Consider the following 57671-nt stretch of genomic DNA (forward strand, 5'->3'; position numbering starts at 1 on the left):
TGGTTCCTTTTTTTGGCGTTTGAAAAAAAGGGACTCGCCGTAAGGGCGAAACCATAAGTAGCCACACCCGCAGCAACGGATATGTACCCCCTCCATTGGCCGTCAAAGCCCCTGCAAAAGTGGCCATGACCACAACAACGGACATAGGCTCCATGCCTCTGAATGAACACCTTCATTGCACCGGCACCGCCCTGATCGTCGCCCGCGGCCCCTGCCCAACCCCAGGCGTCTGCAACGACACCGGCACCGCCCCCGGAATCGCCTTCGCCGCCGAAGGCAACTGCGGCGCCTGCATATCCGGCATCGCCCAACTGCGCTCCGGCTGCAACTCCCCCTGCGCCCGGCGCATGAAGTCGTAACGATTGAGGGTAATGCTGCGCCCCGCGCCACTGTCGCGAATGATGTAAGGCCGCAAGAACACCATCAGGTTGGTCTTGGTAATGCTGCGCTTCTCATTGCGAAACAATGCCCCAAGTCCAGGAATACTCGACAGCCACGGCACCGCGTCATTGCTCTGGCTGTAACCGTCCTGCAGCAACCCCCCCAGCACCATGATCTGCCCGTCATCCAAGAGGATGCTGGTATCGATCGCACGTTTGTTGGTCACGGTCCCGGCATCCACCGAGGCGCGAGGGTCAACGCTGCTGACTTCCTGGTAGATGTCCAGCTTGACCGTGCCACCCTCGGAAATCTGCGGCCGCACATTAAGCTTCAGGCCCACTTCTTCACGCTGCACGGTCTGGAACGGGTTGTTGCTGGTGCCGCCGCCTCCGGTGACATAGCTGCCGGTGACAAAGGGAATGGTCTGGCCAACGAAGATGCTCGCCGCCTCGTTGTCCAAGGTCAAAAGATTCGGCGTCGACAACACGTTGGTTCCGCCCTTGCTCTTCAACGCTCGGGCCAGGACCTTGAGGTCCAGCACCTTGCCGATCCCCGGGATGTCCACGGTGCCGTTGACCACGCCGATGTTCAGGCCCTTGGGCAAGACGTCGATGCTGGTCTTGCTGGCCGGGGTGCCCACCAGCCCGCTGCCGCCCAGGTTGACCCCGCCAAAGCCACCACGCCCACCCAGGTTGCCGGCCTGCCACTGCACGCCGAATTCGCTGGCGTCGTCCTCGCCCACTTCGACGATCAGGCTTTCGATCACCACTTGGGCGCGACGCTGGTCGAGCTGGTCGATGACTTCCCGCAGGTTGCGGTACAGCGGGTCCGGGGCGGAAATCAGCAAGGTGTTGGTGGTGGCGTCGGCCTGGATGGTGACCCCGCCGGCACTGAAGGCGGTGTTCTGATCCGTTGCCTGGCCAGTGCCGCTCAAGCCGCTGCCGGAGTTGCTGCCCTGGCCATAGGCACTGCTGCCACTGTTGCTGACGTTGCCGCTGCCGGTGGGCGTGCCGCTGCTGTTCTGGGTCGGGCTCTGGCCGCTCTGGCTGTTGCCGCCCATGCCGCTGAGCATGGCCCGGGCGCCGTCGCTGCCGCCGCTGTCGCTTTCGCCGGTCAGCAGCCCGCGCAGGGCCTGGGCCAGTTTGCCGGCCTGGGCGTTGCGCAGGTAGACCACGTGCAGGTTGCTCGGGTTGCTCTGGGCGTTGTCCAGTTTGTAGATCAGGTTGCGCGCCAGCTCGGTGCGCTCCGGGCTGCCGGCACGGATGATGATGGAGTTGGAACGCGGGTCGCCAATCACGCTGATTTTTTGGGTCTGGTCGGCGCCCTGGGTTTCCAGCAGTTCGGCCACCATGGTCGCGATGTCCACGGCGATGCCGTTCTGTACCGCTACCACATCGGTGTCGATGGCGCTGGGGGTGTCGATGCCGTCGATGATCTGCGCGACTCGCTGCAGGTTCTCGGCATAGTCGGTGACCACGATGCTGTTGTTGCCCGGGTAGGCGTTGATCGGGTTGTTCGGCGAAACGATAGGCCGCAGCACCGGGATCAGGTTCACCGCATTTTCGTATTGCAGGCGAAAGGTGCGGGTCAGCATGCCGTTGCCCGCTGGCTTGTCGGCGCTGTAGATCGGTCCGCCCAGCAGCTTGGCATCGGCCTCGGGCACCACCTGGGCCACGCCGCCCACGTCCACCACGGAAAAGCCCTGCATGCGCAGCGCCGCCAGCAGCATGTCGTAGGCCTGGTGGGCCGGCACCTGGCCTTCGCTGACCAGGGTCAGGCTGCCCTTGACCCGCGGGTCCACCAGGAACTGCTGGCCGGTGGAGCGGGACAAGGCCCGCACCACCGCCTGGATATCGGCGTCGACGAAGTTCAGTTGCACCGGCTGATCCCCCAGGGGGTTGCGCGGCACACTGGTGCTGCGCGGGGTGCTGTGGCCGCGACTGCTGTTGGTCACCGGGTGCAGCACTTTAGGCCGTTGAGCCTGTTGCGCCTGCAAGCGCTGGCGATCCAGCAGGGCATCGCCGCTGCGCTGGGTATTGGCCAGGGGCTGGCCCAGTTCGCTGTCCACCAGCAAGGGCGGCGGCGTGGTGGACGGGGTGTTGCTGCAGGCCCCCAACGCCAGCAGCAGAAAAGGTGCGGCCTTGCGACACTGGCGCACGTAATTGCAACCTGACCACTTCATGAAGCTTCCTTAGCGCCCTGCGCCTGATCCATGCGAACGGTCCCGGACAGTGTGCCTGCCGAGTCTTGGGCGGCGGCCGCGGCTGCGCGTTGCAGACGGGCCTCCACCACCTGCAGTGAAAGCTGCCGGGGAGCCCCCAGCAGCCAGCCGACCACGGCATCCGCCGGGGCCTGCTCAAAGGTCAACCGCCAGCTCTCGGGGCCGGCTTCATCAGGCTGTTGCAACTGGTAGTGGTCCTTGAGCCCGGCGCCTTCCAGGGTCTGGCGCAGGGATTGCTCAAGGCTCGCGCCCCGGCTGTCAGGGCCCGCCGCCTCGTGCAACAGCACTTCCAGGGCCTCGGCCTGGGCGCGCAGCTTCGGCGTCTCGGCTTGCCAGTAATCGATCGTCTTCAGCGGCGGCTGGATCAGCAGCCACCACAGCAACAGCCCCAGCACGCCCAGGGCGGTGGCGCTCAGCAGGCGTTTTTCCCGCAGCGCCAGAGTGTTCCAATGGCCCTGGACGTGGATATGGACCTGGGTCCGCAGGCGCGACCAGCGCGCCTGATACTGCGCCAGCCTGGCCTTATTCATCTTCAGCTCCCGGGGGATTGTCGGCGACGTTGGCCGGCTCGTCTGCGGCCGGGCTCAGGCTCCAGCCATTGCCCTCGGCCCGGACGCTGTAGCCGGCCTGGGTCAAGGCGCCCTGCCAGGCGCTGTCGGCGCTCTTCGGGGTGTCCGGCAGCAGCTCCAGCTGCAAGCGGTCCTCGGCGAAACTCAGGCTCTGCACGCTGCCCACCATAAAGGGCATGGCACTGCCGGCCTGCTGCAACAGACGGCTGAACACCTGGGTCGGGTCAGCCGCCCCGCTCTGCTGCGCCGCCAGTTGCTGGCGGGCCTGTTGCAGGGGATTGAGCACCACCGGCAACTGCGGGAACACCTGCTTGACCCGCTGACTCATCTGCGCCTTGAGCCGCTGGCCCTGCTCGGCCTCACGGGCGGCATACAGGTTCAGCCCCACGACCCAGACCAGCACGGCCAGGGCGCAGCACCCCAGGGCCCGGCCCCAGCCTTGGACCTTCACGCCCCCCGCCAGCGCGCCGGCGTGCAAGCCCCATCCCGGCAGCGGGCCGCTCCAGCGTTGCTCGCCCGGCAGCAGTTGGCAGACCGGCGGCGCGGCATCGCCGATCCAGCCCACCTCGCAGCCCGAGGCCCGCAACTGCTCCAGGGTTTCTTCCACCAGCGGCTGCACGCTGCCCTGCCCGCTGCTCTGGCGCAGCAGCAGCTGGCCATCGAGCAGGCACAGGTTGGCTTGCCCCGGCGGCGGCACCGGCAAGGCATAAGGCGCCGGGTACAGCCCCTGAAGCTTCAGGCCGGCCTGTGCCAACAGACGCCCCAGGGCTTGCAGTGCGGTCTTGGGCAACCAGCTCAGGGCCACCTGCCCCTGGGCATCCCGGGCGCCATGGGCCACGTGCATCTGCTCACTGGGGCCGAGGATCAGCGCCTGGGCGGCGCAGTCCACCGCGGCCTTGATCCGCGCCGCCGGCAACTGAGGCAACTCGATATGGGTCAGCAGGCTGTCCAACGGATGCAGGAAGCACTCCACCGGCACCGGCTTGCCGCCCTGGGCCAGTTGCCCCAGGGGACGGCGGCCGATCTCCCCCGCCCGGCCACTGCGATCGAGCCGGGCGAAGTCCACCGGGCTGGCCAATGGCGCTTCAGCCGCAATCAACTCGGCCAGGGGCGGCAAGGCGATGCGCAAGCGACTCATGCCCCCACCCGCGACCAGATCACCTGGGGCATGCGGTCCTCGGGACGGTGCAACAGGGCCTCCAGGCTGACCCGGCGCTGATCGCGGCGAGCCCGGCCCTGGAGCAGGAACCATTCGCTGGTGATGCCGACCTTGATCTGCTCTACCGCAAGATGGGGCATGCGTAGACGGTTGAGGAAATCGCCACGGTTGATGAACCAGTGCCCGGCATCACGTTCCGCCACCAGGGCCTTGGCCCGGGACAGCGGCAGCCCCGGCACCGCTGCCGTCAGTACCTCGGCGCTGGCGGTATTGCCGTTGATCCAGGTGTTGCCCGGCAGGATGCTGACGTAGGGTTCAAGACGGGCCAACCGGGCCTCGTCCAGACCCTGGATACCCCGCAGGTCGTCCAGGCTGCGCAGCATCGGCTGCCGGGGCGGCAAGGTCTGGGTCGCCGCGCCCGGGGACGTCAGGCGACCGCTGTTGAAGCTGCCCGGTTGGCTGGCGGCGTGCGCTGTGCTGCCCAAGCGCTGGGGATAGGAAGCGATCACCCGCTGGCTGATGCGTCGGCTCAGGGCGCTGTCGATGCCGATCAGCTGACACAGCTGTTCGAAGGCCTGCAACTGCACCGGGTCCACTTGCTGGTTGAACACCAGATTGCGCAGGTTGAACTTGCCTTGCAGGTCCTGCAGGCGGCCCTGGAACCCCGCGTTGAAGCCGCCCAAGGCCTGATCGCCGATGGGCCGTGCCCAGGCCTGGTCGAGTCGGGTCAGGACGTCGCGCTGACGGGCGTCCCAGAGCAATTGCCGGCTGTATTCCAGGCCGCCCTGCAACACCCCGATCCCCACCACCCGCGCCTGCTCGGCTTCCACGCTGCGGGTCAAGGTGCTTTGCCGGGAGAGCATGGCCGCGGCCAGCACCGCCACCACCGCGGCGATCAGCAAGGCGCTGATGATGGCCATGCCACGCTGCTTCGCCGCATGGGGCGAATGGCTGTTCATGGCCGGCCTTACAGCTGCCAGGAGCCGATATCGGCATTCACGCCGTCGCCATCGGGCTGGCCGTCGGCACCGAGGGAGAACACATCCACCTCACCATTGGCCCCCGGGTTGAGGTAGTGATACGGACGGCCCCAGGGATCGTTGGGCAGCCGCTCCAGGTAGGAGCGCCAGTTGCTGTCCTTGGCATTGGCCGGACGCTCCACCAGCACCTTGAGGCCCTGGTTCATGTTCGGGTAGCTGCCGTGGTCGAGGCGATACAGCTTCAAGGCTTGCATCAGGCCGGCGATGTCCTGCTTGGCCGCCGTGGCCCGGGCCTGGTCCGGGCGGTCCAGGACCTTGGGCACCACCATCGCGGCCAGAATCCCGAGGATGACCACCACCACCATGATCTCGATCAGGGTGAAGCCACGCTGGCTTCGGGGTGCAGCAATTGAGGTGACAGGCGCGATATCCATCTCGACATTCCTTGGCTTGAGTTCGATTCGTCGCGCAGTGTTGCAAGAAGATATGTCAGTGGTATTGAAAAACCTCGGGAGTTTCAGTCGCCATTCGGTCAAGCCCGCAGGCTAGTCTGCGAGGCTGTTTCCCAGTCGCGAGGGGCCCATGCGAGCCGTGTCCAAACAAGCTGGATTTACCCTGATCGAGGTGCTGGTGGCCCTGGCCATCATTGCCGTGGCGATGGCCGCGGCGGTGCGCGTGGCCGGGCTGATGACCCAGAGCAACGGCCTGCTGCGGGACAAGTCCCTGGCCTTGCTGGCGGCGCAGAGCCGGCTCGCCGAGTTGCGCCTGGAAGGTCGTTTGCCCAGCGGATTGAAGAGCGTCGATTGCGACCAGGGACGCCTGCAGCTGCGCTGCGAACAGGCGATTGGCGCGGCGACCGCGCCCGGGCTGTTGCGGGTCAGCGTCCAGGTGCGCGAGCGCAGCCGCGAGGCGCCGCCCCTGGCCCGCCTGGAAACCCTGGTCAGCCGCCCCCAGGTGCCGCGCCAGTGAGGGTCAGCGTGTCAGCCGTGGCAGCAGCGGCGAGTCCGGCAGCTTGCTGACCTTGATCCGCGACTGTTCGCCGCCGCGCTCGATCAGCACGCCGTCGGCCTCGACGGCGGCCAGGCGCACCCCCTGGGTCAGTTGCTCGCCGGCCAGGAAGCTGCGCGGCGGACCGTCGTTCAGGCTCAGGATCGCCACCGCGCCACGGGCACCGGCCATGACCCCGGACACCTTGATATCCACCTGCACCGGCTGGTTGGCAAACCACTGCAAGGCCGGGTTGTCGGAGCGCGCGGCGAGCACCTGGGGCGCCACTGCCGGGGGTTGGGATTGCGCCGGGGTCAGCAGCAGCGACGACCAGGTGGCAACACCGGCCAGGGCCGCCAGCAACGCCGCATATTGCAGCAACCGGGGGGCGTCAAGGCGCGACGGAAATGACATGGCACGTAGCATCGGCGGGACCTCCTGTTTGTCCGTTGCCACAGCCTACAGCTCAATTCTCACGGTTTTATTTCACTGCACGATCATCTGCGTCGGGCGCGCCAGTCCCGTCGCCAAGGAGCACAAGGTGCGACACACAGGCAAGCAACAGGGCTTCACCCTGATCGAACTGATGGTGGTGCTGGTGATCATCGGCATCGCCAGCGCCGCCGTGGGCTTGAGCATCCGCCCCGATCCGCTGCAGACCCTGCGCAAGGACGCCGAGGGCCTGGCCCAGTTGCTGCAAGTGGCCCAGGCCGAAGCCCGGGCCGACGGCCGGCCGATCACCTGGCGGGCCACGGCCAAGGGCTATAGCTTCAGCCGCCGCGAAGACGAGGGCAGCGGCATCGACGACTTTCGCCACGACCGGCAACTGCGGCCACGGCAGTGGCAAAGCCCGACGCTGCAGGTGCATATCGAGCCCAGGCAGCGCCTGGTACTGAACGCCGAATGGATCAACCCGCCGCTGCAGGTGGTGCTGTCCGACGGCCAGAACAGCTTGCGGGTAGAGCGCAGCGCCAGCGGCCAGTTGCGGGTGGTGAGCCAGCCATGACGACACAACGCGGCTTTACCCTGATCGAGGTGATGGTGGCGATCATGCTCATGGCGCTGGTCAGCCTGATTGCCTGGCGCGGCCTGGACAGCGTCACCCGGGCCGACAGCCATCTGCGGGCCAGCACCGAACAGACCGAGGAACTGCTGCGCAGCCTCAATCAGCTGGAGCGCGACGTGGCCTTGCGGGCCGCTTCCCAGTTGCGCGAACCGAGCCTGGGAGAGACCGACGAGGCCGAACCCGACAGCCCCGCCCCGCTGAGTGTGCGCAGTTCCGACAGCAAGGGCTTTCGCCTGGAAGTGATCCGCAGCGCCCCCGCCCCGGGGGTAGGCTTGCAACGCGTGCGCTGGTGGCTCAAGGGCGACACCCTGTACCGCGCCGAGGCCGAGGTTCGGGACCGCTATCCCTTGCCGGCGCCCAAGAACGGAGTGGCCGTGCTCGGCCGGGTCAGCGACTTGCAGGTACGGGTCTGGAACCCTGACAAAGGCTGGCGTCAACTCAGTGGCAATCGCCAGGACAATCCCCCGGGCCTGGAGATCCGCCTGGTGCGGCAAACGCCCCAGGGCGAAGAGCGCTATCGCCAAGTGTTGGGGCCCTTGCTCTAACACGCTGCGAACGGCTGCGTCGGTGACGCTGCGAGTTCGAAACGCTGAGGGTTCGACGCAAGATCGCCAAGCAAGGCCCTGCGGGCCTTTTCGCAGCCTCGCCAAGGGCTCGGCAGCGGCTACAGGTCAGTGCCGAGCCAGGTTTGTGTAGCCGCTGCCGCAGGCTGCGAACGGCTTGGGCGGCATTGCGACGCAGGAGACGCAGGGATCTCGCGGGGTGTCAGCTGAGCAGTACCACGCCACCGGGCAGCTCGGTGCATTTGGCGCCATAGGCGTCGCGGATCAGCAAGGCCACGCCCGCCAACTGGTTGAGGTTGAAGCGCGCCTGAACCTTGCGCTGGCCCAACTCGGCATTGAGCAGCACCAGCATCCCCGGACGATAGCGGTTGATCTCGCTGATCACGGTGTTGAGGCTGGCGTTGTCGAACACCAGCACCTGCTCGCGCCAGGCGATCACGCTGCGGGGGTCCACGGCGATCGGTTCGCCCACCGCCCTGGCGTCGTAGGTCAGTTGCCGACCGCTGTCCAGGCGAATGCTGCGCCCCGCCACTGCCACTTGCAGGCTGCCTTCGATGCAGGTCACGCACACCTGATGATCGGTGTTGCGCAAATTGAAGCGCGCCTGGCGCGCACTCAGCCAACCATCACCGGCCTGGACCTTGAGCGGCTGGGTGCTGTGGCTGAAAACTTCCACCTCGCCCTCCAGCAGCTCGATGCCCTGCTCGCCCGCGCCCGGGTCGCGGCGGCTGATGCGGGTCTGGGTATTGAGCTCCAGGCTCACGCCCTCGGCCAGGTCCACCCGCCGCTGTTCACCGACGTCGGTGGCGAAATCCGCGGTCAGCCCGGCAAAGCCGCCCGGGACAGTGAACCGCACCATGAACAGCGCCGCCGACGCCGCAATCGCGCCACCCAGAAACGCCCGACGCCCCAAGTGCCGGGGCCGGGACTGTTGCTCCAGCTGCTGGGCTGCCGATTGCAGACAGTGCCACAGGGCCTTGGTGTGCTCGAAGGCGGCCGCGTGCTGCGGGCTTTGTGCGCACCATTGGCGCAGCGCCCGGGCGTCGGCCACGGTGGCCCGACCCGAAGTCAGGAGGACCAGCCAGTCCTGGGCTTCCCTCAACAGTTGCGGGTCCGCCGAGGCCTGGGGGGTGCAGATGCTAAAAATGTTCAAGCGCGCAGGTACTCACGGATTGATCAGGGACTCTTTGTCTAGGACAGTTTTCCGGCCCCGGGACCGAACCGCTGAATGACTTTTCTTTCAAGGCGCAAGGCGCAATGGCCCAGGGCAGCCTTGATTTCTTTCTCCACCATCCGTGTGGAAATGCCGAAACGCTGGGAAATTTCCAGGTGCGGCGCCTCTTCCAGGCGTGCGGCGATAAAGATCTTGCGCCGCCGCGCCGGCAGTTCGTAGAGGGCTTTGAGCAGGGTCTGGATTTCTTTCTGGCCGCCCACCACCCGCGACGGGTCCTGGGTGTCATCGGCGATGTGCAGCAGTTCCTCGACCTCGTCGCCGGTCAGCAGCCGGGCGTCGGACTGGCGGCGGTCGGCGGCAATGTTCAGGGCCATGCGATAGAGGTAGGCATTGGGTTGCAGCAGGTTGGGCGGCTCCTCCATGCGGTCGACCCGCAGGTAGGTTTCATGCAGGACGTCGTTGGCCAGGTCCTCGGAGCCCAGGCGCCTGCGCAAGCGCACCCGAAAGTCCTCGTAGGACGTCAGGAACAGCCTGACCATCGCACTCTGTGCGGTATTTTTCATACCCCGGAAGCTCCTTCCCATTCCCTGCAGTCCATGCGTTTCCCTGTTGTGTCCGGTATCAAGAGTAAGGTCAGCGGCTGGCGCAGCGAGCTGGGCGCCTGGCGCTGAACCCGGGTGTCCGCCAGGCGCTGCACCAAGGCTTCATCGCGCTGCAGATCGCCGGTGGAGCTCACCAGGCGGCTGTGCTGCACCCGGCCATCGGCGCCGATCCACAGTTGCAACAAAGCGCGAAAGCGGCCCGGACGGGTCAACGCCGAACCACACAGACTGTGCTCCACCGCCTGTTGCACGGCACTGGCATAACTGCTGTTGAGCCGCGCCGCCCGGCTGCTTCCCGCACCCGGTAGCGGCGTGGCCGGCGTGGCCTGTGGCACCTGCAGGGTGAAGGCATCGCTGCGGGCATAACGGGCCATCAGGCCACTGCCCGCCAGCAGGCGACTCAAGCCCTCCTGAGCGCTGTAGCGGCCCTTGATCCCCACCGACCGCCGCCCCCGGGTCAACTCCCGATCCACCAGCACCGCCATTCCTGTGGCGCGACTGAACAGCTCCAGGGCATCCACCAGGTTCTGCGCCGGAATCTCCAGCGTCAGCAAGGCCTGGGAATCCACCCGGGGCGGTCCCTCGACAGCGGGCTGGCCCCAGCCCTGCGGCATCGGCGCCAGCAGCACGAACCCCAGCACACAGGTCGCCAAGCCCCCGTGCAATGAAGTCCATCGCCCGACCTGCGCGCTGCGTCGCTGCACTGCAGTCCAATCCCTAAAAGCGTCATCCTGAGGCCAGTTTATGAATCTGGTGTTACGGCCACGGCAAAAAAACCATCACTTTTTCAGTCATCGGTTTGCACTACACTCGGCCGGCATCGAGGCCCGCTTTCCCGGGCCTGCCAGGAGGCCAGGATGAATCGTTCAAGCCAATACGCCGCCACCTTGTTGCTGCTGTGCGCCCTGCCCTGGACGCTGCAGGCCGAGGAGGCCCGCGAGGGTTGCGTGGAAGTCAGCGTCGGCGGCTACAAGGCCCCCGACTACAACTGCCTGAGCAAACAGATGGGCAACGACCCGGACGCCGTCAAGGCGGCCCAGGCCAATCAACAGGCCTTGGAGGACCCGGTGCACAAGCGCCCGCCGAACCAGGTCGGGCTCTCGACACCGGCCGCCACCAGCGTGCGCATGGGTAATACCTTCGGCACTTCGGTCAAGCCGCAACGGCCCTGAGGGCCAGCTCCTCGGGCCTGAAGCGGCCACTGCCGGGACTGCGCCCCTATACCGGCCGTTAACCTCGGCCGCGCTAGATTGCTGCACCCAAAAACCGGTGCCAGCAACCTGCCACGCCGCCATTCGTGCACGCGTTCGAGTGCTGGCCACCATACCGTCGGCTTTTTTTGTGTGTTGTGAACATGGAAAGCGTTCAAAAACAAATCTGGCAACGACCCGGCCTGAGTATTTTCCTGGTGGCCCTCGTGCTGTTCATGGGCCTGCAATACAAACCGGCCGTCCTCAACTACACCACGCGCTTCGTCGACTTCGCCGAGTACATGCTGCAGCACGGCATGACGCTGTTCCCCATCGCCGACGATCTGCAGCCGTATCCCGACTACACCGTTGTCAACACGCTGCTGGTCTACCTGGCGTCGCTGCCCTTCGGCCAGCTGTCCGTGCTGTCGATGGGCCTGCCCTTGTGCATTGCCGCGTCGCTGATGCTGGTGTTCATCTACAAACTGGGGGCCCTGCATGAGCAGAAATGGGGCGTTTGCGGCGTGCTCTTTGCGCTGTTCACCTGGGCGTTCCTGGACAGCGTCAACTCCCTGGCCCTGGACATCTACCCCGCCCTGATCACCGCGGGCTGCTTCTACCTGGCCTACACCGCCGATCTCAAGCAACAGCGCGCACGCCTGGCGCTGGTACTGCTTGGGCTGATCCTGGGCTTTGCCCTGCGCGGGCCGATCGGCATGATCGGCCCGGCACTGGTGGTCGGCACCTATTACCTGCTGAGCCGGCAGTGGCGGACCCTGGTCGGGTTCTCGCTGCTGAGCGGCCTGCTGTTCGCCGCCGGGGTCGCCCTGCTGGCCTGGGCCGCCCACGTGCAGGGCGGTGACGCCTTCATGCAGCAAGTGCTGGAGATGCAGGGCCTGGGCCGGATCGCCAGCAATCACTCGCCACGCTATTACTTCTACTTCAGCGTCGGGCTGATCACCTACAGCTTCACCGCGTTCTACGCCCTGTGCGTCATGGTCAGAAGCGCCAGGCCGGGGTTCAGCGCGCCACCGCCGTCGGCACCGCGCCTGCTGCTGTACCTGGGCGCCTGGTTCTTGGTGCTGATCCTGTTCTTCAGCATTCCCAACTCGAAGAAGGCGCGTTACATCGTGTCCATCACCCCGGCCATTTCCCTGCTGGCGGCCTATATATTCATCGACCCCAACGGCCTGTTCAGCGCCACCCGCAAACGCCTGCTGCGCCTGTGCCTGAACCTGCCGGCCAGCGGCGCGGTCCTGGCGCTGCTGGTGCTGGGCTACAACGCGTTTGCCGCCCAGCCCTTGCAGCCCAACTTCGCCGGTGTGTTCGCAAGCTTTGTCCTGCTCAGCGGCGTGCGCTACTGGATCGGCCGGCAATACGCCGAGCACCGGCATTACGAGGTGATCGTCCTGGCGTTCGGCGTGGCGGCGTTTCTCTTGCTCGATGGGTTCTTTTTCAACGCCATCACCTATCACCTGGAACTGGCCAATGAGCCAACGCCCAAATTCCTGCCTTACTGGTTCTGGTAAGCCCGGGACACTGGGCGGCGGGCAATCCGGGGCGCTGCTTGCAACGCGTGTGCAAGATTTGGTAACACTCCCGCTGGCCAGCGGCCATGAAACCGAACTGGCACAGTGCTGTCACATCGCAATCGGTAACGGCAGCGGTCGTCCGGCGGCGCCCGGCCCAGGTGGCGGGCGCCGCGCATCACTGCCACAGATTACCGGCCTGGGCCTGCCGCCCATGCGCCAGGCCATACTCCATCAAGGCTGAAAGAGCGAACCATGAAGCAAAACATCCTCCTCGTATCCGTCTGTGCCGCCCTGCTCCAGGCCTGCACCCCGGCGTCCACTCCCCCTGAAGGATCCTCTTCCATGCCCGCCAGCACTGCCTCCGTCAGCGCCCAACCCGCACTGGCCGCCTACTACTGGCAACTGGTCTCGGCCAGCGACGCGGCGGGCAAACCCGTTGCCGCCCTGGACAAGGGCATCGAGCGCCAGCTGCGCCTGACCTTCACCGGGCAGAACCTCAACATCAGCGGCGGCTGCAACCGCCAGTTCGGCGGTTTCCAGTCTGAAAACGGCGTGCTCAAGGTCCAGCCCCTGGCCTCGACCATGATGGCCTGCGACCCCAGCCTGATGAGCCTGGATGCCGAAGTCGGCCGCCTGTTCAAGGGCGACCTGCGCACCACCTTCGGCGGCGACGAATCGACTCCGACCCTGCAACTGACCACCCAGGACGGCACCCAGCTCAAATTCGTAGGCCAGCCCACCCCCGAGACCCGCTACGGCAGCCAGGGCCAGACGCGCTTCCTGGAAGTGGCGGCCCAGACCGTCAAATGCAGCCACCCGCTGATCCCCGACTTCCAGTGCCTGCAAGTGCGTGAGCGCCGCTACGATGCCGCCGGCCTGCAACTGCCAACCCAGGACGCCTGGCATCCGCTGTACCAGTCCATCGAGGGTTACGAGCACCAGGACGGCGTGCGCAACGTGCTGCGGGTCAAGCAATACGAATGGAAGAACCCGCCTGCCGACGCCCCGTCCACGGTCTACGTGCTGGACATGGTGGTCGAGCAGGACGCCTCGGCCAAGACCCGCTAAGCCTTACCCGACAACCGCCTGCCGGCACCGACGCCAGGCAATAAAAAAGCCCCGTATCTTGCGATACGGGGCTTTTTTGCTTGGGGCGGGGTCAGGCCGTTACAGCACCGACTGACCGCTCATGGCCAGGTCCAGCAGTTCCCGGTTGGCCACGGCATACATGGCGTAGTCGGTGCCGCTGGCGGCACGGATTTCCACCATCATGGCGCGCCAGCGATCAGCCATGCTCGCGTTCTGCTCCAGCCACAGGGCCACGCGGGCTTCCATGTCGTCCGGCGCATCGGCCATCTGCAGCACCTTGATGGTGATCGCCCGTTGCTGCCAGTCCACGTCATCGCGGAAGGCTTCACGGGCCTGGGCCTGCCAGTTGTTGCCCACCGGCAGATCGCTGATCTGCTGCAGGTACCACGGCAGGTCCAGGGCGCTGCCCACGGCGAAGTAGGCCTTGGCCACATCGGCCGCGCTCTGACCGGTCACGTCGGCCGCTTCGATGATCGGCAGCAGGGTGTACAGGTGAGTGGTGCCTGCAACCATGCGCGCCAGCAACTCCGGTACGCCGGCTTCGACATAGGCCTGGTAACGGTTCTGCCAGCCTTCGCGGGTCGGGCCTTCCAGCAGCTCGTCGAGCTTGAGGCCCAGCGCCGCCAGGTGCGGACCGAAGTGCGCGACATCGCGCGCGGCATCCTGCTCGTTACGACGGCTGCGTAGGAACCAGCGGGTGGCCCGACGGCCCAGACGCATCAGTTCATCCATCAGCTCCAGTTGCACCTGGGCCGAGACCTGGTGATCCAGGGCTTCGATCTGACGGAACCAGTGCGGCAAGTGGAAGATGTCCCGCACGATCACGTAGGCACCGGCGACGTTCGCCGGGCTCATGCCGGTGGACTCCTTCAGGCGCTGCACGAAGGTGATGCCCATGTGGTTGACCAGGTCGTTGGCGATCTGGGTGCTGACGATCTCGCGCTTCAGACGATGGCGACGCATGGCTTCGGAGAACTTGGCCACCAGGCTCGGCGGGAACGCGGTCTCCATGTCACGGGTCAGGTAGTCGTCATCCGGCACCAGGGACTTGAGCAAGGCTTCCTTGAGGTCGATCTTGCTGTAGGAAATCAGCACCGACAGCTCCGGACGGGTCAGGCCCTTGCCAGTCGCGGCGCGCTCGGTGAGCTGCTCCTCGGTCGGCAGGTACTCGATGGCGCGATCCAGCTTGCCGCGGCCTTCCAGGTCGCTCATCAGGCGCTTGTACTCGGCAGCACGCTCGTAGGCACGGCGCGCGGCCAGGGACAGGGCCTGGGTCTGCTTGTAGTTGTTGCCCAACACCAGGCCGCCGACTTCGTCGGTCATACTGGCCAGCAGCTGGTTGCGCTGCTTGTCAGTCATGTCGCCGGCCTGCACCACTTCGTTGAGCAGGATCTTGATGTTCACTTCGTGGTCGGAGCAGTCCACGCCACCGGCGTTGTCGATGAAGTCGGTGTTGGAACCGCCGCCATTGAGGCCGAACTCCACACGACCCAGCTGGGTCATGCCCAGGTTGCCGCCCTCGCCCACCACTTTGCAGCGCAGCTCGTTGCCGTTGACGCGCAGGGCGTCGTTGGCCTTGTCGCCGACGTCAGCGTGGCTCTCGGTGCTGGCCTTGACGTAGGTGCCGATCCCGCCGTTCCACAACAGGTCCACCGGCGCCTTGAGCAAGGCGTTGAGCAGCTCGGTCGGGGTCAGCTTGTCGGCCTGGATGTCGAAGCGTTCTTTCATCTGCGGCGAGATGGCGATGCTCTTCGCGCTGCGCGAGAAGATGCCGCCGCCTTCGGACATGATGCTGGTGTCGTAGTCGGTCCAGGCCGAACGCGGCAGCTCGAACATGCGCTTGCGCTCGACGAAGCTGGTGGCCGGGTCCGGGTTCGGGTCGATGAAGATGTGCAGGTGGTTGAACGCCGCCACCAGTTGCAGTTTGTCGGACATCAACAGGCCGTTGCCGAACACGTCGCCGGCCATGTCGCCGATGCCGACCACGGTGATGCTGTCTTCCTGGACATTGATGCCGCGCTCGCGGAAGTGGCGCTGCACGCCGACCCACGCGCCCTTGGCGGTGATGCCCATCTTCTTGTGGTCGTAACCGGCGGAACCGCCGGAGGCGAAGGCGTCACCCAGCCAGAAGCCGTAGTCGATGGCAATGCCGTTGGCGATGTCGGAGAAGGTCGCAGTGCCCTTGTCCGCCGCCACCACCAGGTACGGGTCATCGTCGTCATGCCGCACCACGTTGGCCGGTGGCACCAGGGCGCCGTCTTTCAGGTTGTCGGTGATGTCCAGCAAGCCGGAAATGAAGATGCGGTAGCAGGCGATGCCTTCGGCCGCGATCTCGTCCCGGCTGCCGCCCAGTGGCAGGCGACGGGGCAGGAAGCCGCCCTTGGCGCCCACCGGCACGATCACCGAGTTCTTCACTTGCTGGGCTTTTACCAGGCCCAGGACTTCGGTACGGAAGTCTTCTTCACGGTCGGACCAGCGCAGGCCGCCGCGAGCGACGTTGCCGAAGCGCAGGTGCACGCCTTCAACCCGTGGCGAGTAGACGAAGATTTCGAACTTGGGCACCGGCTTGGGCAGCTCGGGGATCAGGTGCGGGTTGAACTTGAAGCTGAAGTAGGACTTGTTCTGGCCGTTGGCGTCGGTCTGGTAGAAGTTGGTCCGCAGGGTGGCCTTGATCAGGTCCAGGTAGCGTCGCAGGATGCGGTCTTCGTTGAGCACCTGAACGTCGTCCAGGGCGGTGAGGATCGCTTGTTCCAGACGCTGCTGCTTGTCTTCCAGGTCTTCACTGGTGAGCTTGCGCGCCAGGTAGAAACGGGTCTTGAACAGCCGGGTCAACTCGCGGGCGATGTCGGTGTGGTTGTTCAGGGTGCTGGCGATGTAGCCCAGGTCGAAGCCCAGGCGGATCTGCTTCAGGTAGCGGGCATAGGCACGCAGCAGCGCCACGTCGCGCCATGGCAGGCCGGCAGTCAGCACCAGGCGGTTGAAGGCGTCGTTCTCGGCATCGCCACGGACGATGTGGACGAAGGCGTCCTGCAGCGTGTCGTTGAGCTGCTGGATGTCCAGGTCCAGGCCTTCGGCGGCGGTGAAGGCGAAGTCGTGGATCCAGTACTCGCGGCCGTTGTTGTGGCGCAGGCGGTAAGGGAACTCACCCAGCACGCGCAGGCCGAGGTTTTCCAGGATCGGCAGCACGTCGGACAGCGCCAGCGGGGTGTCGGCGTGGTACAGCTTGCAATGCAGCTCGCGCTGGCCGGAGACCTGGCCCAGGGGCTGGTAGAAGCTCATCACCAGCGGGTTGGCTTCGGTCAGGCTCAGCAGGTGCTGCATGTCCACCACCGCCGAGTGCGCGGCAAAGCGCTCGCGGTAGCCGGCCGGGAAGCCTTTGGGGAAGTCCGCCAGCACGTTGGTGCCGTGGGCTTCGCCGAAGCTTTCCACCACCAGGCTGGCGTAGTCGTCCTGCCAGCTGCGGCAGGCCTGCACCACTTCTTTTTCCAGCAGCAGCGGGTCGATGTCGATGCGTTGTTTCGGGTCCACTCGCAGGATCAGCTGCACGCGGGCCAGCACCGACTCGGAGAAGAAGGTCCAGAACTCGCAGTCAGTGGCTTGCAGGCGATCCATCAGCACTTGCTGGATCTTCTGCCGCACTTCGGTGGAATAGATGTCGCGCGGCACATAGGCCAGGCAGTAGCAGAAGCGGCCGTACGGGTCCTTGCGCAGGAACACGCGGATCTTGTTGCGCTCCTGGATCTGCACGATGGACATCACCGTGCTGAACAGCTCGTCCACCGGGGTCTGGAACAGGTCGTCCCGTGGCAGCACTTCCAGGACCTGGGCCAGTTCCTTGCCCAGGTGCGCCTTGGCCTGGAAGCCCGAGCGCTGCTCGATGACTTCGACCTTGCGGCGGATGTAGGGAATCACTCGCACGCTTTCGCCGTACACCGAGGAGGTGTAGAGGCCCATGAAGCGGCATTCCTTGATCACCTTGCCGTCGGCGTCGATCTGGCGGATCGAGACGAAGTCCGGGTAGGCCGGACGGTGCACGCGGCTGGGGTGCGCGGCCTTGGCGAACGACAGCGGCGTCGGTTCGCGCAGGTAGTTGACGGCGTAGTCTTCGATGCGCAGGTCATCGCTGGTGAGGCCGGCGCGCAGCAGCTTGGCCAGGCCGAGGAAGGAGCTTGGGTCATAGTCGATATGCCCGCCTTCCTGATCGGTGCCGACCACGAATTCTTCATAGCCGAGGAAGGTGAAGTGGTTGCCCACCAGCCATTCCAGAAAGCTCTTGATCTCGGTCTTTTCATCAGCAGCGATGGCGAACTGGCTGTTGTCGATGCTTTCGATCAGTTCCTGGACCTTGGCCTTCATCGGCTCGAAGTCGGCCACGGCGACCCGCACTTCACCCAGTACCTGTTCCAGCTCCTTGCCCAGCACGCTGAGTTCGGCGGCGTTGGCGCAGCGGTCGATCTCCAGGTACATCAGCGACTCTTGCTGCACGCCCTCGCCCTGGGTGCCCTTGGGCAGGATTTCTTGCAGCTCGCCCTTGCTGCCGCGACGTACGCTGAGCACGGTGGTCTGCAGGGTGTGGATGCTGTAGCCGCGACGGTTGAGCTCGGTACGGACCGAGTCCACCAAAAACGGCAGGTCGTGGTGCAGGACTTCCACCGCGGTGTGGGTCGACTGCCAGCCATGACGTTCGTAATCGGGGTTGTAGACGCGCACTTGCGGTTGCGCGTGATCGAAGCGCTCAAGCAGGCGCCAGGCAGAAAGGGTGCAGCCCGCCAGGTCGGACATGCGACGCTGGGTGAGTTCGTCCAGGGAAATGATGCCGAAGAATTGTTCAGCGAACAGCGCCACTTGTGGCAGTGCCTGTTCACTGATGTGCTGGGCCAGTGCCGCTTGCAGTTGGTGCTGGAAGTCGGCCTTGCTGGCTGCGGTGAAGAACGCCATCTGTGGTACTCCGCTTGGGCTTGTTATTGATGGTAGCGTCGCGTGCAAACCCCTTGCGGGGCGGTGGTGCATCCTGCTCCTGGTCTCGGGCAGAGGTTGCAGGATGCCAGGTGGGTGAAGCTGGACGAGACGCACAGGTCACATTCACCTTCCCGGGATGGGCATCTGCAAAAACGACTGGCGCTTTCAGAGCGCGCAATGCCTTTACAGGTGACCATCGCAAATCAGACGCAACCTATTGCACTTGAGAACAAATTGTCCGCTGCGCAGCTTAACGAGTGGAACGCGACAGCTGCTTGCGATGCTGCGACATATTCGGTCAACGGCACGCAACTGGCAGACGGTGCCCTGAACAACACTAGCAGGCGACGGAGAAAAACCAGGGTTTTTCCCCGGTTTCACGGTACTTGCGTACCAGAAGTGACGCTGCAGGTGATGACTGTTCACGACCTGTTCTCTGACAGACAAGCCAGCAGAAATTCCCTCGGGCTGGCAGAATTGTTTCTTTTTGCCCTGTCCGGCCGCTGCCGGCCCCCGCCCCAGGAATGCCCCCATGCTCATGACCACTGCCCACCTGATCGCCAACCCTTGCGACGACGAAGAAGACAACATGGCCATGCTCTGCTGCCACAGCAGCCAGGGCGAGATGTTCCTGATGAGCCGCTACCCGGACGAGGACGAGCTGGAGATCACCCTCGACGGCGAGCCCTCGACCCTCGATGGCGTCAAGGTCACCCTGAGCCCGACCACCCTGCTGATCGAAATCGCCGCGGCCGACGCCGACGCCCTGAACGGTTCCGACCACCTGGAAATCCGCCACAGCACCGCCGCCTCGGACCTGGCCGAAGTGGAACTGACCCTGCAGAACATCCTCAAGGGCACCGGCACCTACATCAGCCAACTGCCCTGACCCGCCGTCGAACCTGCGGCGCCCTCCAGATCCCCGCGTCTCCTGCGCAGCCTGCGGCAGCGGCTACAGGAACCGCCCGCGGGAATCGGTGGGTGGCGGTGTTTTTTTTCGACTAATTGGCTAAATCAGGTTTTCCCCGTTAGTCGCCGACCCCCGCTATGGATTAAAGTATCGCCCCCAGCCCCGACGTTAGTTCAACGCCCGGGGCGCACCCTCTCCAGGAACAGTCACCGATGGAACATCGTGAAGCGCTATTGGCGCTGCGAACCTTTCTTTCAACGCAGATTCTCGGCCAGGAAAAACTCATCGAGCGCTTGCTCATCGCCCTGCTCGCCGACGGCCACATGCTGGTCGAAGGCGCTCCAGGACTGGCCAAGACCAAGGCCATCAAAGAGTTGGCCGAAGGCATTGAAGCGCAATTCCATCGGATTCAGTTCACCCCCGACCTGCTGCCCGCCGACATCACCGGCACCGAGATCTATCGCCCGGAAACCGGCAGCTTCGTGTTCCAGCAAGGCCCGATCTTCCACAACCTGGTGCTGGCGGACGAAATCAACCGCGCCCCGGCCAAGGTCCAGTCGGCGCTGCTGGAGGCCATGGCCGAGCGTCAGGTCAGTGTCGGGCGCAGCACCTATGAACTGTCGCCCCTGTTCCTGGTGATGGCGACCCAGAACCCCATCGAGCAGGAAGGCACCTATCCCCTGCCCGAAGCCCAGCTGGACCGCTTCCTGATGCACGTCAAGATCGGCTTCCCGGACGCCGCCGTGGAGCGCCGCATTCTCCAGCAGGCCCGCGGCGAAGCCTTGAATGGCGAAACCAAGCCCGAGCGTCGGGTCAGCCAGCAGGCGATCTTCGCCGCGCGCAAGGAAATCCTCGGCCTGTACATGGCCGACGCGGTGGAGGAATACCTGGTGCAACTGGTGATGGCCACCCGCACCCCGGCCAAGTTCGACCCGGAAATGGCCGAGTGGATCGCCTACGGCGCCAGCCCCCGCGGCTCCATTGCCCTGGACCGCTGCGCCCGGGCCCACGCCTGGCTCGCCGGGCGCGATTTCGTCAGCCCGGAAGACATCCAGGCGGTGCTGTTCGACGTGCTGCGCCACCGCATCATTCTGTCCTTCGAGGCTGAAGCGGCAGGCATCGACCAGGACCGTGTGGTACAGCGCATCCTCGACGTCGTTGCCGTCGCCTGATCTCCATGACTCAAGCCATCGCCGAACCCGGCATTCGCATCACCCTCGGCGAGCTGATCGAGATGCGCCATCGCGTGCGCGAGGTGCAGCTGTTCTCCACCCCCAGCCAGCGCAGCCCGCTGATCGGCTTGCATCACTCCAAGCTGCGCGGACGCGGTGTGGACTTCGATCAGGTGCGGGTCTATCAGGCCGGCGACGACGTGCGCACCATCGACTGGCGGGTCACCGCCCGTACCCAGGAACCCCACACCAAGCTGTTCCACGAGGAGCGCGAGCGGCCGATCTTCATCATGGTCGAGCAGAGCCGCCAGCTGTTCTTCGGCTCCGGGCTGATGTTCAAGTCGGTGCTCGCCGCCCAGGCCGCGAGCCTGATCGGCTGGGCCGCCCTGGGTCATAACGACCGGGTCGGCGGCCTGGTCTACGGCGACGACGAGCACTACGAGATCAAACCGCGACGCAGCAAGCAGAGCCTGTTGCAACTGCTCAACCGCCTGGTGCGGGTCAACCAGTCGCTGCACAGCGAAGCCCAGCCCCAGCGCGATGCCCTGGGCACCGCGCTGCTGCGCGGCCGTGAAGTGCTGCGCCCCGGCAGCCTGGTGATCGTGATCTGCGACGAGCGCGCCTTGAGCGACGCCGCCGAACAACAGCTGAGCCTGCTGTCGCGGCACTGCGACCTGCTGCTGATGCCGCTGTCCGACCCCCTGGACCATGCCCTGCCCGCCGCCGGCCTGTTGCGCTTTGCCGAGCGCGGCGCGCAGTTGGAACTGGACACCCTGAACTACGAACTGCGCCAGGCCTACCGGGCCCAGAGCGAAGCGCGGATCGCCCGCTGGGAACGCCTGGCGCAAAAACTGCGGGTGCTGCTGATGCCCCTGAGCACCCAGAGCGAAATGGTCGAGCAGTTGCGCGAGTACCTCAATCCGCAGCGTCCGGGAGCCGGCCGATGAGCAGCCTGGAACAACTGCAACCGCTGCTGCTGCCGCCCGATATCGGCCTGTGGCCGCCAGCACCAGGCTGGTGGCTGCTGGCGCTGCTACTGCCGGTGCTCGGCTTCGCGGCCTGGCGTTGGCGTCATCTGTGGCCACGCAAAGCCGCGCGCGCGCGCAGCGAACAGCCCCTGGACCCGGTGCGCCTGGCCGCCCTGGCGGAACTGGCGCTGTTGCCCAAGCCTTATGACGGCGCCCCGGCCGGCGCCTGGCTGCAGGCCCTCAACGCCCTGCTCAAGCGCCTGTGCCGCAACCACTATCCCTACAGCCAGAGCCACACCCTCAATGGCCGCAAGTGGCTGGCGTTTCTCGACAACCGCTGCCCGGCCGCCGGCCTGACCCGCTGGATGGTGCTGGTGGAAGGCGCCTACAAACCCGAGTGCAAGCTCGACGACAAAGCCATCGCCGGCCTGACCCAGGCGGTGGACACCTGGATTCGCAAGCATGTTTGAGTTCGCCTGGCCGTGGATCTTCGCCCTGCTGCCGCTGCCCTGGCTGCTGCGCCTGGTGCTGCCGGTGGCCGACAGCGGCGAGCCGGCGCTGAAGGTGAGCTTCCTCAGTGACCTGGAGGGCCTGTCCAAGCGCCGGGCCCGGGCCCACCTGCCGGCCTGGCGCCAGCAGGCCCGCTTCATCCTGCTCTGGGTCCTGTTGCTGTTGGCCGCGGCACGCCCGCAATGGCTGGGGGAACCGCTGCCGGTGGCCGCCAGCGGCCGCGACCTGCTGGTGGCGGTGGACGTCTCCGGTTCCATGGACTTTCCCGACATGCAATGGCAGGACGAAGACGTCAGCCGCCTGAGCCTGGTCAAGCACCTGCTGGGAGACTTTCTCGAACACCGCGAAGGCGACCGGGTCGGCCTGATCCTGTTCGGCAGCAAGGCCTACCTGCAAGCGCCCCTGACCTTCGACCGGCGCACGGTGCGGATCTGGCTGGATGAAGCGAAGATCGGCATCGCCGGCAAGAACACCGCCATTGGCGACGCTATCGGCCTGGCCCTCAAACGCCTGCGCCAGCGCCCGGCGCAGAGCCGGGTGCTGATCCTGGTCACCGACGGCGCCAATAACGGCGGCGAAATCCCGCCCATTACCGCTGCACGCCTGGCCGCCGAGGAAGGGGTGAAAATCTACCCCATCGGCATCGGGGCCGACCCGGACCAGGGCGCGACCCTCGGCTTGCTGGGGCTCAACCCGAGCCTGGACCTGGATGAGCCGGCCCTCAAGGAACTGGCCGAAGTCACCGGCGGGCGCTACTTCCGTGCCCGTGACGGTCAGGAGCTGCAAGCCATCAAGGACACCCTCGACCAACTGGAGCCGGTGGCCCAGCAGCCGACCCAGGCCCGCCCGGCCCAGGCCCTGTACCACTGGCCGCTGGCCACGGCGCTGCTGCTCAGCGTGCTGCTGGTGCTGCGCGAGCGCTGGCCGCACAACCCGCTGCAGCGCTTCTTCACCGAGTCGAACTTCCTGCTGCCTGCCCATGACTGGCGCCAGCGGCTCAAGCGCCTGCGCTTGCGGAGGCGTCGATGATCAGTCTCTGGCCCCATTGGTTCCGGCCCGGATGGTTGCTGGTGCTGCCACTGCTGGCGCTGCTGCTGTGGAAGCTCTGGCACCGGCAGAAGCGCGCCGGACGCTGGCAGATGATCCTGCCACCGGCCTTTCACGCCGCCCTGCTCAGCGGCGGCAACGGCCGCGAAAGCAAACTGCCCTGGGTGGCCCTGGGCCTGGCCTGGCTGCTGGCGGTGCTGGCCCTGCTGGGCCCGAGCTGGCAGCGGGTGGAACAGACCAGCCAGAAACCCGCCGACCCGCTGGTGGTGTTGCTGGAGCTGACCCCGCAAATGCTCGCCAACGATGTGCCGCCCAATCGCCTGGAACAGGCCCGGCACAAACTGCTGGACCTGTTGCAACTGCGCAGCGACGCCCAGACCGCGATCGTGGTCTACGCCGGCAGCGCCCACACCCTGGTGCCGCTGTCCGATGATCTGGCCACCAGCCGCAACCTGCTGGACGCCCTCAAGCCATCGATCATGCCCCAGGCCGGGCAGCGCGCCGACCTGGCCCTGCTCAAGGCCCTCAAGCTGCTGGACCAGGGCGCCCTGGGCCAGGGCCGGGTGTTGCTGATGGCCTCCTCCCTCAGCGAACAGGAACGCCAGGGCATCCGCCAGGCGCTTGACGGTGAAACACCGCAATTGCTGATGCTCGGCCTCGGCAGCCGCGACGGTGCCCCGGTGACCCTGGAAGACGGCAGCTACCTCAAGGACGACCTGGGGGCGATCCTGGTATCGCGCCTGGACAGCCCGGACCTCAAGCAGTTCATTGGCGAGGTGGGCGGCCGTTACCGTCAGGCGCGCCTGGACGACAGCGACCTCAAGGGCCTGGGTCTGACGGGCGGGCCGCAAGGCGTGCGCAGCGACGGCCAGACCCTGCGCCTGGACACCTGGGCCGACCAGGGCTATTGGCTGCTGCTGCCCCTGTTGCTGCTGGCGGCCTGCGCCGGACGCCGGGGCTGGCTGTTCTGCCTGCCGCTGCTGCTACTGGCCGCGCCGCAACCCAGCTACGCCTTCGACTTCAACGACCTGTGGCTGCGCCCCGACCAGCAAGGCCAGCGCCTGCTGCAACAGCAGCGCCCGGCCGAGGCTGCACGACACTTCCAGGACCCGCAATGGCAAGGCGTGGCCTTGTACGAGGCCGGCAACTACAATGCCGCCGCCGAGCGTTTTGCCGAAGGCAACGACGCCCGCGCCCACTACAATCGCGGCAATGCCCTGGCGCGCAGTGGTGAGCTGGAAGCCGCCATCGACGCCTACGAACAGGCCCTGGAACGCCAGCCCGAGCTGCAGCCGGCGCTACACAACAAGGCCCTGGTGGAAAGCCTGTTGCAACAGCAGCAAGCCACCCCGCCAACACCGCCGCAGCAGCCGGAAAACCCCGACAGCGACGACAGCAACACCCCCGGACCCAGCGCGACGGCCACCCCGCCGAGCACCGCCAGCGCCCCGCCGGACAACCCCGGACAGCCTGCGGCCAACGAGGGCCAGGCCACAGCGCCCGACCCGCAGCGCAACGGCTACAGTGAAGTGCCCGGCAGTGAGCTGGACGACCAGCACACCACCACGCCCCTGCGTCCGGCCCAGGACAGCCTGGACGCCGAACACCAGCAGGCACTGGAGCAATGGCTGCGCAAGATCCCGGACGACCCGGGGGAACTGCTGAGGCGTAAATTCTGGTACGAACAGCAACAACATCAGGATCAGGGAAAACTTCGATGACCCGCTGCACCGCCCTTCTGCTCGCCCTCGCGCTCTGGACCTCGGCGTCCCAGGCTGCCGGGCTGCTCGCCAGCCTGGACCGCAACCAGGTGAACTCCGGCGAGACTGTCGAGCTGACCCTGGAGTCCACCGACGTCACCCAGTTCGGCAAGCCCGACCTGACGTCCCTGGACAACCAGTTCGAAGTGCGCGGTACGCGCCAGGTCAACCAGCTCAACAGCCTTGGCGACAGCCACGCCAGCACCCGCTGGATCGTCACCTTGCTGCCGCGCCACACCGGCACCCTGGAGATCGCCCCGCTGCAACTGGGCAACCTGCAGAGCCAGGCCCTGACCCTGCAAGTCAACGCCAGCCCGGTGCAGGATCAGGACAGCCGCCTGGAGCCGGTGTTCATCAACGCCGAACTCGATCAGCCCAAGGTCTATGTCCAGGCCCAGGCCCTGCTGACCCTGCACATCTACCATTCGGTGCCGCTGTTCGACGACAGCAGCCTGAGCCCGTTGCAACTGAGCGATGCCCGGATCGAGCAACTGGGAGAGCCGCGCACCTACGAAAAACTCATCAATGGCGTGCGCCATGGCGTGATCGAGATGCGCTACGCCGTCTATCCCCAGCGCAGCGGCGAACTGCTGATCCCGGCGCTGACCTTCACCGCCACCCCGGCCAACCCGGGCACAGGCACAGAAGAGCCCACGTCCCAGGCACCCAAGCCCGGCAAGCTGATCCACGTCAGCTCCGCCGAACTGAGCCTGCAGGTGCTGGCCAAGCCTGCCGCCTACCCCGCCGATGCCCCCTGGCTGCCCGCCCGCAGCCTGACCCTGAGTGAAAGTTGGAGCCCGGAGCCCGATCACCCGCAGGTCGGCGACTCCCTGACTCGCAGCCTGACCCTGAGCGCCGAGGGCTTGTCCAGCGCCCAACTGCCACCGCTGCCCCAGGCCGAGATCAATGGCCTGCGCAGCTACCCGGACCAGCCGCAACTGAGCAACCAGCACATCGAGCACGGCCTGCTGGGGACTCGCGAAGAGCGCCAGGCCCTGGTGCCGACCCGCACCGGCGACCTCGAACTGCCGGCCCTGGAGATCACTTGGTGGAACACCCTGGAAGATCGCCTGGAACAGACCAGCCTGCCGGCGCGAACCCTGCAAGTGGCGAACAACCCGAGCCTGGTGGTGGACACCCCAGCCGGCACGCCCCAGGCCAGTGTCGATAACAGCGACCTGTGGCTGTGGCAGCTGAGCACCCTGCTGCTGGCCTGCACCACCCTGCTGGGCTTTGGCCTGTGGTGGCGCGCGCGATCGCAACCTGCGGTGCTGCGCGCGGCCCAGACCGGCCCCAGCCCACGCTCGCTGCTGGACGACCTCAAGCGCGCCTGCCAGGCCAACGACCCCCAGACCACCCGCCAGGCCCTGGATGCCTGGGCGCGCCAACAACCGGAAACCCTGGCCGACATGGCCGCGCGTTTCATCCCCCTGTCCGATGCCCTGGACGGCCTCAACGGCGCCCTCTACAGCGAGACCGGCCAATATTGGCAAGGTGAGGAACTCTGGCGAGCGATCCGCGCCATCCCCATCAACGAGCGAGTGCAGGACCCGGTGGCGGACACCACCAGCCTGCCGCCGCTGTACCCCAAGTAACAGCAGCCGTGCAGCCCCCTGCCGCCTAGGAGCCGGCTTGCCGGCGAAGAAGCTCGTAAGTCATGCCGCGCCTGGGCGGGCCCTTTCGCTGGCAAGCCAGCTCCTACAGCCACCTCCCTGGAGCCAAGCCGCTGGGCCAATCGCGCCTGCATTTGCCGCAGCGTCGGGCATAAACACGCGTTTGCCAGTAAACTCTCGACCCTTTCGCCGCGGTCATCTTCTGTGCGGCCAGCCTTTTTCATGCGGAGTTTGCCTTGCGTCTGTTTCACACCTCCGACTGGCACCTGGGCCAGAACCTCCACGGCCAGGAGCGCGACTTCGAACATGCCTGCTTTCTGGAGTGGCTGTTGCGCCAGCTCAAGCACGAGCAACCGGACGTGCTGCTGATCGCCGGCGATATCTTCGATACCGTCAACCCGCCGGTCAAAGCCCAGGAACGCCTCTACGACTTCATCGTCAGCGCCCACGAGCAGCAGCCGGCCCTGACCATCGTGATGATCGCCGGCAACCACGATTCCGGTTCGCGTATCGAACTGCCCGCCCCCTTGATGCGCCGCCTGCGCACCCACGCCCTGGGCCGGGTGCTGTGGCTGGACGACGGCCAGCTGGACGCCGAGCGCCTGCTGCTGCCCCTGCCCGACGCCAGCGGCGCGATTGTCGGCTGGTGCCTGGCCCTGCCCTTCCTGCGTCCGGCGGAAGTCACCGGCCCGCAGCTGGGAGACGACTACCTCAAGGGCATCGCCCAGGTCCATGAATGGCTGATCGCCGCGGCCAATGCCAAGCGCCAGCCGGGCCAGGCCCTGATCGCCGTGAGCCACGCGCACATGGCCGGCGGCTCGGTGTCCGAAGATTCCGAGCGCAGCCTGATCATCGGCAATGCCGAGGCCCTGCCCGCCAGCCTGTTCGGCGCGGACGTCAGCTACGTGGCCCTGGGGCACCTGCACAAGCCGCAGAAGGTCAATGGCGAGGAGCGCATCCGCTACAGCGGCTCGCCGATTCCCCTGTCGTTTTCCGAAATCGACTACCCGCACCAGATCCTCGATGTGCGCCTGGACGGCCAGACCCTGGTCAGCGTCGAACCGCGGCTGATTCCCCGGGCAGTCAACCTGCAACGCCTGGGCCCGGCGCCCCTGGGGCAGATCCTGACCCAACTCGGCGAGCTGCCGGACATCGACCTGTTGGCCGAAGAACAGCGCCAGCCCTGGCTGGAAGTGCGGGTGCGCCTGGACGAGCCGCAACCGGACCTGCGCCAGCAAGTGGAAAGCGCCCTGCAAGGCAAGGCCGTGCGTCTGGTACGGATTGCCGCCGAATACGCCGGCAATGGCGGCCGCGATGGCGAGGACGAGACTGCCGAGCTGATCGAACTGGATCAACTGAGCCCCGAAGAACTGTTCCGCCGGGCCTGGCGCGACGCCTACGCCAACGAGGTGGACGACGCCACCCTCAAGGATTTCGCCCTGCTGTTGCAGGACGTTCAGCAAGAAGGTGAACAGCCATGAAGATCCTGGCCATCCGCCTGAAGAACCTGGCCTCCCTGGCCGGCCCGTTCGAAATCGATTTCACCGCCGAGCCCCTGGCCAGCGCTGGGCTGTTCGCCATTACCGGGCCCACCGGCGCCGGCAAGAGCACTCTGCTGGACGCCCTATGCCTGGCGTTGTTCGGCGCGGTGCCGCGGCTGAACAAGATCGCCAAGGAAAACAAGGTTCCCGAGGTCGACAGCGATATCTCCACCGGCGACCCACGCACCCTACTGCGCCGTGGTACCGGCAGCGGGTTCGCCGAAGTGGATTTTGTCGGCATCGACCGGCGCCGCTACCGCGCCCGCTGGGAAGCCAACCGCGCCCGCGACAAGGCCAACGGCAAGCTGCAAGCCAGCCGGCAGAGCCTCACCGACCTGGACAGCAATCAATTGCTGGCCAGTAGCAAGCGCGACTACGAACAGCTGATCGAATCCAAGCTGGGCCTCAACTTCGAGCAATTCACCCGCGCCGTGATGCTGGCCCAGAGCGAGTTCAGCGCCTTTCTCAAGGCCGACGACAAGGAACGCAGCGAGCTGCTGGAAAAGCTCACCAACACCGCGATCTACAGCCAGCTGGGGCGCCGGGCCTACAGCAAGAGCAAGGAAGCCGACGAGGCCCACAAAGCGCTCCAGGCCCAGGCCAGCGGCATCGTCCCCCTGGACCCCGAGGCCCGGGCCGAACTGGACCAGCAGTTCAACGACGCCCAGCAACAGCTCAAGACCCAGCAGGCCCAGCTCAAGCAACTGGAAGCCCAGCACAGCTGGCTCAAGGAATTGCGCCAATGGCAGGAGGCGCAGCAGGACGCCACCGAGCAGTTGCAACAGGCCGAGCAGGAGGCTCAGACCCTGGCTCCGGAGCGCCTGCGCCTGCAACGGCTGGAGCAACTGGCGCCGCAGCGTCACCAGTTCCTGCGCCAGATCGAGCTGCGCCAAGCGCTGGAGCCCCTGCGCCAACAGATCGAGCAGCAGGCCGCGCAACAGGTTGAGCTGCAACAACGTCACCAACAGCTGCAACAGCAAGTGCTCGACGCCGACAGCGCCCTGGCCCAGGCCCAGAGCCAGCACAGCGACAGCGTCCCGCTGCTGCGCGAAGCCTTTGCCGAACAGGGCAACCTGAGCCGTCTTGGCCAGAGCCTGAGCGACGCCGGCGAAACCCGTGACCGCGCGCAAAGTGTCAGTGCCCAAGGCCAGCAAAGCATTGCCGAACTGCTGGAGAAGCAGCGTCTGGTGGGTGAGCGCCTGGAGCGGATTGCCGGGCAGCTGGCGCACAGCGCCGCCCTCGCCCCCTTGAGCGAAGCCTGGACGCTCTACCGCGAACGCTTGCAGCAACTGATGCTGATCGGCAACCGCCTGAATCAGGGCCAGAGCGAACTGCCGGCCCTGGAACAGCGGGCCGGCAGCGCGGCTCAGCAACTGGCCGAACAACGCACCCACCTTGAATTGCTCTACAGCGAAGCCGGTGCCGAACCCCAGGCCGTGGCCGAGCAGATCCAATTGCTGGACGGCCTGCTCAAGGACAACCGCAAGCAACAACGGGCCACCGAAGAGCTGGCACGGCTCTGGGCCCAGCAACAGGAACTGGACCTGCGCGGCCGGGCCCTGCAAGACAAGCAACAAGCCGTGGCCGCCCAGCGTGAAGCACTGAACCAGGCCGGCCTGCAAGCCAAGGCCGAACTGAGCGTCGCCGAGCAGACCCTGAGCGTCACCCAGGCCTTGCTGGAGCGCCAGCGCCTGGCCCGCAGTGCCAGTGTCGAGGAACTGCGCGAGCAGTTGCAGGACGATCAGCCCTGCCCGGTGTGCGGCAGCGTCGAGCACCCCTATCACCAGCCCGAAGCCCTGCTGCAAAGCCTGGGGCGCCATGACGAAAGCGAAGAAGCCAACGCCCGTCAGGCGGTGGACAGGCTCAAGGAACAGCTCAACGAACTGCGGGCCCAGGTCCAGGGCTTGATCGCCCAGCAGAAGGAATTCCTCCAGCAACAGGAACAGCTGGCCAGCCAGCAACAGGCGCTGGCCCCCAGCCTGCAAGCCCACCCGCAGAGTGCCAGCCTGCTGGACCAGGACCCGGCTCGACGCGATGCCTGGCTACGCCAGCAACTGGAACAGTTGCAACAGAGCATCACCCAGGATGAGAGCCGCCTGGATGCCTTGCTGACCTTGCAAAAGGACGCCACGCGGCTCCAGCAGCAGTTGCAGCAAGCACAAGACGCCAGCCAGCAGGCAGCCCAGCAACTGCACAAGCAGCAGGAGCAATTGGCCGCCGACCAGCAGCGTCTGGAGGAAGAACTGGCCAGCTTCAACAACCTGCTGCCGGCCGAGGTGCTCGAAGGCCTGCGCCGTGATCCGGCCAGCACCTTCATGCAACTGGACCAGCAGGTCCTGCAGCGCATCGAACAACTGCGCGAGCGCCAGGACGAAACCGAAGAACAACAGCAGCGCCAACTGCTGCTGGACAAGGAACAGGACCGCCAACTGACCCGCCAGCAGCAACTGAGCGACGCTCAGCAGCAGCTCGACGCCCTGAGCCAACAGCAGCAGGCCTGCCAGGACCGGCTGGCCGCCCTGCTGGGGTCGCACCCTAGCGCCGAACTCTGGCAGCAACAGCTCGATCAAGCCGTGGAACAGGCCCGCACCGCCCAGGCCAAGGCCCAGCACGAGCAGCACGAGCTGCAGCAGCAACTGATCCAACTGAGCGCCGAGCTCAAGGCCCGGCAAGAGCGTCTGCAAGCCCTGGACAGCGAACAGCAGCAACTGGCCGGCAGCATCGAGCAATGGCGCGCCCAGCACCCGGAACTGGATGACGCCGGCCTGCAACAGTTGCTGGAACTGGATGAGGACCAGATCCAGCAACTGCGCCAGCGCCTGCAGGCCAACGACAAGGCCATCGAACAAGCCAAGGTCCTGCTCCAGGAGCGTCAGCAGCGCCTGCAGCAGCACCAGGCCCAGCACAACGGCAACCTGGAGGCCGGGCAACTGCTCCAGGCCCTTGAACAGCTGCAGCAACAAGCCCTCGCCAGCGAGCAGCACGTAGCGGAACTGCGCGCCCGACAAAGCGAGGACCAGCGCCGCCAGGAAGCCAACCAGGCCCTGAGCCAGCGCATCAACGAGGCCTACAACCAATGGCAGCGCTGGGCCCGCCTGAATGCCCTGATCGGCTCGGCCACCGGCGACACCTTCCGCAAGATCGCCCAGGCCTACAACCTCGACCTGCTGGTGCACCACGCCAACGCCCAGTTGCGCCAACTGGTGCGGCGCTACCGCCTCAAGCGCGGCGGCAGCATGCTCGGCCTGCTGGTGCTGGACACCGAGATGGGCGACGAGCTGCGCTCGGTGCACTCGCTGTCCGGTGGCGAGACCTTCCTGGTGTCCCTGGCCCTGGCCCTGGGGCTGGCGTCCATGGCGTCCAGCACCCTGAAGATCGAATCGCTGTTTATCGACGAAGGCTTCGGCAGCCTCGACCCCGAGTCCCTGCAACTGGCCATGGACGCCCTCGACGGCCTGCAGGCCCAGGGACGCAAAGTGGCGGTGATCTCCCACGTGCAGGAAATGCACGAACGGATTCCGGTGCAGATCAAGGTCAGCCGCCAGGGCAACGGCCTGAGCACCCTGGAGGTGAAATGAGCAGCATGGACACGCCAGAGGTGACCCTCTACTCGTTCCGCCGCTGCCCCTATGCCATGCGTGCACGCCTGGCGCTGCGCTATGCCCGGGTGCCGGTGCGGATCGTCGAGGTCAGCCTCAAGGCCAAGCCGGCCGAGATGCTCGCACTGTCGGCCAAGGGCACGGTGCCGGTGCTGGATCTGCATGGGCGGGTGATCGATGAGAGCCTGGAGATCATGCACTGGGCGCTGGAGCAGCATGATCCGGACAACTGGCGGCTCATCGGCGCCCCCCAGGCCCAAACGCAGATGGCGGCCTTGATTGCCGAGAATGATCAGGTGTTCAAGGTGCACCTCAATCGCTACAAGTACGCCGAGCGTTATCCCGAAGCGCCCATGGAGCACTACCGGGCCCAGGGCGAGGTGTTTCTGGCGCAGTTGGAGCGCCTGCTGCAGGAGCGACGCTATCTGCTGGCAGCGCATCCGAGCTTGGCGGACATGGCCCTGCTGCCGTTTGTTCGCCAGTTTGCTCATGTGGACCGGGAGTGGTTTGCGCAGACGCCTTATCGTGCGTTGCAGGAGTGGTTGCGGGGGTTTCTTGAATCGGAGTTGTTTGTGGGGGTCATGGCCAAGACTTTGGCGTGAGTTTTATTGTGGGGTTGGGGGGGCATATCCATTCCTGCGGGTGTGGCCTCTGGTGGTTTCGCTTTTACAGCGGGGTTGGGTACATATCCGTTCCTGCGGGTGCGGCCGCTGGCGGTTCCGCTCTTACAGCGGCTCACTTTTGAAAAGCGCAAAAGTAAGCAAAACGCTTCTGCCCCTCCACTCGGTGCCTCGCTTAGGCTCGGCATGCCCTCACTCCGGCATTGATCCGTGGGCCGCCGCCACCGGCCATCCATGGCCGGGTGGCGGCTAACCCGGCATCCCTGCCGGGTTACCCACGGCTCAATGCCTGCGTTCGGCCATCGTGGTTAACGGGGCTAACAGATCAAGATCAAAAGCCAGAGCAAGATCAAAATCTGACGGCGGCCTGCCGGCTGGCCTGTTTCATTGCCGTTCGCGTTACATGTAGCCGCTGCCGCAGGCTGCGAACGGCTCCGCAGGAGACGCTAAACCTGCCTCCCCGATATTCCTGACATATCGCGTCGCCTGGTTTCGCAGCCTTCGGCAGCGGCTACAAGGAGCCGGCCTGCGCACCTTGGCTTTGGCTTTTGCTTTGGCTTTTGCTCTTGCTCTTGATCTTCCGGCCCCTTCCCAGCCGGCCGAGCGCAGGCGTTGCGTAGGGGGCAGCTCGGCATGGATGCCGAGCTAGCCGCCACCCGGCCATGGATGGCCGGTTGGCGGCGGGCCCCCGGAGCAATGCCGAAGCGAGGGAACCCCGAGCCCCAGCGAGGGGCCCATGGAGGGGCAAGCGTTTTTTGGTTCCTTTTTTTGGCGTTTGAAAAAAAGGGACTCGCCGTAAGGGCGAAACCCTAAGCGGCCGTTACCGCAGGAATGGATATGTACCCCCCCCCCAAACCCCAAACCCCAAACCATCAAGACAAACCCGCTATCCCCCCCCCTTTCAAAATCCCCCCACATGCTAGTGTTCCCCCACTGCCCAGAAGCTGCGAGCCCCCATGTCTTTCGTGATCCGAACCCACCCCCGCCTGACCTTCGGCGTGCTGATCGGCTGCGCCGTCGGCATCCTCGCCCCCGCGCAAACCCTGACCGGCAAGCTCCTCATCGGCTGGAACGCCGCGGTCTGGACCTACCTGGCGCTGATGTTCTGGCTGACCGTGCGGGCCCGGGCCGAGGACGTGAAACGCATCGCCGAAACCGAGGACGAAAACGCCGGGCTGGTGCTGTTGATCGTCTGCGTCGCCGCCATCGCCAGTCTGGTGACCATTGCCCTGGAGCTGGTGGGCAGCAAGGACCTGGATACCCCTCAGCGTCTGCTGCATTACGGCTTCACCGGGCTCACGGTGATCGGTTCCTGGTTGCTGGTGGGGGTGATCTTCAGCGTGCATTACGCCCGCCTTTACTACACCTGGAATGGCAAGGAACCGGCCCTGCGCTTTGCCGAGGAACTGACCACGCCGAACTATTGGGACTTCCTCTACTTCTCCTTCACCATCGGCGTGGCGGTGCAAACTTCGGACGTCGGCGTGGCCACCCGCGAGCTGCGCAAGATCGTCCTCGCCCAATCGTTGATCGGCTTTGTGTTCAACACCGCGATCCTCGGCTTTTCCATCAATATCGCCGCCGGGCTGTTCAGCTGAACCTTTACATAACGGCTAGAACCCAGTCCTGGCCCCTCGCTAGTTCGTCGGTAAAAATCGCGACAGCTTCGTCCGAAAGCCATATAGCGAGTGTCAGGATGGGTGACAGCACTTGATCTAAGTCGAACGACTGCCAAAACTAATCAACTAAAACCAGTTGCACAGATCAATCTGCCCCAAAAAAGCCGCCCCACCACCTTAAGACTAATTTAAGAATCATCTTAAAGACCCGCCCTCTTACTTAAAATAAAATTGCCGACTTTTGCAATCATGGATTTAGTTAACTAACTTCTTAAAGTTAGTTTCGAGCTTTCAAGTAACTTCACATCCCTGCTCCACTCTTGAAGTTCGCCAGCCTCGTCATACCCAAATGACGAGACCACCTGCACTACAGAGCTCGCATGCTCAATCCATGGTTCCAAAGCAATCAGCCAAACCCAAAAGCAGCCTGTAATTTCTACAGGCTGTTATGTTTTCTGCTTCGCAAAAAGGTTATGGAATTGAAATACCCATCCGTGATAACAGCGATCACTCTGCTATGCAGTGCTGTTTACTCAAACCAGTCTCATGCACTAACTACGATCGACACCATTGACTTAAGTTCTTCGAATCCAGGATTTTCCATGGCCTTTGGCGTATCCGCTGACGGTCGTCTAGTTGCCATAAACGTAACGTCAGACACAAACGAAGATCGCGCCTTCAAATACAGCGATGAGACTGGCATGGTCGATCTGGGCACCTTGGGCGGAGACTATGCCTTTGCCCATGCCATATCCGCCGACGGCAATGTGGTCGTGGGAAAGGCCGCCACCCCTGACTCAATTCACGCCTTCAAGCACTCCGATGCGACCGGCATGATCGATCTAGGCACATTGGGCGGCGCGGCATCCAGCGCCAATGGCGTATCCGCTGACGGCGCCGTGGTGGTTGGCGACTCCTTGAATCTCCAGGGGAACATGCGTGCCTTCAAGCACACGGAGGCAACCGGGATGGTCGATCTGGGTACCTTGAATGCAAGCAACAGTGGCAAGTCCTATGCATCTGCGGTGTCCGGCGACGGTCGCGTGGTCGTGGGGCAGGCGGACATCGATACGGTTTCGGGCATACAACACGCGTTCAAACATACCGATGCAAGCGGCATGGTCGACCTGGGCACCCTCGGCGGAGAGTCCTCCCTGGCTTTGGGTGTATCTGCCGATGGCCAGGTTGTCGTGGGCAGTTCAGAAACCATCACCGGCGCTACTCAAGCGTTTAAACACACTGACGCCAACGGCATGGTCGAGCTCGCTTCCTGGGGCGGCAACTCCAGCGCTTACGCAGCCTCCGCCGACGGCAGCGTTATCGTCGGGAGCGCCATCACCGCACAGGGTGATAGCCACGCGTTCAGACACACCGATGCTGGCGGCATGATCGATATGGGCACTTTAGGTGGGCAACATTCGGCAGCATCTGCCGTGTCCGCCGACGGCAATATTGTCGTGGGTCTTAGCCTCACGGCGAGTGGCGCCGTACACGCCGCGCTGTGGAAGATCACGGAAACCGGCACTCACCTCCTTGATCTGGACAACACCCGGACCGCGATGGCCAAAAGTGCCAATCAGGCATGGGGAGTCCTGGACCTGCGCAGTGCACAACTGGATCGGTTGATGAGCCAGGAGTGCCAGATCGACAGCGGCTCGTTCTGTATAGGTGTTGGTCCGAGCTACAGCAGAAACCGCGAGACCCGCCAGACCTCCACGAGCCTGACCCTGGGCGCCCGTCCCAGCGAACATCTGCGCGTAGGCATCACCCTGGATCAGAACCTCGATCAACAGTTGCCGGACAACTACACCAAGGCAGGGTCCAACGCACCCGCAGTGGCAATGTTCGTTGCCGTGGACGAATCGGGCCAGGGCCTGGGTTGGCAGGGGCGTCTGGCTGCGGCCTATCTGTCGTCCAAGGTCGATATCCGCCGTGAGCAACTGGCTTATACCGAAGCCGGTAAAGGACGTTCGAGCCTGCGTGGCAGGGCCTTCAGCATAGAGGGTGCCTATGGCCTGAGGCTCGATAGCCTGACCGTCACCCCTTATATCGGCCTCAGCCAGACCCAAGTCAGCCGCCAAGGCTATAGCGAGGACAGCGGCGCCGTCATGGCGGCCAGCTACGCAAAAATGGACCGTTCGGTGACCAGCCTGAACGCCGGCGTACGAACAGCCAAGCGCCTGACAAAACAGCTGGAGCTCAATGCCAACCTGGGCCTGATCCAGGACCTGGACAAAGACCAGGATGCCTTTCAAGCCCGCATGGACTACTTGGGACGCTATACCTACCAGGCCGATAAACAGCACTACACCCGTTTTGCCGCGAGCACCGGGGCAAGCTACACCTTGGACCAGCACAGCGCCGTGCATGCCGGTGTGTTCTGGACACAGGAACCAGGTGGCAACGACACGACCGGTATTCAAACCGCCTTTACCTATCAGTTCTGATAGCGGCCCCGGCCCTGTTTCGCGGTATTGCCTATCAGCCCAACTGAGGCTGCACCACACTGCAACACCCCAGCTCTGGCACAACGGCCAACCGCCAGGGCTGCTGCTGATCGCTACCTGGATGAGCCTGCGGGCGTGAAGTGCGCCCGGGCAGTCGCCACAGGGCAAAAGCCGGTCGCTACAGAGCGCTTCCCGGACCATCAGGGCCACGTAAGGTGGCCAGTACGGCGCAACAAGACGCCGCTCTGAACAACAAGCCACCTGCCGGAAGAGATCCTCTGATGAAAACACCGTTCAAGCGTTGTTTCCTGCTCCTCTGCGCCACTGCACTGCTCAGTTCCCCCACCTGGGCCGCCGAGCCTGCGTCCTGCAAGACCGTGCGCATGGGGGTGGTCAACTGGACTGATGTGATCGCCACCAGCGCCGTGGCCGATGTGCTGCTGGGTGGTCTGGGCTATGACAGCAAGCAGACCAGCGCGGTGCAGCAGATCATCTTCGCCGGCATCCGCGACCAGCGCCTGGACATCTTCCTCGGCTACTGGAAGCCCGCCATGGACCAGAACATCGCGCCCTTCCTCGAGGCCGGGCAAGTCAAGGTCATGGCCCAGCCCAGCCTCGTCGATGCCCAGGCAACGCTGGCGGTGCCGGACTACGTGGCCCAGGCGGGCCTGAAAACCTTCGCCGACATCGCCCGCTTCAAGGACCAGCTGGGGGGCAAGATCTACGGCATCGAGCCCGGTAGCGGCGCCAACACCACGATCAAGACCCTGATCGACACCGACCACTTCGGCCTCAAGGGCTTCAAGCTGATCGAGTCCGGCGAGGCCGGGATGCTGGCGGCGGTGCAACGGGCGATCAATCGCAAGGAGTTCGTGGTGTTCGTCGGCTGGACCCCGCACCCGATGAACATCAACATGGCCATCACCTACCTCACCGGCAGCGAAGACGTGTACGGCCCCAACGAGGGGGCGGCCACGGTGTCCACGGTCACCGCGCCGGACTACGCCGAGCGCTGCCCCAACGTGCATCGGCTGCTGCAGAACCTGACCTTCAGCGCCGCCCAGGAAAGCCAGCTGATGGTGCCGATCATGCAGCGCAAGGCGCCCCAGGACGTGGCCCGCCAGTGGCTGCGCGAGCACCCCGAAGACCTGCAGCGCTGGCTGACGGGGGTCACCACTTTCGACGGCCGCGATGGTGTGGCTGCGGTCAAAGCGAACCTGTAACCGCCCCTGTAGGAGCCGGCTTGCCGGCGAAGGCAGTCTCACGGACCTCTTCGCTGGCAAGCCAGCTCCTACCCCTGTGAGGCTATCCATGAGCCATTACCCACTTTCTGCCGAGCTGGCGGCCTTCGTCCAGCGCACCCTGAGCTACACCAGCGCCGACAGCAGCCTCAAGGGCCTGCGCGACAGCTATGAGCGCATGTGCCGAGATTTCACTCCGGCCCATGCGCCCGGCCTCGCCGTGCATCAACGGCAACTGGCCCAGGTGCCGCTGCGTTTCTATCACCCCGACCGCGCCGCCCCGGAGTGCGGCTGGCCCTGGCTGCTGTACCTGCACGGTGGCGGCTGGGTGCTGGGCAGCCTGGATTCCCACGATTTCATCACCGCCCATCTGGCCCACGAGTTGCAGGCGCTGGTGATCGCGGTGGACTACCGGCTGGCCCCGGAACACCCGTTCCCGGCCGCCTTCGACGATTGCCTGGCGGTATGGCGGGCTCTGGAGCAGGGGCTGGGCCCTGTGCCTCTGGATCACCGCCGTCGGCTGGTGATGGGCGACAGCGCCGGGGGCAATCTGGCCGCCTCCCTGTGCCTGGCCCTGCGTGATGCCGGTGAACCCTTGCCCACCGCCCAGGTGCTGGTCTATCCCGGGCTCGGCGGTGCCGCCAACCTGCCCTCGCGCAGCCAGTGCGCCGATGCCCCGCTGCTCAGCAGCAGTGACCTGGAGTGTTTCCAGGCGCTGTACCTGCCGGAGCCCGAACCCACCTCGCCCTATGCCCGGCCGCTGCTGGCAGAGGACTTCAGTCACCTGCCGCCGGCCTTTATCGCGCAGGCACAGTTCGACCCCTTGCGCGACGACGGCCAGTGCTATCACCAGCGCCTGCTGCAGGCCGGCGTCGCCAGCCAGCTGTACCCGGGCCTGGGCCTGGTGCATGGCTGCCTGCGGGCCAGAGGGCTGGCGGCGGAAGTCGATGGGCTGTACGACGCCCTACTGCGGGCCCTGCGCGAGTTTCTTGAGCCAGCCTGAGCCCCTACCGTTGGTCAGCCAACTTGAGCCCTGATAGCGATTTATCGACGTTGCGCCCTTGACGGCAGAATGGGTTTTGCGGTTTCCTGAAACCGGTTTCAGCACCGTACCCGGAAGCACTGCAAACCGATAATTCCAAGAATAAGGTCGTTGCCCGTGAATCAGTTTTCCGCCGCCCAGCGCAGCCGCGTCACCATGCTCGATGTCGCCCGCCACGCCGGGGTCTCCAAGGCCAGCGTGTCGCGCTTTATCGGCGAAGACCGCGCCCTGCTCTCCGATGCCATTGCCTTGCGCATCGAGCAGGCCATCAGCGCGCTGGGCTACCGCCCGAACCAGATGGCCCGCGGCCTGAAACGCGGGCGCACCCGCCTGATCGGCATGCTGGTGGCCGATATCCGCAACCCCTACTCGATTGCCGTCATGCATGGCGTGGAAACCGCCTGCCGCCAGCACGGCTATAGCCTGGTGGTGTGCAACACCGACCGTGACGATCAGCAGGAAGCCCAGCACCTGGCCAACCTGCGGGCCTACAACATCGAAGGCCTGATCGTGAACACCCTGGGTCATCACCTGGAGCAGTTGCAGGAGCTGCAGCAGGAAATGCCCATGGTCCTGGTGGACCGCAAGCTTGAATCACTGCACGCCGATCTGGTGGGCCTGGACAACCCGGCGGCGGTGCACAGCGCCATCGAACACCTGGAGCAACAGGGTTATCGCGACCTGCTGCTGGTCAGCGAACCCCATGACGGCACCAGCTCGCGGCTCGAACGCAGCGCCGCCTTCCAGGACGAAGTCGCCCGGCGCCCGGCTTTGCGCGGCCAGTCACTGGAGACCGGCGCGGCCCTGGCCCGCCACCTGAAAGACTTTCTCGACGCTCCCGGCCCTGGCCCCAAGGCGCTGTTCTGCGCCAACGGCGTGGCGGCCCTGGCGGCGACCCGGGTCCTGCGTGAACTGGATTGCACCTTGTTCGAAGGCATTGGCCTGATCGCCCTCGATGACCTGGACTGGTACCCCCTGGTGGGCAGCGGCATCACGGCCCTGGCCCAGCCCACCGAAGCCATAGGCACCGCCGCTTTCCAATGCCTGCTCAAGCGTCTGCGAGGCGATGCCGGCCCGGCGCGAGTACTGGACTTTGCGGCGCAACTGATGGTTCGCGGCTCCACCCGAAAACACCCTGTGTAATCCCGAGCACCCTGCATCGCAGCGTGTCCCGGGTTTTCTCGAATAAAAATGAAACCGGTTTCAGAGGTCTGAAGCATGCATCAATCACCCGTCTCCATCAGCCTGTCCAGCTACGGCGCGGATCTGGTCCGCCAGCACGGCCAGGGCCATTTCATTCCCCTGGTGGCCGCCGCCGGCGCTTCGTGCATCGAGTGGCGCGAAGAACTGCTGACCCACGAGAAGCCCGAGGAACTGGCCCGCAGCGCCCGGGAGCACGGCCTGGAAAGCGTATTTTCCTCGCCCCTGGAGCTGTGGCTGGCCGAGGGCTACGAACCCAACCCCGAGCTGCCTACCGCCTTGCAACGGGCCCGGGCGTTCGGCGCCAAGCGTCTGAAAGTGTCCCTCGGTCACTTCACCGAACATCACGACCTGGGCAGCCTGGCCAGCCTGCTGTCAGGCCAGCCCCTCACCCTGCTGGTGGAAAACGACCAGACCGTGCATGGCGGGCGCATCGAGCCCTTTCAGGTTTTTTTCAACGCCGTGCAAGGGTGGAACCTGCCCCTGCGCATGACCTTCGATATCGGCAACTGGGAGTGGCAAGAGCAGTCGGCGCTGACGGCCGCGCGCCTGTTGGGCCGGCATGTGGACTACGTGCACTGCAAGGCGGTACGCCTGCGGGTCGACGGCAAGCGGGTGGCCCTACCGCCCGGCGCCCCGGAGTTGCAGCAGTGGGAACACCTGCTGCAGCACATGACTCAAGGTATTACCCGGGCCGTGGAATACCCCCTGCAAGGCGACGACCTGCTGCAGGTGAGCGCCGAGCAGGTCGGCCTGCTGGCCCGCCTCGGCCAGTCGCGACTGGAGCCAGCCCATGTCTGAGATCGATATTCTGTCCTTCGGGGAAACCATGGCCATGTTCGTCGCCGAGCACAGCGGCGACCTGGCCCGGGTCGAGCACTTTCACAAGCGCATTGCCGGGGCCGACAGCAACGTGGCCATCGGCCTGTCGCGCCTGGGTTTCAAGGTGGCCTGGCTGAGCCGGGTCGGCAACGACTCTCTGGGGCGCTTCGTGCTCGACACCTTGCAGGCCGAGGGCCTGGACTGTCGCTTCGTGCGCCGCGACCCGCTGCACCCTACCGGCTTTCAGCTCAAGTCACGGGAAGAAACCGGCGACGACCCGCGGGTCGAGTATTTCCGCCGCGGCTCGGCCGCCAGCCACCTGAGCCTCGACGACCTGGCTCCGGCCCTGCTCCAGGCTCGCCATCTGCACGCCACCGGCATTCCCCCGGCCCTTTCGGACTCGGCCCGGGAACTGTCCGGCCACCTGATGCAGACCCAGCGCGCCAGCGGCCGCAGCCTGTCCTTCGACCCCAATCTGCGTCCCGGCCTGTGGCCCAGCGAGTCCCAGATGATCCGCGAGATCAACCGCCTGGCGGCCCTGGCTCACTGGGTGCTGCCGGGCCTCGGCGAGGGACGCCTGCTCACCGGGCGTGACGACCCGGCGGACATCGCCGCCTTCTACCTGGACCAGGGCGCCGAAGCGGTGGTGATCAAGCTCGGGGCCCATGGCGCCTACTACCGCACCCATCTGGACGCCGGCTTCGTCGACGGTGTGCCGGTGGCCCAGGTGGTGGACACCGTAGGTGCCGGCGATGCCTTCGCCGTGGGCCTGATCAGCGCCCTGCTGGAAAGCCTCAGCGTGAGCGAGGCGGTGCAGCGGGCCAATTGGCTGGGCAGCCGCGCAGTACAAAGCCGTGGCGACATGGAAGGCCTGCCCAGACGCCACGAACTGCCCGACCAGGCAGCGCCCCTGAAAACCGCCTGCGCCTCGTAGGAGCTGGCGCCGGGAAACGAACACCCAGAACCACCTGTTGCGACAAAAACAACAAGCTCAGGAGAACTTTCATGGACACGCTCAAACTCGCCGCCCGCCGCTGGTGGTACATCATGCCCATCGTCTTCATCACCTACAGCCTGGCCTACCTGGACCGCGCCAACTACGGCTTTGCCGCCGCCTCCGGGATGGCCGACGACTTACAGATCACCCCGGGGCTGTCCTCGCTTTTGGGGGCACTGTTCTTCCTCGGCTACTTCTTCTTCCAGGTGCCGGGGGCGATCTACGCGCAAAAACGCAGCGTGAAGAAGCTGATCTTCGTCAGCCTGATCCTCTGGGGCGGCCTGGCCACCCTCACCGGGATCGTGTCCAACGCCTACACGCTGATCGCCATCCGCTTCATGCTCGGGGTGGTGGAGGCCGCGGTGATGCCGGCGATGCTGGTGTACCTGTGCCACTGGTTCACCCGGGCCGAACGCTCCCGGGCCAACACCTTCCTGATCCTCGGCAACCCGGTGACCATGCTTTGGATGTCGGTGGTCTCAGGCTATCTGGTGGAGCATTTCAGCTGGCGCTGGATGTTCATCATCGAGGGTTTGCCGGCGGTGCTCTGGGCCTTTATCTGGTGGCGCCTGGCCGATGACCGGCCCAGCCAGGCCCAGTGGCTCAGCGACCAGGAGAAGCAGGACCTGGAAAGCGCCCTGGCCGCCGAGCAGCAAGGCATCAAGGCGGTGAAGAACTACGCCGAAGCCTTCCGCTCGCCCAAGGTGATCATCCTCGCCCTGCAGTTTTTCTGCTGGAGCATCGGGGTCTACGGTTTCGTCCTGTGGTTGCCTTCGATCCTCAAGCACGGCGCGCAAATGGACATGGTGGAGGCCGGCTGGCTCTCGGCCCTGCCCTATCTGGCGGCGGTGATCGCCATGCTCGGGGTGTCCTGGGGCTCGGACCGGATCCAGAAACGCAAGCGCTTCGTCTGGCCGCCGCTGCTGGTGGCCGCCATCGCCTTCTACGCCTCCTACCTGCTGGGTGCCGAACACTTCTGGTGGTCCTACGGGCTGCTGGTAATCGCCGGAGCCTGCATGTACGCGCCCTATGGGCCGTTCTTCGCCATCGTTCCGGAGATTCTCCCGGCCAACGTCGCCGGCGGCGCCATGGCGCTGATCAACAGCATGGGCGCCCTGGGTTCCTTCGGCGGCTCCTATCTGGTGGGTTACCTGAACAGCGCCACCGGCTCGCCGGGGATGTCCTACCTGCTGATGAGCGGCGCCCTGCTGCTCTCGGTGCTGCTGACCCTGCTGCTGACACCCGGCGCCGGAGCGCCTCGGGCCAAGGGCCTGCCCCTGCCACGCCGCCTGGCCCACTCCTGAACTGCCACAGAGAACCGTCATGAAAAAACACCTGGTGCTGTACAAGAAACTCTCGCCGTCGCTGATGGCGCGCCTGCAGGAACAGACCGAGGTCACCCTGATCGAGGACCTGGGCCCAACCGGCCTCAAGGCCCTGCGCCAGGCCCTGCCCAGCGCCGACGGCCTGCTGGGGGCCAGCCTGCGCCTGGACGCCGAGCTGCTGGACCTGGCGCCGCGCCTGCAAGCGGTGGCCAGTGTCTCGGTGGGGGTCGACAACTACGACATCGACTACCTGACCCAACGTGGGATTCTGCTGAGCAACACCCCGGACGTGCTCACCGAAACCACCGCCGACACCGGTTTCGCCCTGGTCCTGGCCACCGCCCGGCGCGTGGTGGAACTGGCCAACATGGTTCGCGCCGGGCAATGGAACCGCAACATCGGACCGCTGCATTTCGGCAGCGACGTGCACGGCAAGACCCTGGGCATCATCGGCATGGGGCGCATTGGCGAGGCGTTGGCCCAGCGTGGGCATTTCGGCTTCGGCATGCCGCTGATCTACCACAGCAACAGCCCCAAGCCGGCGGTGGAGCAACGTTTCAATGCCCGCTACCGCAGCCTGGAGCAACTGCTGCAAGAGGCCGACTTCATCTGCCTGACCTTGCCCTTGACCGAGAAAACCCAAGGGCTGATTGGCCGTCGTGAACTGGCGCTGATGCGCCCGCAAAGCATCTTCATCAATATTTCCCGAGGCAAGGTGGTGGACGAAGCGGCCTTGATCGAAGCCTTGCAGGAACGACGGATCCGCGGCGCCGGGCTGGACGTGTTCGAGCGCGAACCGCTGGACCACCGCTCACCGCTGCTGCAATTGCCCAATGTGGTGGCCACGCCGCACATCGGTTCGGCCACCCACGAAACCCGTGAAGCCATGGCCCGCTGCGCGGTGGACAACCTGCTGGCGGCCCTGTCGGGGCAGCGCCCAGCCAATCTGGTGAACACCGCCGCCTGGACCGCTCCATCACAGCGCCAGGCCTAACCGCCGCGTGCCCCTGGCGAGCACCTCTGCAGACGCGGGCTTGCCGGCAAACGCGTTCGCCAGGGCGGTGCATGACATGCAAGCCGGCGCCTACAGGTGGAGGGTTGCGGGGCGTTGTTCGAGAATCTGCTCGGTGCAGCGGGCAATGCGCCGGCAGGCCTCGGCCAGGCGCTCGCAGTCCAGCACCAGGCCGATGCGAATGTGGCCCGCAGCGCTGGGGCCGAAGGCTTCACCGGCCAGTACCGAAACGCCATGGTCGTCCAGCAAGCGGTCGGCAAAGCGCTGGGCGTCCAGCCCGGTGCGGCGTACATCCACCATGACGAACATGCCGCCATCCGGGCAGATCGGGGTCAGCCCCGGACACTGGCCCAGCAGCGCGCACACCAGGTCCCGGCGCCGTCGGTACTCGTCGCGCATCTGTGCCAGCTCCGGCAGGTCGCTGTCCAGGGCCACCACTGCGGCGTTCTGCACAAAATCCGGCAGGCCGTACAGCATGCACAGGGCCAGGTTGCTCAGGTGCCCGGCCAGGGTCGGCGGGGCAATCACCCAGCCCACCCGCCAGCCACTCATGGCATGGGACTTGGACAGGCTGTTGATGGTGGCCGTGCGCTCGCCCATGCGCGGCAGGCTGCCGGGGCTAAAGTGCTGGCCCTCGTACAGCAGGTCGCAATAGACCTCATCGGAAATCAGCCACAAGTCGTGGGCAAAGCACAGCCGCGCCAGGGCTTGCCAGTCGTCAAGGGACAGGCTCGCGCCCGACGGGTTGTTCGGGCTGTTGAGCAACATGGCCCGGGTGCGCGGGGTGATCCGCGCCGCCATGTCCCGCGGATCGACGCGAAAGCCCTGCTCGGCCCGCACCGGCACCGGCACGATGCGGGCCCCGCAGGCGCCGAACACGCCTTCGTAGGTGACGTACATGGGCTCGGCCACCAGCACCTCGTCCCCGGGATTGAGCAGGCACTGGGCCACGGAAAACACCGCGCATTGGGCGCCCGGCAAAACCACCACATGCTCGGCGTCGACAATCTGTCCGCAGCGCTGATGATGGCGCCGGGCAATGCAACTGCGCAGCGCCAGGTTGCCGCGCACGTCCGAATAGTGGGTATCGCCGGCCAGCAGGCTGTCGATCGCAGCCTGGACCACGGGCTTGGGGGTATCGAAATCCGGGTCGCCGATGGTCAGCAGCAACACATCCCGCCCCTGCTCGCGCAGGGCCAGGGCCCGGTAGTGGATGTTCCAGGCTGCGGAACCTTCTCCGACAATCCGTTGGGTCAGGGCTGAGTAGCGCATCGCTTTCTCCATGAAAGATGCTTCAGCCAAAACCCTAGGTGCTGGCGGGGCACTCGTCGAGCGCCCGGCCCCACCGTTCGCGCCCTTAGACCACGAAGCGCGCCACCATGGCGTTGAGATCCACCGCCAGGCGCGACAGTTCATGACTGGCTGAACTGGTCTGGTTGGCCCCGGCCGCCGACTGGATCGCCAGGTCACGGATGTTCACCAGGTTGCGGTCCACCTCGCGGGACACCTGAGCCTGTTCTTCCGAGGCACTGGCGATCACCAGGTTGCGCTCGTTGATCTGATTGATGGATTCGGCGATCTGCTCCAGGGACTCGCCAGCGGCGCGGGCCAGCTCCAGGGTGCTCTGGGTCCGCCGGTTGCTCTGCTGCATGGACTCCACCGCTTCGCCGGTGCCGTTCTGGATACCGGCCACCATCTTCTCGATTTCCTGGGTCGACTGGGCGGTGCGATGGGCCAGGGCCCGCACCTCGTCGGCCACCACGGCAAAGCCACGCCCGGCCTCGCCGGCACGGGCCGCTTCGATGGCGGCGTTAAGCGCCAGCAGGTTGGTCTGCTCGGCGATGGCGCGAATCACGTCCAGGACCTTGCCAATGTCCCGGCCCTGGGTCGCCAGGCCTTCGATCATCACCGAGGTGTTTTGCACGTCATGGGCCATGGTCTGGATCGCCTCGACGGTCTGCACCACACGGTCGCGGCCTTCGCGGGCGGCCTGGGTCGACTGCTGGGACGCCTCGGAAGTGGACACTGCGTTGCGTGCCACCTCTTCCACCGCTGCGGTCATTTCGTTGACTGCGGTGGCGGCCTGTTCGATCTCGGTGTTCTGCTGCTGCACGCCGCGAGAGGCTTCCTCGGTCACTGCGCTGAGTTCTTCCGAGGCCGAAGCCAGCTGGGTCGCCGAGCCGGCGATCTGCTCGATGGTGCGGCGCAGGCTGGCCTGCATCTGCGCCAGGGCGCGCAACAGGCGTGCCGGCTCGTCCTGACCGTCGACCTCGATGGCCTGGCGCAGATTGCCGCCGGCGATCACCTCGGCGACGTTGAGGGCCTTGTTCAGGGGGGTGACGATGCTGCGGGTCAACAACAGCGCCAGCACGATGGTCAGCAATGCGGCCAGCAGCGCGACGATGACGATCCCGGCAATGGCACTGTCGTAGTGCTCGCCGGCCGCCTTGGAGGCACTCTTGGCGCCCGCGGCATTGATCGCGACGAGCTTGTTCAACTGCTCGCCCATCTGGTCGGTGCCGTCCTTGATCCGGGTGTTGATCAGGGTGCGCAGCTCTTCCAGCTTGTCCTGGCGTGACAGCTCGAGCATCTCCTTCTGCGCCTGCAGGTAATTGTCCAGGGTCGCGCTGAAGGTCTTGTACAGCGCCACTTCCTCCGGGTCCGCCGGCAACGCCGCGTAGCTGGCCTGGGCCTGCCTGGCCTTGTCCACCAGCACGCCGATGCGGGTCTGGGCTTCAGCAAGGCCGGCCGGCTCGCGGTTCACCAGCACGCGAAATGACAGAATCCGCAAGCGCAGGACGTTCTCGGTCAGGTTGCCCAGATACCCGACGCTGGGCAGCTGATTGCTTTCCATTTCCAGGGACGCGTCGCGGATGATCGACATGCGGTTCACCGCAAACACGCCCAACACCATGACCAGCAAGGCAATAAAGGCAAAACCGAGGAAAGCACGCGGGGCGATATTCAGGTTACGCAAGGACATAGGACGAGTCTCGAAGGAGAACGGGGCGGCGAGCATCCATGCCCTTGATCGGCCGACGCATCAGGACTGCATCGACGGGGGACACCACGGAAAGAGCGTCCATGGGCCTATCAGAGATATCGGCCGAACTTGAGCTTTCATCTGTCTGATTGGCAAAAATATTTCAAAATGAGCCCCCTGTTTCAGGCCTGAGACAAGACAACGCGAAGTGAATCGATAAAGCCGTGATTCGTCGCTCCAGAACAGTGCGCCGTACCCAGCCCGAGAGCGCCAACGCGCCCTATGAAAAGTGCAATTCATTCGCCGTAAAAGCCATTTTTTCAGCGCCCGCCCCTGCCCATCATGGCCCCAGTCAATAAAAACAACGCCGAGACTGGATATGAAACCTGAAGACTTTCGTGCCGCAACCCACCGCCCGCTGACCGGTGCCGAATACCTGGCCAGCCTGCGCGATGATCGTGAAATCTACATTTATGGCGACCGGGTCAAGGACGTCACCACCCACCCGGCCTTCCGCAACTCGGCGGCCTCCATGGCCCGCCTGTACGACGCCCTGCACGACCCGGCCACCCAGTCACAACTGTGCTGGGACACCGACACCGGCAACGGCGGCTACACCCACAAATTCTTCCGCTCGGCGAAAAGCCCCGATGAACTGCGCCAGCAGCGCGATGCCATCGCCGACTGGTCGCGCCTGACCTATGGCTGGATGGGCCGCAGTCCCGACTACAAGGCCGCCTTCGGCAGTGCCCTGGGGGCCAACCCGGAGTTCTACGGGCGCTTCGCCGACAACGCCCGCACCTGGTACAAGCGCATCCAGGAAGCCTGCCTGTACCTCAACCACGCCATCGTCAATCCGCCCATCGACCGCGACAAGCCGGTGGATCAGGTCAAGGACGTGTTCATCTCGGTGGACGAGGAAGTCGAGGGCGGGATCATCGTCAGCGGCGCCAAGGTGGTGGCCACCAACTCGGCCCTGACCCACTACAACTTCGTCGGCCAGGGCTCGGCCCAGTTGCTGGGGGACAACACCGACTTCGCCCTGATGTTCATCGCGCCAATGAACACCCGCGGCATGAAGCTGATCTGCCGCCCTTCCTACGAATTGCAGGCCGGCATGACCGGTTCGCCCTTCGACTACCCGCTGTCCAGCCGCTTCGATGAGAACGACGCGATCCTGATCATGGACAAGGTGTTCATCCCCTGGGAGAACGTGCTGATCTACCGCGACTTCGAGCGCTGCCGCCAGTGGTTCCCGCAAGGCGGTTTCGGCCGGCTGTTCCCGATGCAGGGCTGCACCCGGCTGGCGGTCAAGCTCGATTTCATCACCGGGTTGCTGGTCAAGGCCCTGCAATGCACCGGCTCCCTGGAGTTTCGCGGGGTCCAGGCCCAGGTCGGCGAAGTGGTGGCCTGGCGCAACCTGTTCTGGTCGCTGACCGACGCCATGCACGGCAACGCCAGCGAATGGATGAACGGCGTCTACCTGCCCAGCACCCAGGCCCTGCAGGCGTACCGGGTGCTGGCGCCCCAGGCCTACACCGACATCAAGAAGATCATCGAGCAGGTGGTGGCCAGCGGCCTGATCTACCTGCCCTCCGGCTCCCGCGATCTCAAGGACCCGGTGCTCAACCAGTATCTCGGCACCTACTGCCGCGGTTCGGGGGGCATGGGCCACGAAGAGCGGATCAAGATCCTCAAGCTGCTGTGGGATGCCATCGGCACCGAGTTCGGCGGTCGCCACGAGCTGTACGAGATCAACTACGCCGGCAGCCAGGACGAAATCCGCATGCAGTGCCTGCGCCACGCCCAGGCCAGCGGCTCAATGAAGGCCATGACCGACCTGGTGGACAAGTGCCTCGGCGACTACGACCTCGATGGCTGGACCGTGCCGCACCTGAGCAACCCCGACGACATCAACATGCTGGACCGCATCCGCCAGTAGCCACGAAGCCGGCTCCTACGGAAAAGGCCAATGTCCACCTGTTGTCGTAGGAGCTGGCTTGCCAGCGAAAGCGCCCGCCAGAGCACCACAAGGTCCTCTTCGTCGGCAAGCTGGCTCCTGCAGCGCAATGCCCTGCGCCCACGAGGAATTCGTCATGTCTGTACTCGATCCCAAGCAACTCGCCTTCCGCAACGCCATGGCTCACATGACCGCTGCGGTCAACGTCATCACCAGCAACGGCCCCGCCGGCCGTTGCGGCATCACCGCCACCGCGGTCTGCTCGGTCACCGACAGCCCGCCGACCCTGATGGTCTGCGTCAACCGCAACAGCGCCCTGAACCCGGTGTTCAAGGGCAACGGCCATTTGTGCATCAACGTCCTGAGCGGCGAACACGAGGACGTGGCCCGGCATTTTGCCGGCATGACCGGGGTGGCCATGGACCAGCGCTTCGGCCTGCACCCCTGGCGCGACGGCCTGCAGGCCCTGCCGGTGCTGGACGGCGCCCTGGCCAGCCTCCAGGGACGCATCACCGAGGTCCAGGAAATCGGCACCCACTCGGTGATGCTGGTGGAGCTGGATGAAATCAGCGTGCGCGAGCAAGGCGACTCGCTGGTGTATTTCAGCCGTTGCTTTCACCGTTTGCAGCACCCTTGCCCCGCTGCCTGATCCTGCCCTAGCTCCTTCCCTGCCAACGCCCGGCTGCCTCGCCGCATCCGGGCCATGGGCCACCTCCTGCATCTGTAGGATGGCGCGGTGTTGCCAAGCCATCGATACTCGCACCAGGCCCTGCCCACGTCCCCCAGGCGTAATGGTCCTCAACCCCTTCCGTGACGAAAACAATAACAACGTCGCACAGAGGTACAGACCCATGAACCGACTCGATCACGCTCCGGCCAGCCTGTTGCAGGCCTTCAGCGAGCTGACCCTGGAACTGCAACAACTGGCGCAGAACAAGGACATCGAAAACCTTCACCAGCATGCCCTGGCGCGCATCTGCAAACTCTTGCCCTTCGACAGTGCCTGGTGGGGCCGCGCCGCATTGGTCGACGGCTTGCCGGATGAACACAGTTGCTACCTGTACCGCCTGCCACCGAGCTACCTGGCGGACTGGCAATCGATCCGCCACATCGACGTCACCGTGAACCGGGTGCACGAAGTGCCGGGACGGGCGGTGATCGTCGACATGACCGATCCGCACAACGGCCCCGGGCTCAACTGGCTGGGGCGCCAGTACAACATCGGCGAGCTGCTATGCGTGGTGCACATCGATCCCCATACCCAACTGAGCAACCACCTGGCCCTGTACCGTGCCCCTGGCGCCCCGGCCTTTACCCGGGACGACTGCCATGTGCTGAACAACCTGATGCTGCACCTGGTGGCGGCGGTGTCGGCCAATCAGATCCGCACCCTGGTGGCCATGCGCGAGAAACTCACCCGCCCGCGCAATCTGGCCCTGGCCGTGTGCGACCAGCGCGGCGTGCTGCAGTGCGCCGAGCGCGGTTTTGTCGATCTGCTGCTGCATGAATGGCCGCAGTGGAACGGTCCGCAACTGCCCATGAAGCTCGATGGCAACGGTTTCGAGGGCAAGCGCCTGCAGATCGACTGCTCGGCCGTGGGCGACCTGTACCTGCTGGCGGCCCGCAGCCGCAGCCTGCTGCCCAAGCTCAGCCCCCGGGAAAACGCCGTCGCCCAGTGCTTCGGTGATGGCAAGACCTACAAGGAAGTAGCTCGGGACCTGGGCATGTCGCCCAACACCGTGCGCCATCACATCCGCGCCATCTACAGCAAGCTCGGGGTCAAGGACAAGGCGCGCATCGCCCAGTTGCTCCACGCCCCGCCCGACTGACCCCAACCCCTGACCTGCGCTGATTTACGCCGTCGTATTTGACGGCCACGGGCAGCCTTTGCCCTTTTTTTGCCCCACTGCCGTGTGCCGGCGAGCCCTTCGCCGAACAACAACTCCAACAAGAGACGCACCGCCCATGACAAGGCTCATTACCCGCACCACCCTGGCCCTGGCTGGCACCCTGGCCAGCCTGTCGCTCAACGCCGCGGACCTCAACGCCCGGGACTTCTTCGCCGCCCCCGTGGGCACCAGCCTGGGGGTGCTGTACCTCCCGGCCACCCGTGCCGGCGACTTTCACGGCCCGGCCGACAGCACCGGCAAAGCCGAGCTGCGAGTCAATGCCATGGCCTACCGCCAGGTGTTCTTCAGCGACCTGTGCGGCACCCTGTGCACCCCACAGTTCATCGTGCCCTTGGCCGACATCAACGCTCGCTTGCCCGGCGCCGAACGCCATACCGGGGAGAGCGGTTTCGGTGATCCTCAGGTGGGGGGCACGCTGTTTTTCATCAACCAGCCGCAAACCCGCACCTACAGCGGCCTGTTGACCCTGATCACGCTGCCGCTGGGCGAGTACCACAGCCGCAACCCGGACGTTTCCCCGGGGGCCAATCGCTGGGGCGCGACCTTTGTCTACAACTACACCCAGGGCCTGGGGGAAAAATGGGTGCTGGAGGCCAACCTCGAAGCCCAGTTGTACGGCACCAACGACGACTATTTCGGCAGCGACCTGAAGCAGGACCCGCTCTATCGCCTGCAAGCCTTCGCCTCCTACGACTTCACCCCTGCGACCTACGGCGCCCTGCGCCTGATCCACGCCGATGGCGGCGAACTGCGGATCAACGACCGACGGATCAACGACACCCACAAGCGCTACACCCAGGCCGGATTCGAGGTCGGGCACTGGCTGGACAAGCGCAACCAGCTGATGTTCAGCCTGTCGCAGAACGTCGCCACCGATAACGGTTTTGCCGGCACCGACGCCCTGCTGCGCCTGGTCCACGTGTTCTGAACCCCTTGCCTTTGGAGCCTGTCCATGAACACCCAGAACGCCGTTTTGAGCGCCACCGCGCCAGCTACTCGCCAACCCCTGGGGCTGCTGGCCGCCATAGTGCTGTTCGCCGCCATCACTCCCGCCGTACTGCTGATGGCCCCGGCCATTGCCGCCCAACTGGCCAGCCAGTGGCACTTGAGCCCCACACAGATCGGCGACCTGTTCTCCGCCGAGCTGGGGGCCATGAGCCTGGCCACGTTGCCGGCCATCTGGTGGCTGAAACACATCGACTGGCGGCGCGCCGCACTGTGCAGCGCCGTGCTGTTCATCGTTGCCAACCTGCTGTCGATGCTGGCCCACGACTATTCATTGTTGCTGATGGCGCGCTTTGGCAGCGCACTGGCCGGCGGCTCGCTGATGATCATCTGCCTGGCCAGCGCCGCCGCCAGCCCCAGTCCCAGCCGGGCCTACGGCTTCTGGGTGATGGGCCAGCTGGTGCTGGGCGCGGTCGGCCTGAGCCTGTTGCCCATGCTCTTCCAACGCTTCGGCCTGGGCGCCTGCTACCTGATCCTGGCGCTGCTGATGACCCTGTGCCTGCCCCTGGCCCGCTGTTTTCCAGCAGGCGCTGCGCGCCCGGCCGCCGACGCCGCGCAAGCCCCAGCGATCTCCTGGCTCAAGGCGAGCCTGGGAATACTCGGCATCCTCACCTTCTACATCAGCCTCAGCGGGGTCTGGACCTTCATCGGCGCCATCGGCAGCCAGTCCGGCCTCTCGGCGCAGACCAACGGCGACATCCTGGCCATCGCCACCTTGATGGGCATCGTCGGCGCGTTGTGCGCCACCCTGTTCGGCGACCGCCTGCCCCGCAGCGCCCTGCTCCTGCTGGGCTACGGCCTGATGGCGGGCTCGGTGCTGGCGCTTCTGGGCCAGCCGCAGCTGGCGCGCTTCGCGCTGGCGGCGCTGGTGTTCAAGTTCACCTGGACCTTCATCCTGCCGCTGATCCTGGCGCGCATGGCCGAGATGGATCGCAGCGGGCGGTTGATGAACGCCTCCAATCTGGTGATCAGCGCCGGCCTGGCCATAGGCCCGACCCTCGCCGGGCGCCTGATCGAAAGCAGCGACGGCTTCCAGGGCCTGTTGCTGGGGGGGGCCGTCATCACTTTGCTGTCCCTGGCGCTGGTACTCAGTTGCCGGCCCGCCCTCCAGGCCCCTTCCCAGCCCCAGGGGCGATGACTGCCAGCGCGTCCTTGAACAACACTTTCCTTGAAAAATGGATATCACCATGACCTGTAGAACGGCTTTTTTCTTCGATGAACGCTGCCTGTGGCACAGCGGCAGCCCCCACGTCCTGACGCTCCCGGTAGGCGGCTGGGTCCAGCCGCCGTCTGCCGCGGGGCATGCTGAATCACCGGAAACCAAGCGCCGGCTGAAAAGCCTGATGGATGTCTCCGGCCTGACCCGACAGTTGCATCTGCGCAGTGCCCCTGCGGCCACCGAGGACGATCTGCTACGGGTCCACAGTGCCGCCTACCTGCAACGTTTCAAGGCCTTGAGCGATGCCGGCGGTGGTCAACTGGGCGACGAGGCGCCTGTGGGACCCGGCAGCTATGAAATCGCCAAGCTGTCCGCCGGGCTGGCCCTGGCCGCCGTGGACGCCGTGCTCAGCGGTGAAGCCGACAACGCCTACTCGCTGTCCCGTCCACCGGGACACCACTGCACCCGCGACCAGGCCATGGGCTTCTGCTTCCTGGCCAACATCGCCATTGCCATCGAGGCCGCCAAGGTCCGCCATGGCCTGGGCAAGGTAGCGGTCATCGACTGGGACGTGCACCACGGCAACGGCACCCAGTCGATCTACGAAGAGCGGGCCGACGTGTTGACCCTGTCCCTGCACCAGGACGGCTGCTTTCCACCGGGTTACGGCGGTGAGCAAGACCATGGCCGCGGCGCTGGCCTGGGCTGCAACATCAACGTCCCGCTGCTGCCCGGTGGTGGCCATGATGCCTACCTGTACGCCATGCAGCGCATCGTGGTGCCGGCCCTGGAACGCTTCGAACCCGAGCTGATCATCGTCGCCTGCGGCTATGACGCCAACGCCGTGGACCCATTGGCGCGAATGCTGCTGCACAGCGACTCCTTCCGCGAGATGACCCAATGCCTGCGCGACGCGGCCGAACGCCTGTGCCGGGGACGCCTGGTGCTGGTGCACGAAGGCGGCTACTCCGAGGCCTATGTGCCTTTTTGCGGGCTGGCGACCCTGGAGGCACTGTCGGGCATCCGTACCGCGGTCCAGGACCCGATGCTGGAGTTCGTGCGCCAGCAGCAGCCCAAGCAGGACTTCGCGGCCTTTCAGCGCCAGTTGCTGGACCGTCAGGCCGTGGCCATAGCAACCGCCGCTCGCTGACCGGCCCGGCGCCCTCCCAGGGCTGATGTTTAGCGGCCTGACGCCGGACATCAGCCACTGCCTGCCTTATCACCTCTCGCACGCGTTATTGCGCCACGCCAAGAGCCGCGGCCCCGCTCCTCTACCTGCTGCCTCGCGCAGCCCTGCGACACATTCGCCCTGACGATGGCCAAAGATTTTCTATTCTCTCCTCAATAACCTGACCCACGGGTCCGTTTTTTTCGCCATTCACCCCAGGAAGAACTCTCGCGTGCCGTAGCAACGCGCCTTTGCCTTCGGGATCGGGTGTGTCGTGCGCCGGGGCCTGTCCGTCTGCTTGCCCGCTATCCCCGGTTGCCGGGATTTCCCACTGATCGGGGGCTTGCCTATCCGCTGAGACAAAGGAGATGTCCATGGACCGCAAGACCAAGCAATACCTCGACGAGATCTACTTCTGGCAGAGGGCACGCGCCCGCCTGTTGCAGCAAGCGGCACAACTTCACGAACCTCCCCCTGGCCCAAGGGAAACCACCGTAGCCGATACCGCCAGGGAACCGCTGGACGATCTGTTGCACAGCTGCGGCCTGGCCGCACTGCGTCGCGGTTCCGAACAGGCTGCGCCACCCGGGCACGGGGCCGCCGGGAGCACGCCGCCGACGGAACCGGCGGACTGAAGCACCGCGGGCAATGCCCTGGCTATAACAGCTCCAGGGCCCGGGCCTCACTGGGTGTCTGCTGATAACGGGCCTTGAACGCCCGGGCAAAATGCGCCTGGCTGACAAAGCCATGACGGTAGGCGATTTCACTGATGTCCAGACTTGCCCCCTGGCTGCTGCAAAGCAGCTGGCGGGCCTGCTGCAGGCGTTTTTCCAGGATGAAGCGGCTGGGCACGGTATTCTCCATGGCGAACAGCCGGGCCAGGTGCCGGGTGGAAATGCCGGTCTGGGCCGCGACCCGTTCGCAGCTCAGGGACGGGTCCCCCAACTGTTCATGGATGCACTGTTTGGCCGCCAGCAGGTAGGAAGCACTCAGGGCATTGATGGGCCGTTCTCCAATCTGCCCGGCGATGATGCTGGCCAGCAGTTCGAAGGCCTGCTCCTGGTAGGCCTCGGCCTCGCCACACAGCGGCTGCTGGAAAAACGTCCGGGTGCGCTCGCCAAGGGTGCGCAACAGCAAGCGCTGGACTCCGCTGTGCACGCTGATCTTCAGCGTCCGGTCGAAACGCTTCAGGCAGCGCTCGGCAAACTGCTCCTGGGGAATGTCGAAAATGAACTGGCGCATCGCCCCGCAGAAGCCGAACAGGTAAGGCTTGTCGGTGCGGTAGACCACCAGCTCCCCCGGTTCCAGCACCTGGCAGGCGCCGTCCTGATAGAAGAACGAACCGCTGCCGGTGACCAGGGACACGAAGATCGAATCCTTGGGTACACCACGAATCATCGACGTGTCGCGTTCCACCACGTGTTCATTGCCCACGATGCGCGCCAGGCGCATGGCACCCAACTGCAGGTTGTCCTGGCGGGCGGTGAAACCGTCGTCGGCGTAGGAGTTGCACTTGAGCCCCACCAGGGTGCTGGCGTTGTAGTCCTCCCAGAAGCTCAGGCGGTGATCCGGGTCGACCGCCTGGGTGCTGGCGTGCCGGGTTTCGAGCAAGGCGCATGGAGACATTGTTGTTCTTCTCATGGGCGGCTGGATATTCCCCGGACGGCAAGGTCGTGTCCGGGCACCTGGGGCCGCATGATCTGCGGGCTGCGGCCATTCATTAACATCTGAACTATATAGCCTGTCAACTTGAAACGCAGTGAGAGCCGTTCGCCGGAACCGCCTCGTCACCTCGCTATTTTCGGTAGGAAAAATCCCCGTCCGAAACAGACAACAAATCGGTCCGATTCAATCAAACCGGCGTCCAGCCGTGGGCCTAAAGTCGCCTCAGTCATCCCCATGACGCCCCCTATAACAACAATCGAGGTCGACCATGCCTGAAGCCGCCACCCGTGAGTTCTGGAAAGACCTGCAGCCCATCGCCCACTGTTTCAAACCCGACGCCAAGCCCGAGGTCTACCTGCCGAATGCCGCCAGCGACGACCTGAGCCTGTACGTGCCCTTCACCGAAACCGTGTCTTCGCGACCGCTGTGGATTTCCCCCAGCGAGAACCGCTGGTGCGACATCCTCATGGCCCGCAGCGCCGGGCTGGTCAACCGCCACTACCACCCCCACGAAGTCTTCGCCTACACCCTGTCCGGCAAGTGGGGCTACCTGGAGCACGAATGGACGGCCACCGCCGGCGACTTCGTCTACGAAACCCCGGGCGAAGGTCACACCCTGGTGGCCTACGAGCACGAGCAGCCGATGCGGGTGTTCTTCATCGTCAAGGGCCCGCTGATCTGGCTCGACGAACAGGGCGAGCCCGACGGCTACTTCGACGTGCACTCCTACATCGCCCTGTGCCGCGAACACTACGAAAAGATCGGCCTGGGCGCGGCCCATATCGACACCCTGTTTCGCTGATCGGCGTAGCTCACGCCTCCTCGGAGAACCACCATGGCTTATAAAAACAACAAGGCCGGTTACGAGAACACCTTGCTGGGGGTGCTGTTCCTGACCTTCGGCTTCGTCTTTTTCGATCGTCTGGCGCTGTCCTTCCTGTTCCCTTTCATGGCCGACGAACTGCAATTGAGCAACAGCCACCTGGGCATGCTGTCGTCGGTGCTGGCCCTGGCCTGGGCGGTGTCCGGCGCCCTGGTGGGCGCCTGGTCGGACCGCCGTGGCATGCGCAAGCCGCTGCTGATTGTCGCGGTGATCCTGTTTTCCCTGTGCTCGGCCCTTTCCGGGCTGGTCACCGGTTTCCTCAGCCTGCTGCTGTTTCGCGCCATCATGGGGCTGGCCGAAGGGCCGATCCTGCCGCTCTCGCAATCCTTGATGGTGGAGGCTTCGTCGCCCCAGCGCCGGGGCCTGAACATGGGGCTGCTGCAAGGCTCGGCGGCCGGGCTGCTGGGGGCGGTGATCGGACCACCGGTGCTGATCGCCCTGGCAGAAGCCTATGGCTGGCGCCACGCCTTCATCATCTCGCTGGTTCCCGGCCTGCTGATCGCCCTGCTGATCTGGCGCTATGTACACCCGGACCCGCCACGGAGCGAGCCCCGGACCAACACCGCACCGAGCAACGGCGGCGGACATCGGCTGGCCTTGCTGAAAAGCCGCAACATCGTGCTCTGCACCCTGATCAGCTGCGTGTTCCTGACCTGGTTCATCATTCTGATTTCCTTCACCCCGACCTTTCTGGTCAAGGTCCGCGACTACAGCCCGGCCAGCATGGGCACGGTGATGAGCTGCCTGGGCGGCGCCTGGGTGCTCTGGGGCTTCGGCGTGCCGGCGATCTCCGATCGCATCGGCCGACGCCCGACCCTGGTGCTGTTCTCACTGATCGCCGCCTGCTGCCCCATGGCACTGCTCTACGCATCTTCGCCCTGGATGCTCGGCGTACTGATGCTGCTGACCTACACCGGCCTGGGCTGCTTCACCCTGTTCATGGCCACCATTCCGGCAGAGACCGTGCCCCGTGAAGTCATGGCCACGGCCCTGGGCATGATCATGGGCATTGGTGAACTGG

At 65.2% G+C, this 57671-nt stretch carries 47 protein-coding genes and 1 pseudogene (1 of these 48 running past the window's edge); 34 read left to right on the plus strand and 14 right to left on the minus strand.

Features of this window, described 5'->3' with window-relative positions; all coding sequences use genetic code 11:
- Window positions 1-172 precede the first annotated feature (172 nt).
- Genes gspD through gspG form a run of 5 tightly spaced genes read right to left on the minus strand, consistent with a single transcriptional unit; the run spans window position 173 to window position 5744 of the window.
- Window positions 173-2563 (minus strand): type II secretion system secretin GspD, encoded by a 2391-nt coding sequence (gene gspD / locus KHO49_RS15695; RefSeq protein ID WP_213665276.1) that lies wholly within the window; start codon window positions 2561-2563, stop codon window positions 173-175.
- Window positions 2560-3132, minus strand: a complete 573-nt coding sequence (locus KHO49_RS15700; protein ID WP_213665277.1) for a type II secretion system protein M — start codon at window positions 3130-3132, stop codon at window positions 2560-2562. Before KHO49_RS15700 ends, gspD begins: the two co-directional genes overlap by 4 nt.
- Window positions 3125-4309, minus strand: a complete 1185-nt coding sequence (gspL, locus tag KHO49_RS15705; protein ID WP_213665278.1) for a type II secretion system protein GspL — start codon at window positions 4307-4309, stop codon at window positions 3125-3127. The genes KHO49_RS15700 and gspL overlap by 8 nt, the downstream gene beginning before the upstream one ends.
- Window positions 4306-5289 carry a type II secretion system minor pseudopilin GspK gene (gene gspK, locus KHO49_RS15710; RefSeq protein WP_170004487.1) on the minus strand — a complete coding sequence of 328 codons (984 nt, stop codon included), beginning with the start codon at window positions 5287-5289 and terminating at the stop codon, window positions 4306-4308. Before gspK ends, gspL begins: the two co-directional genes overlap by 4 nt.
- An 8-nt stretch (window positions 5290-5297) precedes the next feature.
- Window positions 5298-5744, minus strand: a complete 447-nt coding sequence (gspG, locus tag KHO49_RS15715) for a type II secretion system major pseudopilin GspG (RefSeq protein WP_110653688.1) — start codon at window positions 5742-5744, stop codon at window positions 5298-5300.
- Window positions 5745-5892: 148 nt separating this feature from the next.
- On the opposite strand from gspG, the gene gspI reads away from it, so the two are divergent.
- Entirely contained in the window at window positions 5893-6279 is a 387-nt protein-coding gene (gene gspI, locus KHO49_RS15720) for a type II secretion system minor pseudopilin GspI (protein ID WP_110597244.1), read from the plus strand.
- A 3-nt stretch (window positions 6280-6282) separates the two neighbouring features.
- On the opposite strand, the gene KHO49_RS15725 is transcribed toward gspI, so the two are convergent.
- Window positions 6283-6711 carry a type II secretion system protein N gene (locus KHO49_RS15725; protein ID WP_240322011.1) on the minus strand — a complete coding sequence of 143 codons (429 nt, stop codon included), beginning with the start codon at window positions 6709-6711 and terminating at the stop codon, window positions 6283-6285.
- 127 nt (window positions 6712-6838) lie between these two features.
- Here KHO49_RS15725 and gspH point away from each other — a divergent pair, with 127 nt between their 5' ends.
- Entirely contained in the window at window positions 6839-7303 is a 465-nt protein-coding gene (gspH, locus tag KHO49_RS15730; RefSeq protein ID WP_259697720.1) for a type II secretion system minor pseudopilin GspH, read from the plus strand.
- On the plus strand, window positions 7300-7908 hold the full coding sequence (locus KHO49_RS15735; protein ID WP_110653686.1) for a PulJ/GspJ family protein: 609 nt from the start codon (window positions 7300-7302) through the stop codon (window positions 7906-7908). The genes gspH and KHO49_RS15735 overlap by 4 nt, the downstream gene beginning before the upstream one ends.
- Before the next feature lie 220 nt (window positions 7909-8128).
- Here the strand turns inward: KHO49_RS15735 and KHO49_RS15740 are convergent, their stop codons facing one another.
- The 3 genes from KHO49_RS15740 to KHO49_RS15750 are packed head-to-tail and all read right to left on the minus strand — an operon-like array spanning window position 8129 to window position 10316.
- On the minus strand, window positions 8129-9079 hold the full coding sequence (locus tag KHO49_RS15740) for a FecR family protein (protein WP_213665280.1): 951 nt from the start codon (window positions 9077-9079) through the stop codon (window positions 8129-8131).
- A gap of 38 nt (window positions 9080-9117) precedes the next feature.
- Complete coding sequence (locus tag KHO49_RS15745) at window positions 9118-9663, minus strand: RNA polymerase sigma factor (RefSeq protein ID WP_102879104.1); 546 nt, start codon at window positions 9661-9663, stop codon at window positions 9118-9120.
- On the minus strand, window positions 9660-10316 hold the full coding sequence (locus KHO49_RS15750) for an STN domain-containing protein (protein ID WP_102863578.1): 657 nt from the start codon (window positions 10314-10316) through the stop codon (window positions 9660-9662). Before KHO49_RS15750 ends, KHO49_RS15745 begins: the two co-directional genes overlap by 4 nt.
- Window positions 10317-10559: 243 nt before the next feature.
- Here KHO49_RS15750 and KHO49_RS15755 point away from each other — a divergent pair, with 243 nt between their 5' ends.
- The 3 genes from KHO49_RS15755 to KHO49_RS15765 all read left to right on the plus strand — a co-directional run bounded on the left by KHO49_RS15755 (window position 10560) and on the right by KHO49_RS15765 (window position 13492).
- Complete coding sequence (locus KHO49_RS15755; protein WP_213665281.1) at window positions 10560-10874, plus strand: hypothetical protein; 315 nt, start codon at window positions 10560-10562, stop codon at window positions 10872-10874.
- 182 nt (window positions 10875-11056) lie between these two features.
- Window positions 11057-12421 carry a glycosyltransferase family protein gene (locus tag KHO49_RS15760; protein WP_213665282.1) on the plus strand — a complete coding sequence of 455 codons (1365 nt, stop codon included), beginning with the start codon at window positions 11057-11059 and terminating at the stop codon, window positions 12419-12421.
- A gap of 345 nt (window positions 12422-12766) precedes the next feature.
- Complete coding sequence (locus KHO49_RS15765) at window positions 12767-13492, plus strand: META and DUF4377 domain-containing protein (RefSeq protein ID WP_249735648.1); 726 nt, start codon at window positions 12767-12769, stop codon at window positions 13490-13492.
- Window positions 13493-13591: 99 nt separating this feature from the next.
- On the opposite strand, the gene KHO49_RS15770 is transcribed toward KHO49_RS15765, so the two are convergent.
- A complete protein-coding gene (locus KHO49_RS15770; RefSeq protein ID WP_110597238.1) occupies window positions 13592-18451 on the minus strand; it encodes an NAD-glutamate dehydrogenase in 4860 nt (1619 codons plus the stop codon).
- A 553-nt stretch (window positions 18452-19004) separates the two neighbouring features.
- Here KHO49_RS15770 and KHO49_RS15775 point away from each other — a divergent pair.
- The 19 genes from KHO49_RS15775 to KHO49_RS15865 all read left to right on the plus strand — a co-directional run bounded on the left by KHO49_RS15775 (window position 19005) and on the right by KHO49_RS15865 (window position 43899).
- Window positions 19005-19361, plus strand: a complete 357-nt coding sequence (locus KHO49_RS15775) for a hypothetical protein (protein ID WP_102863321.1) — start codon at window positions 19005-19007, stop codon at window positions 19359-19361.
- A gap of 233 nt (window positions 19362-19594) precedes the next feature.
- Window positions 19595-20554 carry an AAA family ATPase gene (locus KHO49_RS15780; protein WP_003218556.1) on the plus strand — a complete coding sequence of 320 codons (960 nt, stop codon included), beginning with the start codon at window positions 19595-19597 and terminating at the stop codon, window positions 20552-20554.
- A gap of 5 nt (window positions 20555-20559) precedes the next feature.
- Window positions 20560-21501, plus strand: coding sequence for a DUF58 domain-containing protein (locus tag KHO49_RS15785; RefSeq protein ID WP_102863320.1), 942 nt, complete (start codon window positions 20560-20562; stop codon window positions 21499-21501).
- Window positions 21498-21992: a DUF4381 domain-containing protein gene (locus KHO49_RS15790; protein ID WP_110597237.1), complete on the plus strand. Its 495-nt coding sequence runs from the start codon at window positions 21498-21500 to the stop codon at window positions 21990-21992. Before KHO49_RS15785 ends, KHO49_RS15790 begins: the two co-directional genes overlap by 4 nt.
- Window positions 21985-23061 carry a vWA domain-containing protein gene (locus KHO49_RS15795; RefSeq protein ID WP_102879098.1) on the plus strand — a complete coding sequence of 359 codons (1077 nt, stop codon included), beginning with the start codon at window positions 21985-21987 and terminating at the stop codon, window positions 23059-23061. Before KHO49_RS15790 ends, KHO49_RS15795 begins: the two co-directional genes overlap by 8 nt.
- On the plus strand, window positions 23058-24800 hold the full coding sequence (locus tag KHO49_RS15800; protein WP_213665284.1) for a VWA domain-containing protein: 1743 nt from the start codon (window positions 23058-23060) through the stop codon (window positions 24798-24800). The genes KHO49_RS15795 and KHO49_RS15800 overlap by 4 nt, the downstream gene beginning before the upstream one ends.
- Window positions 24797-26434, plus strand: a complete 1638-nt coding sequence (locus KHO49_RS15805) for a BatD family protein (RefSeq protein ID WP_170004501.1) — start codon at window positions 24797-24799, stop codon at window positions 26432-26434. The genes KHO49_RS15800 and KHO49_RS15805 overlap by 4 nt, the downstream gene beginning before the upstream one ends.
- A 254-nt stretch (window positions 26435-26688) precedes the next feature.
- Complete coding sequence (locus KHO49_RS15810) at window positions 26689-27933, plus strand: exonuclease SbcCD subunit D C-terminal domain-containing protein (RefSeq protein ID WP_110653678.1); 1245 nt, start codon at window positions 26689-26691, stop codon at window positions 27931-27933.
- On the plus strand, window positions 27930-31571 hold the full coding sequence (locus KHO49_RS15815) for an AAA family ATPase (protein WP_213665285.1): 3642 nt from the start codon (window positions 27930-27932) through the stop codon (window positions 31569-31571). Before KHO49_RS15810 ends, KHO49_RS15815 begins: the two co-directional genes overlap by 4 nt.
- Complete coding sequence (locus tag KHO49_RS15820) at window positions 31568-32194, plus strand: glutathione S-transferase (protein WP_213665286.1); 627 nt, start codon at window positions 31568-31570, stop codon at window positions 32192-32194. Before KHO49_RS15815 ends, KHO49_RS15820 begins: the two co-directional genes overlap by 4 nt.
- Window positions 32195-33168: 974 nt before the next feature.
- Window positions 33169-33810 carry a DUF1345 domain-containing protein gene (locus KHO49_RS15825; protein WP_213665287.1) on the plus strand — a complete coding sequence of 214 codons (642 nt, stop codon included), beginning with the start codon at window positions 33169-33171 and terminating at the stop codon, window positions 33808-33810.
- Window positions 33811-34433: 623 nt separating this feature from the next.
- The gene (locus KHO49_RS15830) at window positions 34434-36278 is read left to right on the plus strand and encodes an HAF repeat-containing protein (protein ID WP_249735650.1); all 1845 of its coding nucleotides are present in this window, start codon (window positions 34434-34436) and stop codon (window positions 36276-36278) included.
- Between the two features lie 281 nt (window positions 36279-36559).
- A complete protein-coding gene (locus KHO49_RS15835; RefSeq protein WP_213665288.1) occupies window positions 36560-37501 on the plus strand; it encodes a choline ABC transporter substrate-binding protein in 942 nt (313 codons plus the stop codon).
- A gap of 88 nt (window positions 37502-37589) precedes the next feature.
- A complete protein-coding gene (locus KHO49_RS15840; RefSeq protein WP_213665289.1) occupies window positions 37590-38522 on the plus strand; it encodes an alpha/beta hydrolase in 933 nt (310 codons plus the stop codon).
- A 156-nt stretch (window positions 38523-38678) separates the two neighbouring features.
- On the plus strand, window positions 38679-39704 hold the full coding sequence (locus tag KHO49_RS15845; RefSeq protein ID WP_349628964.1) for a LacI family DNA-binding transcriptional regulator: 1026 nt from the start codon (window positions 38679-38681) through the stop codon (window positions 39702-39704).
- Window positions 39705-39779: 75 nt separating this feature from the next.
- Window positions 39780-40562, plus strand: a complete 783-nt coding sequence (locus tag KHO49_RS15850) for a sugar phosphate isomerase/epimerase family protein (RefSeq protein WP_213665290.1) — start codon at window positions 39780-39782, stop codon at window positions 40560-40562.
- Window positions 40555-41517 (plus strand): sugar kinase, encoded by a 963-nt coding sequence (locus KHO49_RS15855; RefSeq protein ID WP_123394258.1) that lies wholly within the window; start codon window positions 40555-40557, stop codon window positions 41515-41517. Before KHO49_RS15850 ends, KHO49_RS15855 begins: the two co-directional genes overlap by 8 nt.
- Before the next feature lie 71 nt (window positions 41518-41588).
- Window positions 41589-42884 carry an MFS transporter gene (locus KHO49_RS15860; protein WP_213665291.1) on the plus strand — a complete coding sequence of 432 codons (1296 nt, stop codon included), beginning with the start codon at window positions 41589-41591 and terminating at the stop codon, window positions 42882-42884.
- A 19-nt stretch (window positions 42885-42903) separates the two neighbouring features.
- Window positions 42904-43899, plus strand: coding sequence for a 2-hydroxyacid dehydrogenase (locus KHO49_RS15865; protein WP_213665292.1), 996 nt, complete (start codon window positions 42904-42906; stop codon window positions 43897-43899).
- A 90-nt stretch (window positions 43900-43989) separates the two neighbouring features.
- Here the strand turns inward: KHO49_RS15865 and KHO49_RS15870 are convergent, their stop codons facing one another.
- The 3 genes and pseudogenes from KHO49_RS15870 to KHO49_RS31520 all read right to left on the minus strand — a co-directional run.
- Complete coding sequence (locus KHO49_RS15870) at window positions 43990-45189, minus strand: pyridoxal phosphate-dependent aminotransferase (protein WP_213665293.1); 1200 nt, start codon at window positions 45187-45189, stop codon at window positions 43990-43992.
- An 85-nt stretch (window positions 45190-45274) separates the two neighbouring features.
- Complete coding sequence (locus KHO49_RS31515; RefSeq protein WP_372820920.1) at window positions 45275-46138, minus strand: methyl-accepting chemotaxis protein; 864 nt, start codon at window positions 46136-46138, stop codon at window positions 45275-45277.
- 42 nt (window positions 46139-46180) lie between these two features.
- Window positions 46181-46936 (minus strand): annotated as a pseudogene (locus tag KHO49_RS31520) (MCP four helix bundle domain-containing protein); the annotation flags it as partial.
- Between the two features lie 343 nt (window positions 46937-47279).
- Between KHO49_RS31520 and hpaB the strand changes: the two are divergent.
- The 7 genes from hpaB to KHO49_RS15910 all read left to right on the plus strand — a co-directional run bounded on the left by hpaB (window position 47280) and on the right by KHO49_RS15910 (window position 54737).
- Window positions 47280-48842 carry a 4-hydroxyphenylacetate 3-monooxygenase, oxygenase component gene (gene hpaB, locus KHO49_RS15880; protein WP_102882644.1) on the plus strand — a complete coding sequence of 521 codons (1563 nt, stop codon included), beginning with the start codon at window positions 47280-47282 and terminating at the stop codon, window positions 48840-48842.
- Window positions 48843-48996: 154 nt separating this feature from the next.
- A complete protein-coding gene (gene hpaC, locus KHO49_RS15885) occupies window positions 48997-49509 on the plus strand; it encodes a 4-hydroxyphenylacetate 3-monooxygenase, reductase component (protein ID WP_102882643.1) in 513 nt (170 codons plus the stop codon).
- 202 nt (window positions 49510-49711) lie between these two features.
- A complete protein-coding gene (locus KHO49_RS15890; protein ID WP_213665295.1) occupies window positions 49712-50689 on the plus strand; it encodes a helix-turn-helix transcriptional regulator in 978 nt (325 codons plus the stop codon).
- 136 nt (window positions 50690-50825) lie between these two features.
- Entirely contained in the window at window positions 50826-51698 is an 873-nt protein-coding gene (locus KHO49_RS15895; protein ID WP_213665296.1) for a transporter, read from the plus strand.
- 24 nt (window positions 51699-51722) lie between these two features.
- Window positions 51723-52913 (plus strand): MFS transporter, encoded by a 1191-nt coding sequence (locus KHO49_RS15900; RefSeq protein ID WP_213665297.1) that lies wholly within the window; start codon window positions 51723-51725, stop codon window positions 52911-52913.
- Window positions 52914-52962: 49 nt separating this feature from the next.
- The gene (locus KHO49_RS15905) at window positions 52963-54084 is read left to right on the plus strand and encodes a histone deacetylase-like amidohydrolase (RefSeq protein ID WP_181430885.1); all 1122 of its coding nucleotides are present in this window, start codon (window positions 52963-52965) and stop codon (window positions 54082-54084) included.
- Between the two features lie 392 nt (window positions 54085-54476).
- The gene (locus tag KHO49_RS15910) at window positions 54477-54737 is read left to right on the plus strand and encodes a hypothetical protein (protein WP_102882638.1); all 261 of its coding nucleotides are present in this window, start codon (window positions 54477-54479) and stop codon (window positions 54735-54737) included.
- 22 nt (window positions 54738-54759) lie between these two features.
- On the opposite strand, the gene KHO49_RS15915 is transcribed toward KHO49_RS15910, so the two are convergent.
- On the minus strand, window positions 54760-55728 hold the full coding sequence (locus tag KHO49_RS15915; protein ID WP_123394264.1) for a helix-turn-helix domain-containing protein: 969 nt from the start codon (window positions 55726-55728) through the stop codon (window positions 54760-54762).
- Between the two features lie 307 nt (window positions 55729-56035).
- Between KHO49_RS15915 and KHO49_RS15920 the strand changes: the two genes are divergently transcribed.
- Complete coding sequence (locus KHO49_RS15920; RefSeq protein ID WP_110596623.1) at window positions 56036-56569, plus strand: 2,4'-dihydroxyacetophenone dioxygenase family protein; 534 nt, start codon at window positions 56036-56038, stop codon at window positions 56567-56569.
- A 33-nt stretch (window positions 56570-56602) separates the two neighbouring features.
- Window positions 56603-57671, plus strand: partial view of an MFS transporter gene (locus KHO49_RS15925; protein WP_213665298.1) — the 5' portion only. 197 nt of this gene lie beyond the right edge of the window; 1069 of the gene's 1266 nt are visible here — the first part of the coding sequence; the start codon lies at window positions 56603-56605; its stop codon lies beyond the right edge, outside the window.

The organism is Pseudomonas sp. RC4D1 (genome assembly GCF_018390395.1).
In the GTDB taxonomy this organism is placed as follows: domain Bacteria; phylum Pseudomonadota; class Gammaproteobacteria; order Pseudomonadales; family Pseudomonadaceae; genus Aquipseudomonas; species Aquipseudomonas danubii.

Coding starts and splice junctions, on each gene's coding strand:
- gspD (WP_213665276.1), bottom strand. CDS start 2,563: ATGAAGTGGTCAGGTTGCAATTACGTGCGCCAGTGTCGCAAGGCCGCA.
- KHO49_RS15700 (WP_213665277.1), bottom strand. CDS start 3,132: ATGAATAAGGCCAGGCTGGCGCAGTATCAGGCGCGCTGGTCGCGCCTG.
- gspL (WP_213665278.1), bottom strand. CDS start 4,309: ATGAGTCGCTTGCGCATCGCCTTGCCGCCCCTGGCCGAGTTGATTGCG.
- gspK (WP_170004487.1), bottom strand. CDS start 5,289: ATGAACAGCCATTCGCCCCATGCGGCGAAGCAGCGTGGCATGGCCATC.
- gspG (WP_110653688.1), bottom strand. CDS start 5,744: ATGGATATCGCGCCTGTCACCTCAATTGCTGCACCCCGAAGCCAGCGT.
- gspI (WP_110597244.1), top strand. CDS start 5,893: ATGCGAGCCGTGTCCAAACAAGCTGGATTTACCCTGATCGAGGTGCTG.
- KHO49_RS15725 (WP_240322011.1), bottom strand. CDS start 6,711: ATGTCATTTCCGTCGCGCCTTGACGCCCCCCGGTTGCTGCAATATGCG.
- KHO49_RS15735 (WP_110653686.1), top strand. CDS start 7,300: ATGACGACACAACGCGGCTTTACCCTGATCGAGGTGATGGTGGCGATC.
- KHO49_RS15745 (WP_102879104.1), bottom strand. CDS start 9,663: ATGAAAAATACCGCACAGAGTGCGATGGTCAGGCTGTTCCTGACGTCC.
- KHO49_RS15750 (WP_102863578.1), bottom strand. CDS start 10,316: ATGCCGCAGGGCTGGGGCCAGCCCGCTGTCGAGGGACCGCCCCGGGTG.
- KHO49_RS15755 (WP_213665281.1), top strand. CDS start 10,560: ATGAATCGTTCAAGCCAATACGCCGCCACCTTGTTGCTGCTGTGCGCC.
- KHO49_RS15760 (WP_213665282.1), top strand. CDS start 11,057: ATGGAAAGCGTTCAAAAACAAATCTGGCAACGACCCGGCCTGAGTATT.
- KHO49_RS15765 (WP_249735648.1), top strand. CDS start 12,767: ATGCCCGCCAGCACTGCCTCCGTCAGCGCCCAACCCGCACTGGCCGCC.
- KHO49_RS15770 (WP_110597238.1), bottom strand. CDS start 18,451: ATGGCGTTCTTCACCGCAGCCAGCAAGGCCGACTTCCAGCACCAACTG.
- KHO49_RS15775 (WP_102863321.1), top strand. CDS start 19,005: ATGCTCATGACCACTGCCCACCTGATCGCCAACCCTTGCGACGACGAA.
- KHO49_RS15780 (WP_003218556.1), top strand. CDS start 19,595: ATGGAACATCGTGAAGCGCTATTGGCGCTGCGAACCTTTCTTTCAACG.
- KHO49_RS15785 (WP_102863320.1), top strand. CDS start 20,560: ATGACTCAAGCCATCGCCGAACCCGGCATTCGCATCACCCTCGGCGAG.
- KHO49_RS15790 (WP_110597237.1), top strand. CDS start 21,498: ATGAGCAGCCTGGAACAACTGCAACCGCTGCTGCTGCCGCCCGATATC.
- KHO49_RS15795 (WP_102879098.1), top strand. CDS start 21,985: ATGTTTGAGTTCGCCTGGCCGTGGATCTTCGCCCTGCTGCCGCTGCCC.
- KHO49_RS15800 (WP_213665284.1), top strand. CDS start 23,058: ATGATCAGTCTCTGGCCCCATTGGTTCCGGCCCGGATGGTTGCTGGTG.
- KHO49_RS15805 (WP_170004501.1), top strand. CDS start 24,797: ATGACCCGCTGCACCGCCCTTCTGCTCGCCCTCGCGCTCTGGACCTCG.
- KHO49_RS15815 (WP_213665285.1), top strand. CDS start 27,930: ATGAAGATCCTGGCCATCCGCCTGAAGAACCTGGCCTCCCTGGCCGGC.
- KHO49_RS15820 (WP_213665286.1), top strand. CDS start 31,568: ATGAGCAGCATGGACACGCCAGAGGTGACCCTCTACTCGTTCCGCCGC.
- KHO49_RS15825 (WP_213665287.1), top strand. CDS start 33,169: ATGTCTTTCGTGATCCGAACCCACCCCCGCCTGACCTTCGGCGTGCTG.
- KHO49_RS15830 (WP_249735650.1), top strand. CDS start 34,434: ATGGCCTTTGGCGTATCCGCTGACGGTCGTCTAGTTGCCATAAACGTA.
- KHO49_RS15835 (WP_213665288.1), top strand. CDS start 36,560: ATGAAAACACCGTTCAAGCGTTGTTTCCTGCTCCTCTGCGCCACTGCA.
- KHO49_RS15840 (WP_213665289.1), top strand. CDS start 37,590: ATGAGCCATTACCCACTTTCTGCCGAGCTGGCGGCCTTCGTCCAGCGC.
- KHO49_RS15850 (WP_213665290.1), top strand. CDS start 39,780: ATGCATCAATCACCCGTCTCCATCAGCCTGTCCAGCTACGGCGCGGAT.
- KHO49_RS15855 (WP_123394258.1), top strand. CDS start 40,555: ATGTCTGAGATCGATATTCTGTCCTTCGGGGAAACCATGGCCATGTTC.
- KHO49_RS15860 (WP_213665291.1), top strand. CDS start 41,589: ATGGACACGCTCAAACTCGCCGCCCGCCGCTGGTGGTACATCATGCCC.
- KHO49_RS15865 (WP_213665292.1), top strand. CDS start 42,904: ATGAAAAAACACCTGGTGCTGTACAAGAAACTCTCGCCGTCGCTGATG.
- KHO49_RS15870 (WP_213665293.1), bottom strand. CDS start 45,189: ATGCGCTACTCAGCCCTGACCCAACGGATTGTCGGAGAAGGTTCCGCA.
- KHO49_RS31515 (WP_372820920.1), bottom strand. CDS start 46,138: ATGCAGGCCAGCCTGCGCCGCACCATCGAGCAGATCGCCGGCTCGGCG.
- hpaB (WP_102882644.1), top strand. CDS start 47,280: ATGAAACCTGAAGACTTTCGTGCCGCAACCCACCGCCCGCTGACCGGT.
- hpaC (WP_102882643.1), top strand. CDS start 48,997: ATGTCTGTACTCGATCCCAAGCAACTCGCCTTCCGCAACGCCATGGCT.
- KHO49_RS15890 (WP_213665295.1), top strand. CDS start 49,712: ATGAACCGACTCGATCACGCTCCGGCCAGCCTGTTGCAGGCCTTCAGC.
- KHO49_RS15895 (WP_213665296.1), top strand. CDS start 50,826: ATGACAAGGCTCATTACCCGCACCACCCTGGCCCTGGCTGGCACCCTG.
- KHO49_RS15900 (WP_213665297.1), top strand. CDS start 51,723: ATGAACACCCAGAACGCCGTTTTGAGCGCCACCGCGCCAGCTACTCGC.
- KHO49_RS15905 (WP_181430885.1), top strand. CDS start 52,963: ATGACCTGTAGAACGGCTTTTTTCTTCGATGAACGCTGCCTGTGGCAC.
- KHO49_RS15910 (WP_102882638.1), top strand. CDS start 54,477: ATGGACCGCAAGACCAAGCAATACCTCGACGAGATCTACTTCTGGCAG.
- KHO49_RS15915 (WP_123394264.1), bottom strand. CDS start 55,728: ATGTCTCCATGCGCCTTGCTCGAAACCCGGCACGCCAGCACCCAGGCG.
- KHO49_RS15920 (WP_110596623.1), top strand. CDS start 56,036: ATGCCTGAAGCCGCCACCCGTGAGTTCTGGAAAGACCTGCAGCCCATC.